We start from the raw sequence: 54,980 nt of genomic DNA, 5'->3' as shown, positions 1-54,980 counted from the left end.
AGGGCGAGGCGTTCTTCGTCTACCCCGCGCGCCGCTTCGGCAATGTGCTGATGGCGCCGCAGCCCGGCCGCGCTTGGGAGCAGAACCTGGAGAAGCTGCACAATGAAGTGAGCATGCCACCGTCGCATGAATACATCGCGTTCTATCTGTGGCTGCAGAAGGACTTCCAGGCCAACGCCGTCATGCACATCGGCACCCACGGCACGCAGGAGTGGTTGACCGGCAAAGAGGCCGGCCTGTCCGAAAGCGATCCGACCGAAGCGCTGATCGGCGCCATGCCCAACATCTATCCCTACGTGATGGACGACGTGGGCGAGGGCCTGCAAGCCAAGCGGCGCGGCATGGCGACCATCATCGACCACATGACGCCACCGTTCGATACGGCCGGCCTGAATCCGGACCTGCGCGAGCTGCTCGCGCTGCTGAACGACTACCGCGTGGCCGAGCAAAAAAGTCCGCTGCTGGCCAGCACCCACCTGGTGGCGCTGAACCGCCTGGCCGCCAAAAGCGGCGTGTTGAAGGACATGAAGAAGACGGCGCTGAAATCGGAAGCCGACATGGAAGCGCTGGAAGAGTATCTGGACGATACCGGCAACAAGCTGACGCCGTTCGGCCTGCACACCTTCGGCGTGGCGCCGAACGCGGAGCAGCGCAACGCCACGGCGCGCGCCGTGGTCAGTCTCGATAGCGTTTCCACGCCTGATCAGAAGACGGCGCGCATCGCGCAGCTGGAAGCGGACATCAAGCAAAGCGCGCAGCTGGAGCTGGACCGCCTGATGCAGGCGCTGTCCGGACGCTACATCCCGAGCGGCGCCAGCGCGGACCTGGTGCGCAATCCGAACGCGCTGCCGACCGGCCGTAACTTCTTCGGCCTCGATCCGTCGCGCATTCCGAGCAAGACGACGTATGAAGCAGGCGCGAAACTGGCGCAGCAACTGGCGGACGATTACCGCAAGCGCCACGGCGCCTATCCGCAAAAGCTCAGCATGAACCTGTGGGGCGTGGAGACGTCGCGGCATGAAGGCGTTATGGAAGCGCAGGCGATGGCGCTGATGGGCGTGCGTCCGACCTGGGATGAACGCGGCCGCGTGACCGGCGTGGAAGCGCTGAGCCGCAAGCAGCTTGGCCGTCCGCGCGTGGACGTGACGCTGGTGTCCTCCGGCCTGTTCCGCGACCTGTTCCCCAATCTGCTGGTGCTGATGGACCAGGCGGCGCAGCTGGCGCAGAAGCAGGACGACGAAGGCGGCAACGTGATGGCTGCCAACAGCCGCAAGACCGCCGCCGCGCTGAGTGCACGTGGCATCGCGCCGGAAGAGGCGCAGCGCATGGCGTCGGTGCGCATCTTCGGCGTGCCGAGCGGCGCGTATGGCACGCAGATCGAAAAGCTGATCCCGCTCACCAACGCCTGGAAGAACGAGAAGGAAGTGGCGGATGTCTTCATCAACCGCATGAGCCATCCGTTCGGCGCCGGCTACTGGGGCGACGACAAGGCCAATCCCGAGCAGCGTCGCGCGCTGTTCAAGGCGGCGCTGTCGGGCAGCCAGATCGCGCTGCACAGCCGTTCCAGCAACCTGTTCGCCACGCTGGACAACGATGACTTCTTCCAATACCTGGGCGGCACGGCGATGGCCATCCGCAGCGTGGACGGCAAGACGCCGGAAGTGATGGTCAGCGATCTGGCCAACCCGCGCCGCGCCACGCACAAGACGCTGGAGCAGTACATGGGCCAGGAGATGCAGGCGCGCTACCTGAATCCGCGCTGGGCGGACGGCATGCTGAAGGAGGGCTATTCCGGTGCGCGCTACATCAGCCGCGTGGTGGATTACCTGTGGGCGTGGCAGGTCACGGTGCCGGAGGTGGTGGACGACGGCAAGTGGCAGCGCATGTACGACACTTACGTAGAAGACCGCCACGGCCTGAAGGTGCGCGAGCGCTTCGCTATTGCGGGCAACCTGCGCGCGTTCCAGGCCGTGACCGACCGCATGCTGAGCGCCATCGAACGCGGTTACTGGAAGCCGAGCGAGGCGGTGCGCAGCAAGCTGGCACAGATGAACGCGCAGGCCATCAAGGATGCCGGCGTGTCGTGCAGCGCCGATTCGTGCAGCAAGGCGACTTTGAAAGAGGCGCCGCAGTTCAATGCGGACTTCGTGCCGAATGTCGGCTCCAATGCGGCCGTGGTGCGCGGCGCGGCTACCGCAGCGCGTGCCGGCGGTGCTGCGCCGTCGCCACAGGCGGCGATGCAGAACGCAGCCGCCGAGCTACAGGCGCTGCAAGCAAAGGCGGAGGCGCAGCCTGCGCACGCTGCCGCCGCCGCACCGCCTTCGCCAAAGCAGTCGCCCAAGCCGGCGGCCAAACCCGAAGGCGCCGACAAGGTCAGCGGCTTCGAAATGCAAACACTCAGCAATCTGACGCCGGTGCAGAAGACCGTCGGCTCGCTGGCCCTGCTGGCGCTGGCCGCTGCGCTGGTCGGTGTCGGCTACGTCGGTCGTCGCAACAAACTCCGTAAATTGAAGGGCTTTATATGATCGGCAAATCCATCGTTGCACTGGCTGCTGTCCTGCCGCTGGCAGGCCATGCTGAAACCGTGGAAAGCGTAGAGAAGGTGGAAGTGCGCGGTCACTACGACAACGGCGTCGGCACCTCCGGCGCCGCCAGCCAGGGCGCGGTAACGGCGGACTTGATCGCCAATCGCCCGGCGCTGCGTCCCGGCGAGTTGCTGGAGTTCGTGCCCGGCGTGATCGTGACGCAGCACAGTGGCGACGGCAAGGCCAATCAATACTTCCTGCGCGGTTTCAACCTCGATCACGGCACCGATTTCGCCACCTTTGTCGACGGCATGCCGGTCAATATGCGCACCCACGCGCACGGCCAAGGCTACACGGACCTGAACTTCCTGATCCCGGAGCTGGTGGACCGCATCAATTACAAGAAAGGCCCGTACTATGCCGACGAAGGCGACTTCGCCTCCGCCGGCGCGGCGCGCATGACGCTGGCGAACAAGCTGGCCGACACCACCGCCAGCGTCACGCTGGGCGAGAACCGCTACTACCGCTCCGTGCTCACCGGCTCCACGCCGCTGGGCGCCGGCAACCTGGTGTACGGCGCGGAGCTGGGCCACAACGACGGACCGTGGGTGGTGCCGGAAGCCTTCCATAAAAGCCTGGGTGTGCTGCGTTATGCGCAAGGCGCCAGCGACGACCAGTTCAGCCTGACCGGCATGTTCTACAAGGGCGCGTGGCGCGCCAGCAGCCAGATCCCGCTGCGTGCGGTGCAGGCCGGCGAGCTCGATCCCTTTGGCACCATCGATGCGAGCGATGCGGGACGGACTTCGCGTTACAGCCTGTCCGCCGCCATGCGCAAGCGCAGCAGCGATACGCTGTTGCAGGCCAACGCCTACCTGGTGCAATCGAGTTTGACGCTGTTTAACGACTTCACCTACTTCCTCGACGATCCCGTCAACGGCGATCAATCGCGCCAGACCGAGAAGCGCCGCATGGGCGGCTTCGATGTGGGACAGACGTGGTTCAGCCATTGGGGCGGGCTGGATGTCAGCAACAAGGTTGGTGTGCAGGGCCGCTATGACTATCTGTCTCCGCTGTCGCTGACCGCCACGCGCAACCAGCAGCCGCTGCGCACCATCTCGGAATCGACGGTGAAGGAGGGCAGTCTCGCTGCATATCTGGAGAACACGGTGCAGTGGCAGGAATGGCTGCGCACCATCACGGGCCTGCGCTACGACCGCTATCGCTTCGACGTGAGTAGCAATATCGCCGAGAACTCGGGCAAGGTCAGTGCCGGCACCACCTCGCCGAAACTCTCGGTGGTGCTGGGGCCTTGGGCCAAGACCGAATTCTTCGTCAACTACGGCGAAGGCTTCCACAGCAACGACGCGCGCGGCACCACCGTGCACCTGACGCCGAAAGAGCTGGAACCCATCGATCCGGTGACGCCGCTGGTGAAGACGCGCGGCGCGGAGATTGGTGCGCGCACCGAGTTCCTGCCAGGTTTGCAAAGTTCGCTGGCGGTGTGGAAGCTGCGCTCGCAGTCCGAGCTGGTGTTCTCCGGTGACGCCGGCGACACCTCGGCCAGCCGTGGCAGCTACCGTTCGGGCATCGAGTGGAATAACCACTACATCGCCAATTCGTGGCTGCTGTTCGATCTGGACCTGGCGTATTCGCGCGGTCACTACACCGAGCATGACGAGGCGGGCGATTACATTCCGGGGGCGATCGGCAAGGTGGCGTCGTTCGGCGCGACGGTGATGGATCTCGGCCCGTGGTCGGGGGCGTTCCAGATGCGTTTCTTCGGTCCGCGTCCGCTGATCGAGGATAACAGCGTGCGTTCGGCCAGCACGGCGATTGCGTATGCGCGCGTGGGCTACAAATTCAATCGCCGCTGGTCGATGCAGCTGGATGCGTTCAACCTGTTCGACCGCAAGGTCAGCGACATCGACTACTACTACGCCTCGCGCCTGCCGGGCGAGCCGGCGGAAGGCGTGGACGACATCCACTACCATCCGGCGGAGCGCCGCAGTTTCCGTGTGACGGTGAAGGCGGTGTTCTAACGGACGAACATCCAGACGGTCAGCACGGCGCCGACCGTCACCACGAAACCGCGCATGATCTTCTCGGGCAGGCGGTGCACCAGCCAGCCGCCGCACAAGCCGCCGGCGATACCGCCTGCGCACAGCGCCAGCGCGGCGGGCCAGCTGATTAGGTCTGAGGTGGCGAAGATCAGGGTGGCGGCGGCGTTCATGGCCATCGCCAGCACGTTCTTGGTGGCGGTGGCGATGCGCACCTGTTGGCCGGCGATGGTCAGCGCGGCCAGCATCAGGAAGCCGATGCCGCCGCCGAAGTAGCCGCCGTAGATGGCGATGCAGGTTTGCGCCAGCACCAGCACCCAAGTCGGCATGCTGCTGGCCGTGTGCAGCGGCTTGCGGCGGAAGCTGCCCCACGCGAACACGCTGGTGGCGAACAGCACCAGCCATGGCACCAGTTTTTCGAAGAACGATGCGGGCGTGTGCAGCAGGAGCAGCGCGCCGGCGATGCCGCCCGCGAGGCTGACGAGGAACAGGTTGCGGAAGCTGAGCGCGCCGACATCGCCGGCCAGATTGCGGCCGGCGTAGGCGGTGGTGGTCTGGCTGGGGAACATGGCGATGGTGGAGGTCATGTTGGCGGCCAGTGGATTGAGGCCGGCCAGCAGCAGGGCGGGGAAGGTGATGAACGAGCCGCCTCCGGCCAGCGCGTTCTGGACGCCGGCAAACAGGCCGGCTGCGGCGATCATCAGGACGGTGTGCGGTTCAAGGGACATGAGGTATGGTGCGACGTGAGGGCGAGCCTGATGCTACCATGCCCACATGACGACGACCTATCAACTCCTTTACTGGCCCGGCCTGCAAGGCCGTGGTGAATTCGTCCGGCTGGCGCTGGAGGAAGCCGGCGTGCCGTATGAAGATCTGGCCAAACAGAAAAGCGGCATGCCGAAAATCGAGGCCAGCCTGGATGGCGGCGAGGTTGACCATCCATCGTTTGCACCGCCGGTGCTGCGGGCGGGTGATTTGCTGATCGGGCAAACGGCCAATATCCTGATGTACCTCGGCGCGAAGCACGGTCTGGCGCCGCGTGCGGAAGCCGGGCGCTTGTGGGCCAACCAGCTGCAACTGACCATCGCCGATATCGTCAACGAAGCGCATGACACGCACCATCCGATTTCCACCAACAAGTACTACGAAGACCAAAAAAAGGAAGCCAAGGCGCGCTCCAGGGATTTTCGCGAGCACCGCATTCCGAAGTTCCTCGATTATTTTGAAGGCGTCGTGCAGCGCAATCCAGGGCGTGGCGGCTATGCGGTGGGTTCGCGGTTGACGTATGTGGACCTGTCTTTGTTCCAGCTGATAGAAGGGCTGCGCTACGCCTTCCCTAAGACGATGGCGCGGCTGGAGCCTGCCTATCCCGGCCTGATCGCCCTGCGCAACAAAGTGGCCGCCCGCCCCAACATCGCCGCCTACCTCAACTCCAAACGCCGCATTCCCTTCAACGAAACCGGCATCTTCCGCCGCTATCCAGAGCTGGATAAATAATCACGCCGCTTTGAAGAGGAAATCGACTTTGATTTCCTTGTAGGGAAAGCTGATGTGGCCTCCCTCCTTGCGGTCGACCAAGCCAGCAACCAGCAGTGCTTCAACGTCGTTGTAAACGGTATTGAAATCAATACCGAGCAGGCTGGCCAGGTCCTTTACTTTCAATGGGCCTGTTCTGCAAAGATGCTTCAGAATCTCCCAGCGCTCCGCATTCATCACTTGCCACAACAATTCCGGCGTAGTGAATGTGAAGACAGCGGACTGCGCAGGCAATCCCGATTCGAGCGTTCTGATCGTATCCTCAAAAGCTTCTTCGATTGAGCGAATTTCAAATCTGATGGTTTTCATTGTTCCACCTCGCGATATCTGTCCGAAAATCATCAAGCAGCTGGCGCAGTGAGCTGAAGTGATATGGACTTTGTGTCTCGCCATAATGGCGATGGTCCCCTTTTCTTGCCTCGTTGTCATAGCGTAGTACGCAGCTGCTGTTCACAACATACGCCAGCCGATATTTGTACCTGTGAGTGGAGCCAATAACAGCTTGTGGCAGCTCCCAGACTACGGTTTCGGTAAAGACATTCGGCGCGTGCTCCATACGCTTATGAATGAGGGATTTCGCCTTTTGGTTTTTCATATTGGCGCTGCAGCTCGGTGTTGTCAATTGAGCTCAACACTAGAGCGGCAGCGGCAAGGCTGATTGAATCTCGATCAAGTCTGCTGGAATTAGCCAGGCGTTTGTGACGTCAGCCGTGGCTCAGGCTGCGGTCGTGACCGGGTAGCCGGCGTCGGCGATGGCAGATTGCAGTGGCGCCAGCGGCGTAGCGCTGTCGATTTTGACGGACTTGGTGGCCAGGTCGACTTCTACTTTGGCTGCCGCGTCCACCGCTTGCACCGCCTTGGTCACCGCACCGACACAGTGGCCGCAGCTCATGTTTTCTACTTGAAGCTGATACATTCCGCACTCCTAAAACAGTTTCGATGCCTGCACTGTATTCCTTCCTACTATGGGAAGGTCAAATCTTTTCGCCGGCAGCGGCGACCGAAGGGGGGATTCTTTGTCGCCATATTCTTGAATATGTGCCAGTAGAGTCTGGTATCGTGACCGCGTGCCATGGTGACTTCGCCATCTCCACTAAACCTAATTTGCAGAGTTTCCGATGTCTTATCAATTGCTGTACGTCGCCTTACCGAATCTCGTATTGGGAATGGGGCTGGGTGTCGCGGGCGGATTGCTAGGCATCGGTGGTGGTCTGATCGCAATTCCCATTCTTGCCCACTTCTACGGGATGGATCAGCAGCTTGCGCAGGGAACGGCTTTGGTGATGATTGCGCCAAACGTTCTGATCGGGTTTATCCGATATCGCCAGAAGAACAATATCGAATTGAGGTCGATCGCGCCCATGGCCCTGGCGTCAATACTGGCAACTTACGTCGCCGCGAAATGTGCCACCGGTCTGAACGCGCGCCATCTTCAAATTGGCTTCGCATTGTTTCTGCTTGTCTTGGCGCTGTATTTTGGCTGGAGCCTTAAACGCGCATCCCCTCAGGTGGATGCATCTGCCGGCCTTGGCCAAAGCAAGGTCGCGTCAGATAGAGTCATGCCGCTGATCGGGATTGCCAGTGGCATCATGTCTGGACTGTTCACGGTAGGCGGTGGCCTGGTCGTTGTGCCTGCGCTGGTCACGATGTACCGCATGAGCCAAACGCGCGCACAAGGGATCGCTCTTGCATTGGTTGTTCCCGGAGCGCTAGTTGCCCTGTTCACCTATGCTGGCGCCGGCCATGTGGACTGGAATACCGGCATACCGCTCGCGCTTGGCGGTATTGTCAGCGTTTCCTGGGGCGTGACTCTCGCACATCAGTTTGCCCCGACTAAGCTGCGGCTTATTTTTTGCTCGGTGCTGGTTGCAACCTCGCTGGCTATGCTGTTCTAATGGTTGAAATCAATCTTCAGGCGGATCATCCAGCCGTGCCAGGTCCAGGCTGACCAGCGCCCAGATGCCGCCCGCGTAGTCGGGCTCTTGGGCGAGGTTTTCCACTTCCGATGCTTTCAGTTCGAAGGCCTTGCCTTGTTCGATCAGTTGGCCCAGGTGGCCGTAGATGGCCTTGGTGGCGTTGCTCATGGCGCGGTCCACCGTCTCGCCGGTGGTGACGCAGCCGGGGATGTCCGGTACCGTGACGCCGTATTTCTTGGCGCCTGCCGTCTTCTGGATCAGGATAGGGATGTCCATGATGTCTTACCTCAGCGATAGCGCGAAAGACGGGCAAAATCAATGACTTGGGTGTTTAGTGTTATACAGGTCGCTGCTGGTTTCAAGCACTATTTTGATGGATTTCAAGCTGGTTTGCCTCATTCATAACAGGTGTTGCCGCCTGAAATGACCTGCACGGGCGCCACGCTCTATGACGGTATGTAGCCAGCGAGCGCGGCTTGGCGCCAATGACGTTGTTGCCACAGTCCGACAGCAACAAAAAAACAGCCCCGCCGGCATTGCTGCGGGCGGGGCTGAGAACGGTATAAACGGTTTAGCTGATTGCTGTGCTCTTTACAGCACTTCGCTGGCGTGGTCGGCCAGGCGCGAGCGTTCGCCGCGCGCCAGGGTGACGTGGCCGCTGTGCGACCAGCCCTTGAAGCGGTCCACCACATAGGTCAGGCCGCTCGAACCTTCGGTCAGGTACGGCGTGTCGATCTGAGCGATGTTGCCCAGGCAGATGATCTTGGTGCCAGGACCGGCGCGCGTGACCAAGGTCTTGACCTGCTTCGGCGTCAAGTTCTGCGCTTCGTCGATGATCAGGAACTTGTTGACGAAGGTACGGCCGCGCATGAAGTTGAGCGACTTGATCTTGATGCGCGAACGGATCAGATCCTGCGTGGCCGCGCGGCCCCACTCGCCGCCATCCGAATCGGACTTGTTGAGCACTTCGAGGTTGTCGTCGAATGCGCCCATCCATGGCGACATCTTCTCTTCCTCGGTGCCCGGCAGGAAACCGATGTCTTCACCGACCGGCACCGTCACGCGGGTGACGATGATTTCGTTGTAGAGCTTGGTTTCCAGCACTTGCGCCAGACCGGCCGCCAGGGCCAGCAGGGTTTTACCGGTGCCGGCCTGGCCGAGCAGGGTGACGAAGTCGCATTCCGGATTCATCAACAGGTTCAAGGCGAAGTTCTGCTCGCGGTTGCGGGCGGTGACACCCCACACATTGTTCTTGTTGTGGCTGAAGTCGCGCAGGGTTTGCAGCACGGCGGTCTTGCCGTTGATCTGCTTGACCTGGCCGTAGAACGGCGCTTCGCCATTCTTCGGCTCCAGGAACACGAACTGGTTCACCAGCATAGACGGCACGAACGGGCCGGTGACGCGGTAGAACGTCGCGCTCTGGCCGTTTTTATTTTCCTGCCACGATTCCAGGTCCTTGCCGTGCTTGTTCCAGAAATCGTCCGGCAGCTGGAGGATGCCCGAGTACAGCAGGTCGGTATCTTCCATCACGTGGTCGTTGAAGTAGTCCTCGGCCGGCAGGCCCAGCGCGCGCGCCTTGATGCGCATGTTGATGTCTTTCGACACCAGCACGATGGCGCGGCCTTCCTGCTCCGATTCCAGCGAACGCACCACCGACAGGATCTGGTTGTCGGCCTTGCCCGAAGGCAGGCCCACCGGCAGCTCGGCCGTCTGCAAACGCGTCTGGAAGTACAGGCGGCCCTTGGCGTCCTTGTTGCCCAGCTTGGACAGCGGGATGCCGTTCTCGATGGCGTCGTCGTCGGTGTTGGAGACCAGGGCATCCAAGGTGCGCGAGACCTGGCGGGCGTTGCGCGCCACCTCGGTCATGCCCTTCTTGTGGTTGTCCAGTTCTTCCAGCGTCATCATCGGCAGGTAGACGTCATGCTCTTCGAAACGGAACAGCGACGATGGATCGTGCATCAGCACGTTGGTGTCGAGCACGAACATCTTGGTGGTGCCGGTGCGGTCGGCCTGGCGGCTGGTGGACGACTTGATCGCCACCTCGTTGGCCTTGTGCTTGGCCGGATGCGGCGCCTCGGCCGTGATCGGCGTGACCTTGTTGCGCGGCGAGGACTTGCCTTTGGCCTCGACCGTTTCGGCGGCGGCTTTCAGGACCGCCGGGGCAGCCTTGAGTACGGCCGCGACGGCCTTGGATTTGCCGGTGGCTTGAACCGGCGCTGCAGGTGCTACGGCTGCTACAGGCGTCTTGGCGACGGCCGGTTTTTTTGCTGTCGGTACTGCTTTAACGGTTGCCGCCTTCTTCGGCGCAGGTGCAGGCTCGGGCGCGATATCGGCGACCGCCGCGAGGGCGGTGGCCGGACGTGGACCGGTGGCCTTGGGATAATCTTTTGCCAGCAGTATAGTCGCTGGCTTACTAGGTAATTTTGGCAGTGGCATCAGGATCTCAATCGAAAGATATCTGGAGGAATCCGCCCATAGGGAAACGCCCCGATGGGGTGGATGCTGGGTAAAAGGGAATATAAGACTGCCGACGGGCGCTCGTCATGCCCGGTGAAAGTACCGCGTGGTGGCCGGGTGGCCACCATGTAGGGTGGGAGGAGTAACAGTGATGACTCAAAATGTAAGAATACGCTGGGTTCTGCTACGGTTGAGCAACCTGGACGCTGCAACGCGCATTCCGAAAACTAAGCCTGACGCGCTACAAATTCCAGCACTTCATCGACGTGACCCGCTACCTTCACGCCTCTCCATTCTTTCACTAATTGACCATCAGCGTCAATCACAAACGTACTGCGCTCAACGCCGCGTACAGTCTTACCGTACATTTGCTTCATCTTCATGACATTGAACTGCTGGCAGACCGCCTCGTCCGGGTCGGAAATCAGCTCGAACGGCAGGCCCAGCTTGGTCTTGAAGCCTTCGTGCGAGCGCAGCGAGTCGCGGCTGATGCCGTAGACTTCGGCGCCGGCGGCGGCAAACTTGTCATGCAGGTCGCGGAAGGCGATGTTTTCAGTGGTGCAGCCTGGGGTGTTGTCCTTGGGGTAGAAGAACAGCACGGTGTAACGCGCCGGGCGGCCGGACAGCTGGAAGGTCTGGCCGCTGGTCATCGGCGCGGAAAAATCGGTTACTACGTCAGCCACAGGCGTCTCCTGGAGGGTTTAACTGGCTCGGGCGGGGCCTTGTACGATCAACCGGCCCGAACGTCCCGGCAGCTCGCCCCAGGTGATGGGGCAAACCGGCAAAGGCAGGTGTTGAAGCTTTTGATGGTAGTCGGCCATGGACGCCAGTTGGTATCCCTGTGCTTGCCATCCTGCCAATAACTGCTCGAATATGGGGGCAAGTTTCTGCCCTTCAAGTTCTGCATGCAAAGTATAAACGTGGTCGCGCGTGGCGCCAGCCGTCAACTGCAGCAAAAAGGCGGCTATATTACCAGTTGTGATGGTCAAACCGTTAATTTCGCAGCCCAATAATTCGTCCAGCGTGGGCAGGGTGGTGGGCATCTGGATGTGCGACAGCAGCTTGCCGCCGTCGGACAGGCGGTGCGGGCCGTCGGCCGGATCGGCCAGCGTGCCGTCTTCCTTGAGCACGCAGCGGCCGTCCGAGGCGTAGGCGTAGCCGGCGCTGTCGTGCTCGGCGAAGGCGCCGTTGTTCATCTGCCAGCCGGCCGCGCCGTGGGTGCGCGGCGCCACGCCGAACACCTGGGTAAAGCGGGCGGCGGCCTTGCGCATCATGGCGGTCGCCCAGGCGGCGTCGCGCTTGGCGACGTTGTCCTGCCACAGCACGTGGTCCCAGGTGTGGATGCCGCATTCGAAGCCGGCGTCCTGCACCGCGCGCATTTCGGCGGCGCACTCGCGGCCGATGTCCGGGCCGGGCAGCAGCACGCCGTACATCAGCGTTTTCAGGCCGTAGTGTTCCACCACCGAGGTGCGCGATACCTTGCTGAAGAAGCCCGGACGCAGCGCGCGGCGCAGCGCCCAGCCGGTGTGGTCCTTCCCGAGCGAGAACAGGAAGGTGGCGCCGGCCTGGTGCGCCTTGAGCATGCGCACCAGATTGGGAACGCCTTCGCGGGTGCCGCGCCAGGTGTCGACGTCGATCTTCAGCACCATCAATGGTTTGTCCGTCACGGCTTAGTCCATCAGGGCTTGGGCGGCGGCGACCTGGCCACGGTAGGCGTCGAAGATTTTCTTCAGCGCGTCGGCCATGGTGGTGGACGGTTTCCAGTCCAGCTCTTCGCAGGTGTTGGTGATTTTCGGCACGCGGTTCTGCACGTCCTGATAGCCGGCGCCGTAGTAGGCGCCGGCGGTAGTGTCGACGATCTTGACCTGGGCCGCGCCGGCCGCGTATTCAGGATAGTCGTGCGCCAGTTCCAGCATCATGCCGGCCAGTTCGCGGATCGAATAATTGTTGACCGGGTTGCCGATGTTGTAGATCTTGCCGCTGGCCGCGCCGTCCTTGTTGGCGATGATCTTCATCAGCGCATCGATACCGTCGTCGATGTCGGTGAAGGCGCGCTTCTGCGAGCCGCCGTCCACCAGCGAGATGTTCTCGCCGCGCACGATGTGGCCGAAGAACTGCGTCACCACGCGCGAGGAACCTTCCTTCGGCGTGTGGATCGAATCGAGGCCGGCGCCGATCCAGTTGAACGGACGGAACAGCGTGAAGTTCAAGCCTTCCATGCCGTAGCCCCAGATCACGCGGTCCATCAGCTGCTTGGCGTTCGAATAAATCCAGCGCGGCTTGTTGATCGGGCCGCAGATCAGCTCCGAATTCTCCGGATCAAATTCCTCGTCATGGCACATGCCATACACTTCCGAAGTCGATGGGAACACCAGATGCTTGCCGTACTTGGCGGCCGAACGCACGATCGGCAGGTTGGCTTCGAAGTCCAGCTCGAACACGCGCAGCGGCGCGGTTACATAGGTGGATGGCGTCGCGATGGCGACCAGCGGCAGAATCACGTCGCACTTCTTGACGTGGTACTCCACCCATTCCTTGTTGATGGTGATGTCGCCTTCGAAGAAGTGCATGCGCGGGTGGGCGAGCAGGTCCGGGATGCGGTCGGTGCTCATGTCCATGCCGTACACGTGCCAGTCGGTGGTCTCCAGGATGCGCTTCGACAGGTGGTGGCCGATGAAGCCATTGACGCCAAGGATGAGGACTTTTTTCATTGTGTGTTTTCCGGTGATGTTAATGCGGCCGCAGCCAGGCGGGCTTGCAACTGTGCTGCGGTGATGGCGTGGCCGTCAGCCGTCAGCGATAAAATCGTCAGCATGCGGCCGTCGCCGCAGACGCCGAAAATGCCGTCGTCCACCACGGCCAAGCCGGGCGGCAGGCCGATGCCGACCAGGTTGGCCGCCAGGCGCGCGCGCTCGATCACGTAGCGCACGCCGCCGATATCGGTAAAGGCGCCCGGATAGGGCGGGGCCACCGCGCGGTGCAGATTGTAGACCTGCTGCGCCGGCTGGCTCCAGTCGACGCGGCCGTCTTCGGGCTTGCGGCCGCCGAAGTAGCCGCCCTGGCGCAGGTCGTTGTGCAGGCGCGGCGCCGTGCCGTCCAGCAGCGACGGCAGTACGCGCCACAGCGCCTGCTCGGCCGCCACCTGCACCTTGCCGAACACCTCGTGCGCGGTGTCGTCCGGCAGGATCGGCACTTCCATCTGCGTCACGATGGCGCCGGCGTCGGGCTTGACGGTCATCTCGTGCAGCGAGGCGCCGGTGACGGTGGCGCCGTGCAGCACCGCCCAGTTGACCGGCGCGCGGCCGCGGAATTCCGGCAGCAGCGAGCCGTGCATATTGTAGGCCGGCGCCACCGCCAGCAGCTCGGCCGGCAGCATGTGGCGGTAGTAGAAGCTGAACATCAGGTCCGGCTTTGCGGCCTGCACCTGCGCCAGCAGTTCCGGCGATCTGGCGTCGGCCGGCGTCAGGTAGGGAATGCCTTCGGCCTGGCACAGCGAGATCACCGATTCGAACCAGATGTTCTCGCCGGCGCTGTCTTCATGCGTGACCACCAGCGCGACGTCGACGCCGCCGGCCAGCAGGACCTTGAGGCAGCGCACGCCAACGTTGTGATAGGCGAACACCACCGCGCGCGGGCGCGCGTCCAGTGCGTTGTTGTGATCATTCATGCGGACGGCCCACCGTGCGTTTTTCCACCATGGCAGGCAGCTCGTCGGCTGCGTCAGGTTGGTGTTGCTGCAAAATCGTTTGCACCACGTAGCGCGGGCGGGCGCGCACCTGCTGGAAAATGCGGCCGACGTACTCGCCCAGCAGGCCGATGCCGAACAGGATGACGCCCATGAAGAAGAAGGAAATCGCAAACAGCGTGAACACGCCTTCCGCTTCGGCGCCGAGGAACAGGCGGCGTCCCAGCAGCGTCAGCACCAGAACGGCCGACACCAGCGACATCAGCATGCCCAGCATGGAATAGAACTGCAACGGCACCAGCGAGAAGCCGGTGACCAGGTCGAAGTTCAGGCGGATCAGGCTGTACAGCGAATACTTCGATTCGCCGGCCGCGCGTTCTTCATGCTCGACCACGATCTCGGTCGGGTTGCGGGCGAAGCGGTAGGCCAGCGCCGGCACGAAGGTGTTGACCTCGGCGCACTGGTTCATCAGGTCCACCACGTTGCGGCCGTAGGCGCGCAGCATATTGCCCTGGTCGGTGATCTTGATGTTGGTGATGCGTTCGCGCAGCCGATTCATGGCCTTGGAGGCGTAGGTGCGCCAGGCGCTGTCCTGGCGCTTGCGGCGGATCGAGCCGACGTAGTCGTAGCCTTCGCGCATCCTGGCCACCAGCTTGCCGATTTCTTCCGGCGGGTTTTGCAGGTCGGCGTCGAGTGTGATCATGATGTCGCCGCGCGACGCTTCAAAGCCGGCCAGGATCGCCATGTGCTGGCCATAGTTGCCGTTGAAAAGCACCACGCGCGTGACGTCGGGACGGGCGCGGAACTGTTCGGCCAGGATCGACACCGAGTTGTCGCGGCTGCCGTCGTTGACGAACACGATCTCGTATGAGGCACCGAGCTGGTCGAGCGCCGGATACAGGCGCGCGAACAGCGCGGCCAGGCCGGCCTGCTCGTTGTAGATCGGGATCACCACCGAGATTTCCGGCGCCGCGCCGGTGGCCGGCAGGTTCAGCATCGCGCTCATTTGATCAGGATCGCTTTCACGGCGGCCACCGCGCGCTCGACGTCGGCGAAGGTCATGGCGTAGAACATCGGCAGGGTGACGGTCAGGCGGCCGACTTTTTCGGCCACCGGGAACATGCCCTCCTTGAAGCCGCGCTCGCGGTACATGGTGAACAGATGGATCGGCGCGTAGTGGTAGCCGGTGCCGATGTTGAAGCGCTCCTGCATGGCGCGCATGAAATCGGCGCGGGTGCCGGGACCATGGTCGGGCAGGACGATCTGGAACAGGTGGTAGTTGCTGCTGTCGAAGGCCTGCAGCGGCAGCTGGGCGCCGGACTGCGCTTCGAAGTCGGGACCGAAGGCCTCGTAGTAGCGGCGTGCCAGCGCGCGGCGGTGCGCGGTGATGTTGTCGATGTTGGCGAACTGGCCCAGGCCGATGGCGGCCATGATGTCGCTCATATTGTATTTGCCGCCCAGGACGTCGACGTCGATGCCGTCCACGCCGCTGCGGGTCACGCCCTGCAGGCGGTACTTTTCGGCCAGCTTGGCTTCTTCCTGGTTGTTCAGCACCAGCGCGCCGCCTTCGCCGGTGGTGATGTTCTTGTTGGCCTGGAAGCTGAACGAGACGAAGTCGCCGAAGGCGCCGATGCGCCGGCCCTTCCATTCCGAGCCGAAGGCTTGGGCCGCATCTTCCACCACGCGCAGATTGTGCTTGTCGGCGATGGCGTACAGGCGGTCCATGTCGAGCGGCAGGCCGGACAGGTAGACCGGGATGATGGCGCGGGTGCGCGGCGTGATGGCCGCTTCCAGCTTGTCCAGGTCGAGGTTGCGGGTCAGCGGATCGATGTCGGCAAACACCGGCGTGGCGCCGACTTCGATGATGACGTTGGCGGTGGCCACCCACGACACCGGCGTGGTGATGACTTCATCGCCGGGACCGATGCCGGCGATGCGCAGCGCGATCTCCATGGTGCAGGTGCCGGAATTGAAGGTGCGCACCGGACGGCCGCCGAAATATTCCGACATCTGCGCCTCGAAGGCCGCCACCTTGGGGCCGCTGGTGATCCAGCCCGAGCGCAGCACCTCGCCGACGGCGGCGATCGTGGCTTCATCGATGGAAGGCTTGGAGAAAGGCAGGAAGGGCAGGTCGGACGACATGGATGAGTACTCGCTAGTGTTTTTTATAGGATATGTCAGGTCGCAATTCTAAAGCGTTCGTCAGGTACGCGCCAGCCATGCGACGCCGACCAGGATGACGAAGATGGCCAGCAGGCGTTGCATCGACAGCGCTTCGCCGAACAGGTACCAGGCGCCGAAGGCGGTGACGACGTAGCCCAGCGACAACATGGGATAGGCGATCGACACATCGACCCGCGACAGCGCGATGATCCACAGCACCACCGACAGCACATAGCAGGCCAGCCCGCCAATAATGGGCAGCTGCGTGCCGACGCGCCAGGCGACGCTGAACAGATTGTTCAAGGTCAGGTGGATTTCACCGACGTTGCGGGCGCCGGCCTTGAGCAGCAATTGCGCCACCGCGTTGAGCAGCACGCCGGTGACGATGAAGAGAAAAGTGGCTAGATTCATGGTTTGGTCTGGTTCATTGCAGATTTGTTCATTACAGATTGGTAATGACGATGCGGCGCGGGTCTTGCGACAGCACGTGCACCGACAGGCCGCGGGCTTTGAGTACTTCGTAGGTCTGGTCGCCGACGATGGCCACCGCCTTGGTCTGCTGCGCCGTCAGATAGGCCCATTGCTCGACGAAGCCCTGGAACGGCAGCGACTTCTCCGGTTCCTGGCGCAGGCCGAAGGTGAATTCGTCCCAGTATTCGACCAGGGTGACTTCGCGGTTCAGGTAGTAGGTCATCGATTGCTCGTACGTGAAGACCGAATAGATGCGCGTGTCGGGTTTAAGGTGGGGCAAGATCTTTTGCACCACCGTCTTGCCGGAACGCATATCGCCGTAGGGCTCGAAACCGGCCAGGATGATTTGCACCGCGAGGAAGCCGGCCACCGCCAGCGACAGCACGCTGAGGTCGCGGCGCAGGTAGCGCGCATGCAGGATGGCCAGCGCGCCGCCGGCCGCGGCCACGATGGCGGCCGTCAGCACCCACGGCTGGAACGCTTCCAGCAGCGCCCGTTCTTCGGGATGGCTGACCGCCGTCTCGATCATGTGCGGCAGCGCGGCCATGCCGGCCACGCCCACCAGGATCAGCACGCCGGCGGCCAGCATGCGTTGCATGCGCGAAGCGTTTTCCAGGTGCACGGCGATCAGGATCGCCAGCGCCGGGAACACCGGCACAATATAGCCGGGCAGCTTGGAGCTGGAGACGCTGAAGAACAAGGTGATGAATACGGCCCAGGTCAGCAGCAGCAGGCGGGGCTGGAACACGCCCGGCGCGCGGCGCGCCCCGCGCCACAGCGCCTGCGGCAACACGCCCAGCCACGGCAGCACGCCGGGCGCCAGCAGCACCAGGAAGTAGTACCAGGCGCCTTCGCGGTGGTGGGTCTTGAGGACGAAGCGTTCCCAGTGTTCGTGGATAAAGAAGAAGTAGGGCTGCTCCGGGTTTTTCAGCGCCACCAGCACGAACCACGGCGCGGCGATGGCGAACAGCAGCAGCAGTCCTTTGCCCAGGTGCAGGCGCTGCCAGATGCCGAGGTCGCGCGCCAGCAGGCTGTACAACACCAGCACCGCGCCCGGCAGCACCACGCCGATCAGGCCCTTGGCCAGCACCGCCAGCGCCATGCCGGCCCAGCACAGCAGCATCCAGTTGCGCCGTGCGCTCGCGCTGGCGTCGTCGCGCTGGGCGATCAGCAGCGCGCCCAGCGCCATGGTTATCATGCCCGACAGGCCCATGTCGAGCGAATTGACCTGGCCCGAGGCCACCCAGAACAGGCTGGAACCGAGCACCAGCGCGGCGTAAAAGCCGGCGCGCGCGCCGAACACGCGGTGCGCGGCATAGCCGGTGAACAGCACGCCGCCCAGGCCGCACAGGCCGGTCCACAGGCGCGCCTGCCATTCGCCCAGGCCGAAGGCGCCGAAGGACAGGGCGTTCATCCAGGTTTGCAGCGGCGGTTTTTCGAAGTATTTGATGCCGTTCAGGCGGGTGGTGATCCAGTCGCCGCTGATCCACATCTCGCGCGCCATTTCGGCGTAGCGGCCTTCATCGGGCGGCACCAGGCTGCGCAGGTCCAGCACGTACAGCCAGACCAAGGCGAACAGCGCCCCCAGCGACCACAGGAATCGCTTCGAATTGTACAAATCGTTCATCAGGCGCTTTTTTGGGCTTTTATTGTGCTTCGCTGGCGTCGATCACCAGGGCCAGGGTGACCTTGCGGCCTTCTCCCATCAGGATGTTGTAAGTGCGGCAGGCGGCCTGGCTGTCCATGCATTCGACGCCGATGCGGCGCATCGTCAGCGCGGCGGTCAGGCGTGGGTGGATGAAGCGCTGGCGCGCGCCGGTGCCGAGGATGACCACGTCCGGGTCGTCCTGGCCGATCAGCGCGAAATGCTCTGCGGTAATAGATTCAAAGGTCGGCGCATTCCATGCGCGCGGCGGCGATTCGGGCAGCACGATCAGGCTGTAGTTGTAGCGCTCGGCGTTGATTTCGACGCCGGTTTCATCGTAGCCGGTGACGGTCTGGTATTTTTGGGTATCGCTTTGGTGGAGCTTCATAGTTGAAATCGCGGATTTTAGACAGCATTAGAAGCATCATTGTAGCGTTTTAAGGATGAAAGGTTGATTAAATCAGGGCCTTTCGGCAGAATGGTTCTTTTCGCATTGCAGCACGGGCCGGCGCCGGCGGTTTTGGCAGGTCAGGGAAGTTTGCCTTACATAAACAGGATTTTATTTTGCGACCGATTCAAAAATCGAACAAACTGGCGGAAGTCTGCTACGAGATCCGCGGCCCGGTACCTGAAAAAGCCCGGCAAATGGAGGAAGAAGGCCACAAGATCACCAAGCTCAACATCGGTAATCTGGCCGTCTTCGGCTTCGATCCGCCGGACGAGATCGTCCATGATATGAAGGTCAACCTGTCCAATGCGGCCGGCTATACCGATTCCAAGGGCATGTTCGCGCCGCGCAAGGCGGTGATGCATTACACCCAGGGCAAGAATATCCGTGGCGTGACCATCGACGATATCTACCTCGGCAACGGCGCGTCCGAGCTGATCGTGATGTCGATGAACGCGCTGCTCAACAACGGCGACGAGGTGCTGGTGCCGGCGCCCGACTATCCGCTGTGGACCGCCGCCGTGTCGCTGTCGGGCGGCAAGCCGGTGCACTACATCTGCGACGAGCAGCAGGAGTGGTTCCCGGACATCGAGGACATGCGCCGCAAGATCACGCCGAACACGCGCGCGATCGTGGTCATCAATCCTAACAATCCGACCGGCGCGCTGTATCCGGTCGAGCTGCTGCTGCAGATCATCGAACTGGCGCGCGAGCATGACCTGATCATCTACGCCGATGAAATCTACGACAAGGTGCTGTACGACGAGGCCCAGCACGTGTCGATCGCCTCGCTGGCGGACGACCTGCTGTTCGTGACCTTCAACGGCCTGTCGAAAAATTACCGCGCCTGCGGCTACCGTTCCGGCTGGATGGTGGTCTCGGGCGAGAAATCGCACGCCAAAGACTACATCGAGGGCCTCAACATGCTGGCCTCGATGCGCTTGTGCGCCAACGCACCGGGGCAGTTTGCGATCCAGACCGCGCTCGGCGGCTACCAGTCCATCGACGACCTGGTGGGCCCGGGCGGGCGCCTGTTGAAGCAACGCGATCTGGCTTACAAGTTGTTGACCGAGATACCGGGCGTCACTTGCGTCAAGCCGAAAGCGGCGCTGTACATGTTCCCGCGCCTCGATCCGAAGATCTATCCGATCGCGGACGACCAGCAGTTCGCCTACGAGCTGCTGGCCGAAACCAAAGTGCTGATCGTCCAGGGCAGCGGCTTCAACTGGATTGCGCCGGATCACTTCCGCGTCGTGTTCCTGCCGAACTCGGACGATATGGTGGACGCTTTCGGCCGCATGGCCAAATTCATGGAAAGCTACCGCAAGCGCCACGGCGCCAGCTTCTAAGTCAGATCTCTGGAAATAAATATGAAACCAATCAAAGTAGGCCTGTTAGGCGTCGGCAATGTCGGCGGTGGAACGTTCGATGTACTGGAACGCAACCAGGAAGAAATCCGCCGCCGTGCCGGTCGCGGCATCGAAGTGGTGGCCGTCTCGGCGCGCAACCTGGAGCGCGCGCAGCAGCGCACCGGCGGCAAGGTCAAGGTGGTGGCCAGCCCGTTCGACATCGTCAACGATCCTGAAATCGACATCGTCGTCGAGCTGATCGGCGGCTACGAGCAGGCGCGCGAGCTGGTGTTGCAAGCCATCGCCAACGGCAAGCACGTGGTCACCGCCAACAAGGCGCTGCTGGCCGTGCACGGCAATGAAATCTTCGCGGCGGCGCACGCCAAGGGCGTGATGGTGGCGTTCGAAGCGGCGGTGGCCGGCGGCATCCCGATCATCAAGGCGCTGCGCGAAGGCCTGACCGCCAACCGCATCGAGTGGCTGGCCGGCATCATCAACGGCACCACCAACTTCATCCTGTCCGAGATGCGTGACAAGGGCCTGGACTTCGGCACCGTGCTGAAACAGGCGCAGGAACTGGGCTACGCGGAAGCCGACCCGACCTTCGACATCGAAGGCGTGGACGCGGCGCACAAGGCCACCATCATGTCGGCCATCGCCTTCGGCATTCCGGTGCAGTTCGACAAGGCGCACGTGGAAGGCATTTCCAAGCTGAACGCGGTGGACATCAAGTACGCCGAGCAGCTGGGCTACCGCATCAAGCTGCTGGGCATCGCCAAGCGCGCCACGGTCAACGGCAAGGAAGGCGTGGAGCTGCGCGTGCACCCGACCCTGATCCCGTCCAAGCGCCTGATCGCCAATGTGGAAGGGGCGATGAACGCGGTGCTGGTGCAGGGCGACGCCGTCGGCGCCACGCTGTACTACGGCAAGGGCGCCGGCTCGGAGCCGACCGCCTCGGCCGTGATCGCCGACCTGGTCGACATCACGCGCCTGGCCACGGCCGATCCGGGCCACCGCGTGCCGCACCTGGCGTTCCAGCCCAACGCGATGAGCAACATCGAGATTCTGCCGATGTCGGAAATCACCACCAGCTACTACCTGCGCATGAACGTCAGCGACCAGCCGGGCGTGCTGGCCGATCTGACGCGCATCCTGGCCGACGCCGGCATTTCGATCGACGCCATGCTGCAGAAGGAGCCGGCCGAAGGCGAGACCCGCACCGACATCATCTTCCTGACGCACCAGACGCAGGAGAAGAACGTCACCGCCGCCATCGCCAAGATGGAAGGCCTGTCGACGGTGTGCGGCAGCGTCACCAAGATCCGTCTGGAAAACCTGAGCTAGACGAAAAAAAGCCGGGCTGTGTCTACGCACACGGCCCGGTTGAAAAGAGATACGGGCAGCACTCCAATGTGCCCGGTACTGCGGTACTAGCTTGCTACGGTACTGCTTACTTCGTTGCGACGGTCAGTTCGCTCTTCACTTCCTTCACACCCGGCACAGCCGATGCCACCTGGATCGCCTTGGTGCCGACTTCGGTGCTGGCGACCGCGCCGCTCAGCGTCACGACGCCGTCAGCAGTGGTCACGCCGATTTGTTTCTGATCGGCCAGCGATGCCTTGATCTTGCTGGTGATCGCCTCGTCATTGGTCGCGGTGCCGGTTTTGGCTGCGCCGGCCAGTGCGCCTTCCTGCTGTGCGTAAGCGCCGGTTGCGGCGGCGGCGGTCAGGGCGGTGGCTACCATCAGGCGGGCGATCAGTTTCGTGGTCATCATGATTTGCTTCCTTTATCGAGTTTGAGGATAAAACGTCAGTGACGTTGTCCTATCCTTTGCAAGCCCTGTGCCAGCTATGAATTTCCTTTTAAATCAATGACTTACTAAATATTTTCTAATGGGAAACCATAGAATTTGTCGGGGAATGGCGACAACCACCTGCCTCCCCAGGCCAAGTCATTGATTTTTAAGGGGATCTTCCTGTCGCTCGATGGCGACATCGCCCCGGAACAAGCTGGCGTCCAGCTCGTGCTTTTGCAGCAGGCGATAGAATTCCGTACGGTTGCGTTCGGCCAGGCGGGCGGCGTCGGCCACGTTGCCATCCGTGAGTTTCAGTAGCTGTACCAAGTAATTGCGCTCGAAACGCTGGCGCGCCTCGGTGTAGCTGAGCACCTCCAGCGAGGGCACGCGCAGCGCCCGTTGTACCAGCGACAAGGGCACCAGCGGCGCCGTCGCCAGCGCGCAGACGTGCTCGATGACGTTGTACAACTGGCGCACATTGCCGGGCCAGGCCGAGGTGGTCAGCGCCTCCAGCGCATCGGGCGCGAAGCCGCGCACAGTCTTGCCGTACTTGGCCGCCAGCGCGTGCAGGAACTGGGTGGCCATGGGCGCGATGTCCTCGCGCCGCTGCGCCAGCGGCGGCAGGGTCAGCGTGATGACGTTCAGGCGGTAATACAAATCCTCGCGGAACTGGCCTTCCAGCATGGCGGCATCGAGGTCGCGGTGGGTGGCCGACAGGACGCGCACGTCCACCGGCCGCGCCACGTCCGAGCCGAGTTGGCGCACCACGCGCTCCTGCAGCACGCGCAGCAGTTTGACCTGCAGCAGCAGCGGCATGTCGCCGATCTCGTCGAGGAACAGGGTGCCGCCGTCGGCCGCCTGCAGCAGGCCTTCGCGCGCGGCCACCGCGCCGGTGTAGGCGCCCTTGACGTGGCCGAACAGTTCCGACTCCAGCAGCGCTTCCGGAATCGCGCCGCAGTTGACGGCGATGAAGGGCGCCTCGGCGCGGCGGCTGGCGCGGTGGATGGCCTGCGCCAGCAATTCCTTGCCGGTGCCGCTTTCGCCGCGGATCAGGATGCTGGCGTCGGAGGCCGCCACCAGGCGCGCTTCGGCCAGCAGCTCGTCCATGCACTGGCTGCGGCTGATGATGGCGGAGCGCCAGTCCTGGTCGCCTTCGTCGGCGCGCGCGGCCGGCGCGGCCAGACTCAGGGCCTGAGCGATGCGTTCCAGCAGGGCCTTGGCCTCGAACGGCTTGGTCAGGTAGGCGTAGGCGCCCAGCGTGGTGGCTTCCACCGCGTCCGGGATGGTGCCGTGCGCGGTCAGCAGGATCACCGGCAGCGCCGGGTAGCTGCGGCGGATTTCCTGGAACAGCCACATGCCGTCGCGCTCGGGCAGGCGGATGTCGCTGATCACCAGACGTGGCAGCTCCATCGACAGCCGCGTGAGCGCGGCCTCGGCGCTGCCGACGGCGGTGACGCGGTAGCCGTTGGCGGTCAGCCGCATGGACAGCAGGCGCAGCAGGTCGTCATCATCGTCCACCAGCAGCAGGTGGGCGCCCTGGCCTTGTGGCGTGGTTGGCGTGCTCATTTGTTCACCTGTGGTCCGGACGCCGGGCGGACCGGCAGGGTGCGCTCGATGGCTTTCAGGCCTTCGAGCATCTCGTTCAGTTGTTCGATGCGGCGCTGGCTGTCCTTCTGTTGCACGGCCAGGCGGTCGGCGTGGTCGTACAGGCGGCGCATTTCCGCGCACTGGCTCGACAGCAGCTGCGCGAGCGGCCGGAACGGCGCGGCCTCGACCTCGGCCGAGGTGCCGACGCTGTCGAGCAGGGCTTGCGCGCGCGCCAGGTCGCCGCCGCCGCGCGTGAGCATCAGCGCCATGCCCATCTGCAGCGCCACGCGCGGGCTGCGCTGCTGCAGGCCGAGGCCGCTGAGTTCCTTGAGCAGCTCGCCCTGGCTCATGCGCCGCAGCGCCTGGTGATAGCCGAGCAGGGGGCCGACTTCGTCGGGCGGCGGCGGTGGCGGCGCCTGCACCTCCACCACGGGCGGCGGCGGTGGCGCCGGCGCCGTCGCCGGCCCGTCCGGGATCGGCGAGTTCAGGGTGCAGGCGGCCAGCGACAGGCAGACCAGCAGGAGGGAGGCGAGCTTAGTGTTCATAAGGCAGTTCGATGTGGAAATGGGCGCCGCGTTCGGTGGACAGTAGTTTGAGAACGCCGCCATGGGCGGCCACGTATTCCTGCACGATGGACAGGCCGATGCCGCTGCCGCGCCGCGCGCCGGCGGGCTGGCGCCGGCCTTGGTAGAACGGTTCGAAGATGTGGCCGGCGTCGTCCGGCGCCACGCCGGGGCCCTGGTCGACGCAGTCGAGCAGCAGCTTGTCGTTGCGTTCTCCCAGGCGGAAGCTGACCAGGCCGCCCGGTGGGCTGAAGCGCACGGCGTTCGACAGCAGGTTGCCGACCGCCGTCGCCAGCTTGTCGGCGTCGGCGGCGATGGGGCGGGCCTTGCCTTCGCACACCACGGTCAGGCGCGCGGCCTGCCATTGCAGGCGCTGGCCGTCGATGCATTGCGCCAGCAGGGCCGCCATGTCGACCGGCTGGCGGTGCAGGTGCTGGGCGTCGAAGGTGGCGGCGTTGTAGCGCAGCAGCGCTTCGATCTGCGACTGCAGCGCCACGGTGTTCTGGTTGAGGATGCCGGCGATTTCGCGCTGGTCGGGCGAGAGCGCGCCGGCCACGCCGTCCTCCAGCAGGGCCACGCCTTCGCGCAGGGCCGCCAGCGGCGTCTTCAGTTCGTGCGAGATGTGGCGCAGGAAGCGCGCCTTGTCGGCCTCCAGATCGGCCAGGCGTTGGCGCAGCCAGTTCAGTTGCTGGCCCACGCGCTGCAGGTCGCTGGGACCGCGCACCGCGATGACCTGGTCGTAGCGGCTTTCGCCCAGGGTGTCGATGGCTTGCTCGATCTGCGCCAGCGGCCGCGACAGCCACAGGCCGAAGCCGGAGGCCAGCGCGGCGGCCAGCAGGATGGAGGCGATCACCTGCGCCTTGAGCACGGCGCGCCGTTGGTCGAGCTCGGCGAGCAGGACGCTGTTGCGGCGTTCCACTTCCTGCTTGACCTCGTCGGCCAGCTGGTCGTTGACGTCGGGCAGCGGCGCCAGCACGCGTTCCAGCGCCTGCTGGCGGGCGCCGCGCGTGGCGAGCGGGCGCGGCGGCGTTTGCAGGATGTCCCAGGCCTGTTCGCCGGACTGGCGCCAGCGCGCGAACAGCGCGTCCTGGGTGTGCGGCAAGGCGGCGGCCATGGCGTCGAGCGCCAGCTGGGCGTCGCGCCAGGCGTCGGCGTAGCGCAGGCGGAAGGCCGGGTCGTTGAGCACCAGGTACTGGCGTGCGCTGCGCGTCATGGCGACGCTGCGTTCGGCCAGTTGCTGGGTATTTTCGGTCAGCGCCAGCGCGTGGCGTCCGCTGTCGCGACTGTGGGCGGCCAGGCGGTCCAGGGTCCACAGGGCATGCAGCGAGGCGGCGCTCAACAGCAAGGCGATCAGCAAAAAGACGCCCAACAGCAGCTGGCGAAACGAGAGTTTCGAGAGCATCGTAGTAGGAGAAGTGGCTATATTGACTGAATAATATGGCCAAACAGCCGCAGTCGCCTGTTCGATTGGCGCGAATTAGTTGCATTTTGCTACGTGGTTCGATTACGCTGGATTGATCCGCCTGTCATTCAACCAGAGGAATCCATGCCGAATTTTTTGCGTAGCCTGTCCATCCGCAACAAACTGATGCTGAGCATGGCGTTCTGCCTGCTGCTGTTCCTGGCCATTTCCGCCACCTTGAGCGTGGTGATGACCGGCAATACCATCCGCGAGCGCGTCATCACGCAGGAGTTGCCGGCCGAGGTGGGCGAGATCCGCAACGACATCCAGCGCCAGATCAGCGTGCCGCTGGCCACCGCGCGCGCCATCGCCGCCAACACCTTCCTGCTGAAGTGGGAACGGGACGGCCTGCCGGACGAGGGCGTGGAGGCGTGGAAAGCCTTCGGCAACAATATGCGCAAGATGACCGGCGCGGCCACGGTGTCGTGGGTGTCGGCCAGCACCGGCAAGTATTACGACCACAACGGCTACCGCCGCACGCTGGACCAGGGCGCGGCCGGCGACCAGTGGTTCTACGGCTTCCTGGCGTCCGGCAAGCCATATACGCTGAACCTGGACAAGGAAAAGGGTTACGAGACCTACAGCGTGTTCGTCAACGTCCGCTTCGACGCCGGCGACGGCAAGACCGGCACCAGCAGTCTGGGCTTGGCGGTCGACAAGCTGGCCGAGACCATCCGCAGCTACAAGGTCGGCAAGTCCGGCTTCGTCTACCTGGTGCGGCCGAACGGCGTGCTGATCATCCACCGCGACACCGCGCTGGCCGACGGCAAGCACAATATGAAGGATCTGCCGGGCTTCAACGCCGAGTTGACGGGCAAGCTGCTGGGCGGCGAGCGCTACGCCAGCGACAGCTATTCGGCGCCGGACGGCAAGCGCCTGGTGGCGGCCTCGTTCGTGCCGGAACTGAATATGTATGTGATCGCGGAAGTGCCGGAAGCCGAGGTGCTGGGCGATGTGACGCGTTCGTTGACCATCTCGGCCCTGGTGGGGGGGCTGGTGGGCGGCGGCATCGGTATGTTCGTGGTGTTCCTGGTGAGCGCCGCGATTGCCGCGCCGGTGGCGCGCGCGGCGCAGATGCTGGGCGAGATCGCCGACGGCAACGGCGACCTGAGCCGCCGCATGACGGTCGAGAGCAAGGACGAGGTGGGCGCGCTGGCCGATGGCTTCAACCGCTTTGTCGCCTCGCTCAACGGCACCATCCGCCAGGTGCGCGACAGCACCGAGACCATCGCCACGGCGTCGAGCGAGATCGCCAGCGGCAACCTGGACTTGTCGGCGCGCACCGAGGCGCAGGCCTCCAGCCTTGAGGAGACGGCCTCGGCCATGGAGCAGCTGACCGCCACCGTCACCCAGAACGCCGAGAACGCGCAGCACGCCAACCAGCTGGTGCAGTCGGCGGCCGGCATCGCGTCGGAGGGCGGCGCCGTGGTCGGGCGCGTGGTGCAGACCATGGAGTCGATCAAGGACAGCTCGCGCAAGATTTCCGACATCATCGGCGTGATCGACGGCATTGCGTTCCAGACCAATATCCTGGCCTTGAATGCGGCGGTGGAGGCGGCGCGGGCCGGCGAGCAGGGGCGCGGTTTCGCGGTGGTGGCGTCGGAAGTGCGCACGCTGGCGCATCGCTCGGCGGCGGCGGCCAAGGAGATCAAGGAGTTGATCAGCGATTCGGTGCAGAAGGTGGATGCCGGCAGCGTGCTGGTGGACGAGGCCGGCGCGACCATGAGCCGGGTGGTGCAGTCGGTGCAGCAGGTGACCAGCATCATGGGCGAGATCGTCGAAGCCAGCCGCGAGCAGAGCGCCGGCATCGCCCAGGTCAACCTGGCGGTGACCGATATCGACAGCACCACGCAGCAGAACGCGGCCCTAGTGGAGCAGGCGGCTGCGGCGGCGGGCTCCTTGCAGGAACAGGCGGCCAACCTGCAGCAGGTGGTCAGCGTGTTCAAGCTGGACGAGTCCGGCCAGCGCCGCCGGCTGACCTAGCTAAATTGGCCTGGCTTAGGTGGCCGGGCCGACGTCCATGCCGTCGTAGGATTCGAGCTGGTGCTCGTCGGCGAACTTGTAGAACTCCTGGTTGCGCGCGTGCAGCGTATCGACGGTGTGCTTCTCGACCTTTTCGATATGCAGCCACCACAACGCGCCCACGCCGGCTTCCGGCTTGGAGTCGTAGATGCCGACGATCTGGTAGCCCTGGGCTTTCAGCGGCACTTGGGCGGCTTCCAGCTTGGCCTTGTCGGCATCGGCAAAAAAGTAACCCCACAGCAGCGGCTTGCTGAGATCCCACGGGGCGTTGGCTTTCATGTCATCGAACAGCGTGACCATTTCTTCTTTGCTAATCATGTTTCATTCCTTGGAGCGGCGGTAGAAGCTGGCGCCCAATCGCTCGATCTGGGCCAGCAGTTCGGGGGTGTCGATCTGGTCACGTATTGCCAGATCGATCTTATAAGGTAGCAGCAGGTTGTCCAGCGCATGCTCTATTTTAAACAATAGTGACAAGGTCAGGCCGTTTCCGTCCAGGCACAGGTCAATATCGGAGCCGGGCCGGAAGTCGCCGCGTGCGCGTGAGCCGTGCAAAATGGCTTGCTCGACCTGCGGGAAACTTGCCAGCACAGTGGCAATGGCGGCTACCATGTGAGCCGGCAAACCGTGTGATGAGGCTATGGAGTCAGCGCGCATGGGACAGTGCCACCATCCGTTGCTCGAAATCGCAGAACAACGGGAAATAACTGACTGGGATGAGGGCGGCAATTTTATCGGCCGTGTGCTTGTTGTACGTGTGGGCAGACTGATTGCGGCTTTGAATCATGCCCATCCACACCTCGCCATCGCCGATCAGGCCAAGTTGAAATGCCTCGCGTGTGACATCGCGCGAGCCGTGGATGTTGTAGTTGCCCTGATAGTGAAAATAATCTTTCATGACATTCCAGGCCAACTCATGGGTGAACTCAAATGCCTTGATCATGCCTTGTTGCTCAAGCTCGTTCAGTTCCGCCTTGTCGACGAACTTCCTCAGTTGAGCCAGTGCCCGCTGATAGTTCGACAGTCGTTGCAGCCTGCGGGTGTGTTGCTCGCTCATGATGAGCACCTGGGAGGAGGCGAAATAGGTTTATTTTACCGCGTTGAAGGCGATGCGCACGTTCAGGCCGCGGCCTTCGGCGGCGTCGGCCAGGGTGATGGCGGCGCCGTGCAGGGTGGCGATGTCGTGCACGATGGCCAGGCCCAGGCCGTGGCCGCCCGGATTGCCTTCCAGCGTGGCGGCGGCGCGGTAGAACGGCGCGAATACCCGCTCGCGCTCGGCGGCGGCGATGCCGGGGCCGTTGTCTTCCACTTCCAGCGTGACGACATCGGTGCTTTCGCCCACGCGCAGGATTACGGCGCCGCCCTGCGGTGTGTAGCGCAGCGCGTTGTCCACCAGGTTTGCCAGCATTTCATGCAGCAGCAACTCCTGGCCGTGCACCAGGCATTCCTGTTCCGCTTCCAGCGACAGGTCGATGTTTTTCGCCACCGCCGCGATGGCCAGCTCCAGCCCGACCTTGCGCGCGATATCGCGCAGCGAGACCGCTGTGTTGGCGTCTTCCGCGCGGTGCTCGATGCGCGCCAAGGTCAGCAAACGGTTGGCCAGGTTGACGGTGGAGTCGGTGGTGGCCGCCATGCTGTGGACGATCTCGCGCAGCGCGGCCTTGCTCAATTCGGGATCGGCGCCCGGCCGGTCGCATTCGCGCAGCGCCAGTTCGGCCTGGGTCTTGAGCACCGTCAGCGGCGTGCGCAGCTGGTGCGAGGCATCGGCGATGAAACGCCGCTGGCTGTTGATCAGCACATGCATGCGCGAGCGCGAGCTGTTGAGCGCCGCCACCAGCGGCCGTACTTCCTTGTGGACCAGCGTGGCGTCGACATCGGAGGCGTCGTTCAGGCCGCGCGTCTCCACCGCGCTCTTTAAACTCATCAGCGGCCGCAGCACCAGCCGCACCGCGAACCACACCAGCAAGGCCACCGCCGCCAGCAGCAAGGCTTGCCACACCAGCGTATCGAACAGGATCTGGTTGGATAGCACGCGCCGCGCCTCCAGCGTTTCGCCCACCTGGATCAGGGCGATGCCGCGCATCGAGTCGTCGTAGACCGGCTGCAGCAGCGCGGCGATGCGCACCGGCTGGCCGTTGTAGTTGGCGTGGTAGAAGCGCACCAGCGCAGGGTAGGCCTGCGAGCGCGGCACGTTGGCCGGCACCGCTGGCAGGTCGCCGTAGCCGGACACCGTCTCGCCGGCGATGCCGGTCACCTTGTAGTAGATGCGGCCCAGCGTGTCGGTTTCAAAGCTGTCCAGCGCCACGTAGGGCACGTCGGCCACCACCTTGCCGTCCACCACCGAGACCCGCTCGGCCAGCGCGCGGGTGGAGGCCAGCAGCGAGCGGTCGTAGGCCGTGTCGGCCGCATCAAGCGCATTGTGGTACACCGACAGGGTGTTGAGCGCCACCAGCACCAGCAAGGGCCCCAGCAGCCAGCGCAGCAGCTGGCCGCGCAGGCTGCCCGGCATGTCGCCGGAACGCAGCCGGCGCGCAACGGCGCTGAAGACCGTCATGCCGTTAGGCCGGCGTGCCCGGCGCGCCGACGGCGGCGCGTGGCTGCAGCAGGTAGCCGATGCCGCGCAGGGTGGTGATGACGGCGGCATCCGGGCCGGGGATGTCGAGCTTCTTGCGCACCCGGTGGATGTACAGGTCGATGGCGTCGAGGTTGGCGTCGTCGCCCAGCGAGAACACCTCGTCGAACAGCTTTTCCTTGGAGACGGCGCGGCCGCTGCGGCTGATCAGCGTTTCCAGCACCGCGTGTTCGCGCGGCGTCAACGCCAGCGGATTGCCGGCGTAGGCGAACATGCGGGTGACGGTGTCGAAGGTGAGCGCGCCGCAACTGTGCACTAGCGTCTCGTTGCCGACGCTGCGCCGCAGCAGCGCCTTGACGCGCGCTTCCAGTTCCGCCAGTTCGAACGGCTTGGCCAGGTAGTCGTCGGCGCCCAGGTTCAAGCCCTGCACGCGGTCTTCCAGTCCGCCGCGCGCGGTGAGGATCAGCACCGGCGTCTTGGCGCGCGCGCCGCCGCGTGCGCGCAGGCGCTTGAGCACATCGAGCCCGTCCATGCGCGGCAAGGTCAGGTCGAGGATCACCAGCGCGTAATCCTGTGTGTGCAGCAGGGCGTCGGCGTCGGCGCCGTTGTCGGCGCATTCGACGGCCAGGTTGGCCTCGCGCAGGGCGCGGGCCAGCCAGTGCTGCAATTCGGTGTGGTCTTCAACTAACAGTATGCGCATGGTGCTTGCCAGTTCGCTCAAATAAGTGCAGGGTAAGGCCAGCATCATGGGCCGACGGCGGGCAAAAAGGAAGCCCTCAAGGTAAATGTGGCGATCAGGAGACATTGAAAGGCAATTGAAAGATTGACGCTCCTATAGTGAAGACCTGATTGCAAAAATCAGGCACACAAAAACTATATTTGGAGATATTCATGAAGAAATCCCCCCTGGCCATCGCGGCCATGGCGCTGTTTGCGGCCGCCGGTAGCGTTCAAGCCCAATCCAATGTGCAGGTCTACGGCCTGCTGGACGTCGGCATGGAAAACGCCAACAACCAGACTCCGACCGGCGGCAGCATGACCCGCGTGATTTCCGGCGGCATGAACACGTCGCGCTGGGGCCTGCGCGGCAGCGAAGACCTGGGCGGCGGCCTGAAAGCGGTGTTCAACCTCGAAGGCGGCATCCTGATGGACACCGGCGCCCAGGACGGCGCCCTGTTCAAGCGCCAGGCCAACGTCGGCCTGGAAGGCGCCTTCGGCCGCGTGGTGGTGGGCCGCTCCTTCACCAGCACCTACGACACCGTGATCGCCTTCGACCCGATGGGCTTCGCGCCGTTCTACTCGTGGGCCACCTCCGGCCCGGCCACCGGCCCAAGCAAATACGGTTTCACCACTCAGTACGACAACATCATCAAATACTCGGGCACCTTCGGCGACTGGAAGGTCGGCGCCAACTACGCCGCCGGCGAGCAGACCACCGGTGCGCAGGACAGCGCCAAGACCGGCTTTACCAGCGTCTACAAGCTGGGTGAAGTCAACCTGATGGCAACCTGGGAGCGCAACAACGGCAACACCGTGGTCGCCACCGGCAACCGTGACAAGAACACCGTGTGGCACATCGGCGCCAACTACGAAACCGGTCCAATCAAGGTGTGGGCCGTGCTGCGCGACTACAAGTTGGTGGCCGGCAAGGCGCTCACCGCCGATGTCGACGCCACCACCACCTGGGCCGGCCTCGCCTACAAGACCGGCGCCACCACGCTGACCGGCGCCGTCTACCACGTCAACGTCAAGAACGTCGCCGCCGGCAAGGACGCCGACCCGACCATGTACGTGGCGCGCTACCGTTACGCGCTGTCCAAGCGCACCGACCTGCACGTGACGGCCGCCTATGCGAAAGCGAAGAACGGCCAGCTCACCGGCCTGTCGCGCGACGACGCCGGCTTCGGCAACAGTCAGCGCGGCCTGACCATCGGCATGCAGCACCGCTACTGATGAAAACCCTGCTGGCACTCATCGGCGCATTGTGTTTCTGCGCGGTGGCCCAGGCGGCAGGCCTGGAGTGCATCGTGCCGTCCAAGCCGGGCGGCGCCATGGACCTGACCTGCAAGCTGGCGCAGAAAGGCCTGGCCGGCCTGCGCGAGACGCCCAACCCGCCGCCGTCGGATATGCACATCAGCTATCTGCCGGGCGGGATCGGCGCGGTGGCGTGGCACTCGCTGGTGTCGCGCCGCCGCACCGAGCCGAATACGCTGGTGGCGTTTTCCGGCGGCTCGCTGCTCAACCTCGCGCAGGGCAAGTTCGGCAAGGTGAAATCGTCGGACGTGCGCTGGGTGGCGGCATTGGGTGCGGACTACGGCATGATCGCCGTGCGTGCGGACTCCCCGTACAAGACGCTGCGCGACCTGGTGGCGGCATTGAAGGCGAATCCGGACAAGGTGCTGATCGGCGTCTCCGGCACCATCGGCAGCCAGGACTGGCTGAAGATGGCGCTGGTGTCGAAGAGCGCCGGCCTCGATCCCAAGGTGCTGCGCTTCGTGGCGCTGGAGGGCGGCGGCGAAGCCTTCACCGCCATGCACGCCAACTTCGTGCACGTGGTGTCCGGCGACGCCAGCGAAGCGACGCTGTACGCCGCTAGCGGCAACACGCGCGTGCTGGCGGTGCTGTCCGAACAGCGCCTGCCGGGTGTGCTGGCCAATGTGCCGACGGCGCGCGAGCAAGGCGTCGATGTAGTGTGGCCGATTATCCGCGGCGTGTGGATGGGGCCTAACGTGCCGGAAGCCGACTACCAGCGGTGGGTGGCCACGTTCGACCGCGTGCTGGCCAGCCCGCAGTTCGCGCAGATGCGTGCCAGTTCTGGTTTATATCCCTTCGGGCTGACCGGCGATGCGCTGGCGGCCTATGTCAAGAAAGCCGTGGACGACTACGGCAAACGCGCCGCCGAACTGGGTTTGGTGCGTTAAAAAACTTTGGAGATTACGATGATGTTGAAAACAACTTTGGCCGCCGCATGCGCGCTGTTCGCCGGTTCCGCACTGGCGCAGGTTCCAACCGGCTATCCGGCCGACTACCAGAAAATCATCGACGGCGCCAAGAAAGAGGGCAAGCTGGTGATCTACGGCGCCACCGACAGCAAGGCCACGCAGCCGCTGATCAAGGACTTCAGCGCCATGTATCCCGGCATCACGGTGGAATACAACGACATGAACTCCACCGAGGTGTACAACCGCTTCATCTCCGAAGTGGCGGCCGGCGGCAACACCGCCGACGCCATGTGGTCCTCGGCCATGGACCTGCAAATGCGCCTGGCCTCGGATGGCTACGCGCTGCAGTACAAATCGGTGGAAGCGTCGAAGATCCCCGGCTGGGCGGTGTGGGACGACAAGGCGTACGGCACCACCTTCGAGCCGGCCGCCATCGTCTACAACAAGCGCATGGTGGACGCCAAGGAAGTGCCGCAAACGCACGCCGACTTCGCCAAGCTGATACAGCTGCCGAAGTTCAAGGACAAGGTCACCACCTACGACATCGAAAAATCCGGCGTCGGCTTCATGTTCATGACGCAGGATGCACGCGAAAATCCTCATTTCATTGACCTGGAAAACGCCTTCGGCGTGGCCAAGGTGCGCGTGCAGTCGTCCACCGGCACCATGATGGAGCGCATCTCGTCCGGCGAGAATCTGATCGGCTACAACGTGCTCGGTTCCTACGCGCTGGTGCGCGCCAAGACCGATCCATCGATCGGCGTGGTGCTGCCGAAGGATTACACGCTGGTGATGTCGCGCGTGTTCTTCATCAACAAGGCCGCCAAGAACGTCAACGCCGCCAAGCTGTGGCTGGACTACATGCTGTCGCATCGCGGCCAGACCATCATCGCCAACGACTCCAAGCTGTTCGCGATCCGCGCCGACGTCACCGGCGAAACCACTTCGGCGGACCTGATCAAGCAGATCGGCAGCGACAAGATCAAGCCGGTGCCGGTCCATCCTATCCTGCTGCAGTTCCTGGGACCGGCCAAGCGCATGGCTTTCCTCAAGCAGTGGAAAGAAACCGCAGGCAAGAAGTAAGGATTAAACATCATGCAAACACTCGCTCACTCCGGCCGGCCAGGTATCAATTGGCCGCGCGGCGTGGTCGTGACGCTGGCTGCCGGCGTCATCTTCCTGCCGCTGTTCCTGATTTTCTATCAAAGCTTTTTGAACGCGCCGTTCTTCATGCCGGTCAAGGAGCTGGGCCTTGATGCTTACCGCTTCATCTTCGAAGATCCCGATTTCTCGATCGCCTTCAAGAACGCCTTCTACCTGGCCACCGGCCTGGCGCTGATCGCCGTGCCGCTGGGCGGCATGCTGGCCTTCCTGATGATCCGCACCGACCTGCCGGGCAAGGGCTTCATCGCGCCGCTGCTGCTGGTGCCGATTTTCGTCTCGCCGATGGTGATGGGCTTCGGCTACGTGGTGTCGATGGGACCGGTGGGCTTCTACTCGCTGTGGGCCAAGGACATCCTCGGCTTCATCCCATGGAATATCTACTCCTTCACCAGCATCGTCGTCATCGCCGGCCTGACGCACGTGCCGCACGTCTACCTGTACGCCTCGTCCGCGCTGAAAAGCCTGGGCTCGGACGTGGAGGAGGCGGCGCGCGTCTCGGGCGCCTCGCCGCTGCAGGTGATGTTCAACGTCTCGCTGCCGATGATCACCCCGGCGCTGGCCTACGCCGGCGTGCTGGTGTTCTTCCTCGGCTTCGAAGTCTTCGGCCTGGTGCTGGTGCTGGGCGACCCGGAAGGCCACATGGTGCTGGCCACCTATCTGTACAAGCTGACGAATAAACTGGGCACGCCGTCCTACCACCTGATGGCCGCCGTCGCCGTCTGCCTGGTGATGGTGACCATGCCGCTGGTGATGGTGCAGCGCTGGCTACTCAAATCGTCCAACAAATTCGTGTCGATCAAGGGCAAGGGCGCGCGTTCCAAGGCCATGCCGCTGGGCCGCTGGAAGTGGCTGGCGTTTGTCCTGATCTTCGGCTGGCTGATGTTCACCATCATCATGCCGATGTCGGGCATCGTGCTGCGCTCCTTCGTGCAGTACTGGGGCGAGGGCGTGAACCTGGCCGACGTGCTGACCTTGCAGCACTTCCGTGAAATCATCGAGCAGCCGGCGCTGATGCGCGGCATCCTGAACACGGTGCTGATCGGCGTGATCGGCGGCGCCTGCGCGGTGATCTGCTACTGTGCGATCGCGCTGGCCATGCACCGCAAGCCGGACATGATCACCCGCTTCCTCGACTACAGCGTGCTGGTGCCACGCGCCGTGCCCGGCCTGCTGGCCGGCCTGTCCTTCCTGTGGGTGTTCCTGTTCGTTCCGAGCTGGCTCGATGGCGCCCTGAAGGGCATGGACAACGGCGCCGCGCTGTGGCTGAGCGAGCATGCGATACCGGTGCTGCGTTCTCTGCGTTCGACCATCTTCGCGCTGTGGCTTGCGTATTCGGTGGTGTGGCTGGCTTACGGCATGCGCTTGATCTCGACCGCGCTGCTGCAGGTGGGACCGGAACTGGAAGAGGCGGCGCGCGCCGTCGGCGCCACCCGTGGCCGCGTCACGCGCGACGTCACCGTCCCGTTGATCAAATACGGCCTGCTGGGCGCGTGGCTGATGGTGTTCCTGATCTTCGAACGCGAATATTCGACCGGCGTGTACCTGCTGTCGCCGGGCACCGAGGTGATAGGCGCGCTGCTGGTATCGCTGTGGGCGACCGGTTCCACCGATCTGGTGGCGGCGCTATCGTTCATCAACATCTCGCTGGTGGCGATCGGCCTTGGCGTCGCGCTGCGCTTCGGCGTGAAGCTGCACAATTGAGAGAATTATTATGAAACGAGACATCATGACCAACGAACTGACCGTCAACGAGCTGCACCTGGATTACGGCACCGGCGCCAGCGCCAATCCGATTCTCAAGGGCGTATCGATGCACTTGCAGAAGGGCGAAGTGGTCGCGCTGCTGGGGCCTTCGGGCAGCGGCAAGACCACGCTGCTGCGCGCCGTGGCCGGGCTGGAAAGCCCGAAGGCCGGCACCATCAACATCGGCGAGCGCAATGTGTTCGACGGTGCGCGCGGCTTCGAGATGCCGGCCGAGCAGCGCAACCTCGGGCTGGTGTTCCAGTCCTACGCGTTGTGGCCGCACAAGACGGTGTTTGACAACGTCGCCTATGGCCTCAAGCTGCGCAAGCTGGGCGCCAGCGAGATCAAGGACAAGGTCAACGACGTGCTGAAGAACCTGGGCCTGGGCCATCTGGGCGAGCGGTATCCGCATCAGCTGTCCGGCGGCCAGCAGCAGCGTGTGGCGATTGCACGCGCGCTGGTGTACAACCCGCCGGTGATTTTGCTGGACGAGCCGCTGTCCAACCTGGACGCCAAGCTGCGCGAAGAAGCGCGCGCCTTCCTGCGCGAGCTGATTGTGCGACTCGGCCTGTCGGCGCTGATGGTGACGCACGACCAGGCCGAGGCGATGGCGATCTCGGACCGCATCCTGCTGCTCAACAACGGCAAGATCGAGCAGCAAGGCACGCCGCAAAGCATGTATGAAACGCCCGATACGCTGTTCACTGCGGAGTTCATGGGCAGTAACAACCGCCTGCCGGCGCGTGTGGTGCAGCGCGACGGCGCGCAGGTGCAGGTCGAAGTCAACGGCGTGCGCCTGCAGGCCAGTGCGCGCGGCGCGGCCAGCGGCGAGGCCACCATCATCCGGGTGGAGGAGGTGAAGGTCAGCGCCGCGCAGGTCGACAACGCGATCGAGCTGCCGCTGTTGACCTGCATGTATCTGGGCGACCGCTTCGAGTGCCTGTTCAAGAGCGCCGACGGCGAAATCAACCTGCGCGCCTATTCGCGCCACCGCCTGGAGCCGGGCCGCTACTGGCTGCAACTGCCGGCCGATAAGCTATGGGTGTTCTAGTCTTAATTTTTTGACAGCATTGCCCGGACGGCGCCGCAATCATGCGGCGCCGTTTTTTTTGTGCTTAGTCAAAACACATTAACTTTTGGCGAGAATTCGCCAGGATTTGTGCACAAGATTAGAGCAATATCAATAAAATAGTTGCCCGGCGTCTATTTTTTTGAGTGCGGCACAGATCGCTCGTTTATAATTTGAAAAGTACGCCGGCTGCATTTTGCGGCATGTGAGCGCGAGTTCGTCCCTTTTTTCACTCTGCTCTGGATATTTTTTCAACATGCGCACTCATGGCGTTCGTTTTTCCATCGCCCGGCATGCCCAATGGGCGCCCGGCCTGACCACTCCCGAGGCATGGGCCGCGTGGGCGCAGGTGCCTTATCCGATCGTCGCCGGCGAGGAGCCGGGCGTGAAGGCGATGCCGCCGATGCTGCGCCGGCGTGCCGGTTTCCTCGGCAAGATGGCGTTGGAAGTGGCTTACGCCTGCCTCGATGGCCGCAGCGATATCCCCACCGTGTTTTGTTCGCGCCATGGCGACGTGGCGCGCGCGGTGGAGTTGCTGACCGACCTGGCCAACGGCGAGCCGCTGTCGCCGACCGCTTTCGGCATGGCGGTGCACAACGCGATACCGGGCCTGTTCACCATCGCGCGCGGCGACCGCGCCAACCACATCGCGCTGGCCTCCGGCGCGGCGACCATCGAACACGCGGTGATCGAAGCCTGCGGCCTGCTGACCGACGGCGCGCCGGCGGTGCTGCTGGTGGCCTGCGACTGTCCGTTGCCGGAACTGTTTGAACCGTTCCAGGAGTGCGAGGAACAGCCGTATGCGTGGGCGTGGCTGATGACGGCCGCCGACGCTGATGTTGATCTGGTCGCGTTGGATTGGAGCGCCTGCGAGGATGCGCCGGCCGGCGGCATGCCGGGTGGCCTGCAGGTGGCGGCCTTCCTGCAGGGCGGTGCGCGCAGCCTGGAACGGTGCGACGGCCGCTTGCGCTGGCGCTGGAGCCGCGATGCTTGAAGCGCTGGGGATGCGCGCGTCGCTGTACTGGCGGGTGTTCGCCACCGGCCTCAGTTTTGTGGTGTTCGGCGTCGGCGGCCTGCTGCTGCGGGTGGCCGTGTTCCCGGCGCTGAACCTGATGGTGCGGCAGCCGGAGCGTCGAGTGGTGGCGGCGCGCATGGTGATCCGCCGCGCTTTCCGCGCCTACGTGGACCTGATGCGCGCGCTCGGCGTGCTGCGCTACGAAATCAGCGGGCTGGAAAAGCTGGAGCGGGGCGGTTTGCTGATACTGGCGAACCATCCGACACTGATCGACACCGTGTTCCTGATGGCGTTTGTGCGGAACGCAGATTGCATCGTCAAGGGCGCGCTGTGGAACAATCCGTTCACGCGCGGTCCGGTGCGTGCGGCCGGCTATATCAACAACGAGGGTGGTGCGCAGTTGGTGGACGATTGCATCGCTTCCCTGAGGCGCGGCAATAACCTGATCGTGTTCCCGGAGGGGACGCGTACGCCGGCCAATGGCGTCATCAGCATGAAGCGCGGCGCCGCCAATATCGCGGTGCGCGGCGTGCGCGATATGACGCCGGTGCTGATCCGCTGCGAGCCGCTCACGCTGGGCAAGGGCGAGAAGTGGTGGCGCGTGCCGCCGCGCCGGGTGTTGATACGGATCGACGTCCAGGACGACCTGGCGATACAGGGCTTCACCGGCGACGCCAGCGAAGTGATGGCGGCGCGCAGGTTGACCGAGTTTTTACAAAATTATTTTACGGGGAAGTGTCAAAGCCATGCTTGAACAGGAAGTGAAGGAATTGATCATCGATGTGCTCCAACTGGAGGACATCACGCCCGCCGATATCGATAGCGCGGCGCCGTTGTTTGTCGACGGCCTGGGCCTCGATTCGATCGATGCGCTGGAATTGGGCGTCGCGTTGCAGAAGAAGTACGGTATCTCGCTGTCTGCGGACTCGGAAGATACCCGCCGCCATTTCGCCTCGGTGCAGGCGCTGGCGGCGATGATTGAAAGCCATAGAAAAAAGTAAGGGGAAGTACATGATTGACTTGAATGAAATGAACAAGCAGCAGTTGCAGGCCTGGGTGGTCGACCTGCTGGCCGAGATGTTTGAACTCGACAAGGCCACGCTGACGGCCGAATCGAATCTGTACAGCGATCTCGATATCGACAGCATCGACGCGGTCGACCTGGCGGTGAAGCTCAAGCAACTGACCGGCAAGCGTCTGGCGCCGGAAGTGTTCAAGACCATCCGCACCATCGGCGACGTCGTTGAGGCGCTGGCCGGCATGACGGAGCAGGCAGCATAAGCACGATGCCGATGACTGTTCTGACGGCGGCCATTACGCTGCTGTATCCATTGGCGATCTGGTTCGGGCACGGCCAGGTGGAGCCGCGCTGGCTGGCCGGCCTGCTGTTGCTGGCGGCCGCCACGCGCCTGCCTGCGTTGAAGCTGAGCGGCGTTGCGCGCTGGTCGGTGGCCGGTGCGCTGGTGCTGGTGGCGTGCGCCATCTGGAGCAATATGCTGCTGCCGTTGAAGTTGTACCCGGTGCTGGTGAATATCGCGCTGCTGGCTGGTTTCGGCTATAGCCTGACCACGCCGGTGTCGGCGGTCGAGCGCATGGCGCGTTTGCGCGGCGGCGACTTCCCGCCGGTGGCGCAGGCGTATATGCGCAAGGTGACGCAGGTGTGGTGCGGCTTTTTCGTGATGAACGGCGCGATCGCGCTGGGCACGGCGATCTGGGCGTCGGAGGCGGTGTGGTCGCTGTATACCGGCGTGGTGTCGTATGGGCTGATGGCGTTGCTGTTCGGCGTCGAGTATCTGGTGCGCTTGCGTTTCAAGCGTTTGCATCATGTCTGATCGTATCGAGGATTTGTATGGCGCCATGGCGGCGCGGCCGGCCGATGGTCTGGTCGGCTGGTGTACCGGCGTGGCGGTCGATAATGCTGAATTCCTGGCGCGGGTGCGCGGCTGGCACGCATTGCTGTCAGTGCAGGAGGGGCGCAACTTTGCGCTGTACCTGGACGACAGCATCGAGTTCGGCGCGGCCTTGCTGGGCGCCTGGCATGCAGGGAAAACCATCTGGTTGAGCGCCGACACGCTGGAGGCTACCTGTGCTTCGTTGCGCGACGTCGTGGACGGTTTCCTCGGCCAGTTCCCGGCGTCGCTGTCGCCGCTGACGCGGTCGGCGGCTCCGGCGCAAGGGCAGGGCGCGCTGCTGGCTGGCGCGCTGGCGGGCGACTTGCCGGCGCTGGTGGTGTTCACCTCCGGCAGCACCGGCGCGGCGCAGGCCATCCCTAAAAAACTGTCGCAGGTGGCAAGCGAGGTGGCGACGCTGGAGCGGCTGTTCGGCCGCGCCGCCGGCGAAGCGGCCGTGCTGGCGACTGTCTCGCACCAGCACATTTACGGCCTGCTGTTCAAGGTGCTGTGGCCCCTGAGCAGCGCGCGCCCCATTCACGCGCTGAGCATCGCCTTCCCTGAAGAACTGGCGCCCGCCATGGCCGCCGGCCCGTGCCTGCTGATCGCCAGCCCGGCGCACCTGAAGCGCCTGCCGGACCAGTTGGACTGGAGTGGCGCAGCGCGCATGCTGCGCGGCGTGTTTTCGTCCGGCGGGCCGCTAGCGGTGGAAACCGCGATCGCCGTTGGCGGCCTGCTGGGCGAAGTGCCGGTGGAGGTCTACGGCAGCTCTGAAACCGGCGGCATCGCCTGGCGCCAGCGCAGCCGCTGCGGTGACGATTCCTGGCTACCTTTCCCCACGGTCGATTGGCGCATCGGCGCGGAGGACGGCACGCTGGAGGTCCATTCGCCGCACCTGCCGGACGACGACTGGCTGGCGCTGGCCGACCGCGCGGCGCGCGTGGAACACGGCGGTGTGCAGCGCTTCCTGCTGCTGGGCCGCGCCGACCGTATCGTCAAGATTGAAGAGAAACGCATCTCGCTGAGCGCCATGGAAGTGGCGCTGATGGCGTCTGAGCTGGTGGCCGAAGCGCGCGTGGTGCTGTGCGAGCCGGTGGCCGGTGAACGTCAGCGCCTGGCGGTGCTGGCCGTGCCGTCGGCATCCGGCCGCGCGCTGCTGGATGGGGAGGGCAAGAACGCCCTCAACGCCAAACTGCGCGCGGTGCTGGCGACCACGGTGGAAGCGGTCGCGCTGCCGCGCCGCTGGCGCTACATCGAGCAGATGCCCGTCAACGCGCAGGGCAAGGTCACGCTCGCCGCGCTACAGGCCTTGCTGGAAGGCGGCGAAGGCAGCAGCGCCGGCGCTGTCGCTGGCGACGGCGACGGCAATGGCGGCAGCGGTATTGGTGTCGGCAGCGGAGAGGCGAGCGGCCATCGCCCGCGTCTGCCGCGCGTGCGCGAGCTGGAATGCGATGCGCAGCGCGTGCTGCTGGAAATCGTGGCGCCTGCCAGCCTGCTGTACTTCGACGGACACTTCGACGCCGCGCCCATCCTGCCCGGCGTGGTGCAGATCGACTGGGCGATGCACTACGGCCGCCAGTACTTCACGCTGCCGGCCCGCTTCAAGGGCATCAACGCGCTCAAGTTCCAGCAGGTGATCCAGCCGGAGACACCGGTGCAACTGGAACTGGTACATGACGCGGCCAAGGGCGGCCTGAATTTCCGCTATATGTCCGACGCCGGCCAGCACGCCAGCGGCCGCGTGCAATTGGAGGACGGCCATGTTTAAGCCCTGCATCGTAGTCCCTGTCTACAACCACGAACACGCCATTGGCGCCGTGGTGGAGGGCCTGCTGCGCCACAGCGTGCCGGTCATCCTGGTGGACGACGGCAGCAGCGCGTCCTGCGCCACCGTGCTGGACACGCTGGCAACCACGCATGACGGCAAGGTCACGCTGGTGCGCCTGCCGCACAACCAGGGCAAGGGCGCCGCCGTGCTGGCCGGCTTCCGCCGCGCGCAGGAACTTGGCTATAGCCATGTGCTGCAAATCGACGCCGACGGCCAGCACCAGACCGCCGACGTGCCAGCCTTCCTGGCGCTGGCGGACGCGCATCCGCAAGCCATCATCTGCGGCCACCCGATCTACGACGAATCGGTGCCGAAGGCGCGCCTCTACGGCCGCTACGCCACCCATATCTGGGTATGGATCAATACCCTGTCGTTCGACATCAAGGATTCGATGTGCGGCTTCCGCGTCTACCCGGTGGCGCCGGTCGCCGCGCTGGCGGCCCGCCGCAGTATCGGGCGGCGGATGAACTTCGACACCGACATCATGGTCCGCCTGTTCTGGGACGGCGCGCAGGTGATCAATCTCGGCACGCGCGTGTCCTACCCGGCGGACGGCGTCTCGCACTTCCGCGTCTGGCGCGACAACGTCATGATCACCTGGATGCACACCAAACTGTTCTTCGGCATGCTGCCGCGCATCCCGCAGCTGCTGGCGCGAAAGTGGCAGGCCCGATGAGCGCGCGCGGACTGCACTGGGCTTCGATCAACGAAATCAGCTTCGTGGCCGGCATGCGCCTGCTGTTCTGGATCGCCCGCGTGTGCGGCCGCTGGCCGTTCCGTGCGGTGCTGTATCCGGTGCTGTGCTGGTACGTGATGACCAAGCCGCTGCCGCGCCGCGCCTCGCAGGACTACCTGGCCCGCGTGGCCGCGCACACCGGCCGCAAGCTGCCCGGCGTGCTGCACCACTTCGCCGCCTTCGGCGAGAGCATCCTCGACAAGATGCTGCTGTGGGGCGGCCTGTATGACGTCGACAGCGTCGAACTCCACGGCGGAAAAATGATCACCGACGCCGTGGCGGCGGGCAAGGGCGGGCTGCTGATCTGCGCCCACCTCGGCAACCTGGAACTGTGCCGCGTGCTGTCGCGCCAGCGGCATGACATCAAGCTGACGGTGCTGGTGCACACGCGCCACGCGCAAGCCTTCAACGACATGCTGGGCAAGCTCAATCCGGCCAGCCAGTTGAACCTGATGCAGGTGACCGAGATGTCGCCCGCCACCGCCATGCTGCTGTCGGAGCGCGTGGCGCGCGGCGAGTTCGTCGTCATCGCCGGCGACCGCGTGCCGGTGTCGCACAATCCGCGCACCGCGCTGGCGGACTTCATGGGCGCACCGGCCGCCTTCCCGGTCGGGCCGTATGTGCTGGCCAGCGTGCTGCAATGCCCTGTCTACCTGCTGTTCTCGATCCGTGAAGGACGGCGCGCGGCGGTGTACTTCGAACGCTTCCGCGAGTCGGTGCGGATTCCGCGCGTCGGCCGCGAGGAAGCCTTCAGCACGCTCGCCGCCGATTACGCGCAGCGGCTGGAGCACTACTGCCTGCGCGCGCCGCTGCAATGGTTTAACTATTACGATTTTTGGCACTCACCCCAATTGGAACGCCCAGATGCATCTCGCTGACATTGCCCAACTTGACCAGCCGTCACGCACGGTGCGCTTCGACCGCAACCGCCTGACCATCGAAGACATCGTCGACATCGCGCACGGCCGCGCCAGCGCCGCACTGTCGGATGATCCTGAATTCCGCGCCGCCATCGCGCGCGGCGCCGACTTCCTCGAACGCCTGTTGCGCGAGGACGGCACCATCTACGGCGTCACCACCGGCTATGGCGATTCCTGCACCGTGACCGTGCCGCCGGAACTGGTGGCCGAGCTGCCGCACCATTTGTACACCTATCACGGCGTCGGCCTGGGCGAATACTTCACGCCGGCGCAGACGCGCGCCATTCTGGCTTCGCGCCTGGCGTCGCTGAGCAAGGGCTACTCCGGCGTCAGCGTCGAACTGCTGCTGCAGATCACCCGCCTGCTGGACGCCGGCCTGCTGCCGTTGATCCCGTCCGAAGGCTCGGTCGGCGCCAGCGGCGACCTGACGCCGCTGTCCTACCTGGCGGCGGTGCTGTGCGGCGAGCGCGAAGTCTGGCGCGACGGCATCCACGTGCCGGCCGCGCAGGCCTTGCAGGAAGCCGACATCACGCCGCTGCGCCTGCGGCCGAAGGAAGGCCTGGCCATCATGAACGGCACCGCCGTGATGACGGCGCTGGCCTGCCTGGCCTACGACCGCGCCGACTATCTGGTTCGCCTGAGCACCCGCATCACCGCCATGGCTTCCTACGCGATGGACGGCAATGCCCACCACTTCGACGAAGTGCTGTTCGCGGCCAAGCCGCACGGCGGCATGCAGCAGGTGGCGGCGTGGCTGCGCAGCGACCTGCCGACCGATACCTGGGAACGCAACGGCAAGCGCCTGCAGGACCGCTACTCGATCCGCTGCGCGCCGCACGTGATTGGCGTGCTGGCCGACGCCATGCCGTTCTTCCGCAGCGGCATCGAGAATGAACTCAATAGCGCCAACGACAACCCGCTGATCGACGCCGACAACGAGCGCGTGCTGCACGGCGGCCATTTCTACGGCGGCCATATCGCCTTCGCCATGGACGGCATGAAGAACGCCGTCGCCAACCTGGCCGATCTGCTGGACCGCCAGATGGCGCTGCTGGTCGATAGCCGCTACAACCACGGTCTGCCGGCCAACCTGTCCGGCGCCACCGGCGCGCGCGCGCCGATCAACCACGGTTTGAAGGCGCTGCAGATCAGTGCTTCGGCGTGGACGGCGGAAGCGCTCAAGCTGACCATGCCGGCCTCGGTGTTCTCGCGTTCGACCGAATGCCACAACCAGGACAAGGTCAGCATGGGCACCATCGCCGCGCGCGACTGCCTGCGCGTGCTGGAGTTGACCGAACAGGTGGTCGCGGCGCTGCTGATCACCGTGCGCCAGGGCGTCTGGCTGCGCGGCCGGGTCAGCCCGGAACTGCAGCCGCAGGCCGCGCTGGCCGTCATGCAGGAGGCGCTGGCCGTCGACATCGCGCCCGTGGAGGAAGACCGCCGGCTGGAACCGGACCTGCGCCTGCTGCTGCAGCGCATCCGCAACAAGGCATGGGATCTGTATGCGTAAGCCGAAAGAAAGTCGCTGGTTCGCGGAAGTCGAGATGCAGGTGCAGTTCTTCGACCTGGACCCGATGGAGATCGTCTGGCATGGGCGCTACGTCAAATACCTGGAAGTAGTACGCTGCGCCTTGCTCGACAAGATAGGCTACAACTACCCGCAAATGAAGGCGTCGGGCTACGCCTGGCCGGTGATCGACATGCAGCTGCGTTACGTCGGCTCGGCCACCTTCGGCCAGAAGCTCAAGCTGCGCGCCGACATCGTCGAGTGGGAAAACCGTTTGAAGATCGATTATCTGATTACCGACGCCGACACCGGCAAGCGCCTGAACCGCGCCACCACCACCATGGTCGCCGTCGACATGGCGACCAAGGAGATGTGCTACGTGTCGCCACCCGTGCTGTTTGAAAAACTGGGAATCGAACATGAACAAGATTAAGTACATGCTGGCTGCGTTATCAGCGGCTATCGGCCTGCAGGCGCAAGCCGCCGTGCCGGCCGCGAAGATCCAGGCCATGCTGGCCAAGCCGCCCATCATGTGCGGCCGCTTCGACCAGACCAAGAACCTGGCCGGCATGAAGAAGCCACTGGCGTCCGAAGGCCGCTTCTGCGTGGTGGCGGGCAAGGGCGTGCTGTGGCGCACCCTCAAGCCTTTCCCCAGCACGCTGCGCCTGACGCGCGACGAAATCGTCAACTACCAGGGCGACCGCGTGGCGATGCGCCTGGACGCCAAGACCGAACCGACGGTCCGCGTCATCAACAACGTGCTGTTCTCGCTGCTGGCCGGTGACCTGGGCCAGCTGGACACGCTGTTCGACGGCGAAGGCAGCGTTGATGCCAATAGCTGGAATGTGTCGCTCAAGCCGCGCCAGGCGGCGCTGGAAAAAGCCATCGGCACCATCAAGCTGGAAGGCGGCAGCTACGTCAAATCCATCGTGATGAACGAGGCCGGCGGCGACCGCACCACCATCGTGTTCTCGGCCATCCAGACCGGTGAAGGCGCGATGAGCAAGGAAGAGGCGGCGCTGTTTTGACCCGTACCCGCCAACTCGCGCTGCTTTGGCTGCTGGCTGTTTGCCTGCTGCTGGGGCATAACGTCTACCTGTGGGCGGTCCAGCGCATCGCGCCGGACACCGACATCATGGCTCTGCTGCCGGTGCAGGAGCGCGACCCGGTGCTGCAGGCGTCGTTCAGCCACATGGTCGATGCGGCGCAACAGCGGCTGATCGTGCTGGTGGGCGCGGACGATTGGCAGGACGCCACCCGCGCCGCCGACGCCTACAGCGCCGTGCTGGCCGCGCGCAAGGATATCTTCGCCTCGACGCCGATCGGCGAGCAGACGCAGAGCGACTGGCTGGCGCTGTTCCAGCAGCACCGCTTGACGTTGTTGACGGCGCAGCAGGAAGCGCAGCTGCGCGAACAACCATCGCAATTCTGGCTGGACGCCGCGCTGGCCAAGCTGTATGCGCCGTTCGGCGGTCCCAAACTCGGCGCATGGCAGGACGATCCATTCGGCCTGTTCGCCGGCTGGGTGCAGGAGCGTGCGCAGGAAACGCCGGTGCGTCCGCGCGACGGCCATCTGTTCGTGGCCGACGGCGCGCGCCAGTACGTGCTGCTTCCGCTAACGCTAAAAGTGCCCGCACTGTCGATGACGGCGCAGGACACCGTGCTGCCGCTGCTGCGCCAGGCCGGCGATGCCGCGCGCAAGGCCACGCCGAAAGTGGAACTGATCGAGGCCGGCGTGATCCTGCACGCGGCCAGTGCCAGCGGCAAGGCCAGCGCCGAGGCGTCCACCATCGGCATCGGCTCGCTGCTCGGCATCATTGTGCTGATGTGGTTCGTATTCCATTCCTTTAAACCGATTTCGCTGATCCTGCTGTCGATCGGTATCGGCTTCCTGGGCGCGCTGTCGGTGTGCTGGATGCTGTTCGGGCATGTCCATCTCATGACGCTGGTGTTCGGCGCAAGCCTGATCGGCGTGGCGCAGGACTACGGCATCTACTTCCTTTGCAACCGCCTCTCCGCCGATGAAAAGACCGACTCGCCGGCGCTGCTGAAACGCCTGCTGCCGGGCCTGAGCCTGACGCTGCTGGCGGCGGTGATCGGCTACATGGGCCTGGGCCTGACGCCGTTCCCCGGCCTGCGCCAGATGGCGGTGTTCTCGGCGCTGGGATTGGTGTTCGCGTGGCTGACGGTGGTGTTCTGGTTCCCGCTGCTGATCGGCGGCCGGACCTTGAAAAGCGGTGGCCTGGTGCGCGCGTATGGCGCGGCCCTGCAGCGCTGGCCGCTGCTGCGCTTCAACCGCGCCACGCTGGTGGCCGCCGTGGTGTTCGTGCTGGCCGCCGGTTACGGCATCAGCCGCCTGGGCGCCAACGACGATATCCGCCTGCTGCAAAATCCGCCCAAGCACCTGATCGACGACCAGATCAAATTGAGCCGGCTGCTGGACGCGCCGACGCCGGTGCAGTACTTCCTGGTGCGCGGCGATTCGGCCGAGATGGTGCTGCAGCGCGAGGAGCAGATCAAGGCGCGGCTCGACTCGCTGATCGCGGCCAAGCGCTTGTCCGGCTATCAGGCCGTGTCCAACTGGGTGCCGTCGGCGCGCACGCAGGCCGCGCGCCGCGCGCTGGTCGAGCAAAAGCTGCTGGCCAGCGACGGCCCGTTGCAAGGCGTGGCCGCGCAGGCGGGCGAGGATGCGCAATGGATCGCGGCCACCCGCGAGGGCTTGCTGGCCGCCGCTGCACCACTGACGCTGGATGCTTTCCTGGCCTCGCCGGCCAGCGAGCCGTGGCGCCACCTGTGGCTGGGCGAAAGCCAGGACGCCGGCGGCCGCGTGTACGCCAGCATCGTCGCGCTGCGCGGCTTGAGCGGCGCTGCGGCGCCGCAGGTGCTGATGGCGGCCGAAGGCTTGGATGGCGTGCAGTGGGTCGACAAGGTGGCCGAGATTTCCTCGGTGCTGGGCCGCTACCGCGCGTATATGAGCTGGGTGGTGGCGGGCGCCTATCTGGTGGTGTTCGCGCTGCTGTTCCGCCGCTATCGCAGCCGTACCTGGCGCGTGCTGGCGCCGACCGCGCTGGCCAGCCTGGCGACGCTGGCGCTGCTGGGCTACAGCGGTCAGCACCTGCAGCTGTTTCATGTGCTGGCGTTGATGCTGTTGCTGGGCGTCGGCGTCGACTACGGCATCTTCATGCAGGAGCACCCGGACCGGCGCGACCATACGCCGTGGCTGGCGGTCGGCATGTCGGCGGCCAATACGATTCTTTCCTTCGGCCTGCTCGGCCTGAGCTCCACGCCGGCGTTGCAGGCATTCGGCCTGACGATGCTGCTGGGGACCGCGCTGGTCTGGCTGATCGTTCCATGCTTCGGCTCACATCCACCAGAAAGAAACCATGACTGACGCATCGCCTATCGAAACAGCTGAAATCCTGATTGTCGGCGCCGGGCCGGCGGGCGCGGTGGCTGCGGCCCTACTGCGCCAGCAGGGCCGGCAGGTGCTGGTGATCGAGCGTGAGCAGTTCCCGCGCTTTTCCATCGGCGAGAGCCTGCTGCCGCAAAGTATGGCCTACCTGGAGCAGGCGGGCATGCTGCGAGCGGTGGTGGAAGCGGGTTTCCAGTTCAAGAACGGCGCCGCATTCATGCGTGACGGTTGCTACACCGATTTCGATTTCCGCGACAAGCACTCGGAAGGCTGGGGCACCACCTACCAGGTGCAGCGCGCCGACTTCGATCACATTCTGGCGAAGGAGGCCGAGCGCTTCGGCGCGGAGGTGCGCTATCGCCACGAGGTGCTGAACATCGAGCTGGGACAGGGCGCCAACGGCGGCGCGCGCGTCACCGTGCGCCACGCAGACGGCCATGATTACGCCGTCGATGCAGGCTTCATCCTCGACGCCAGCGGCTTTGGCCGCATCTTGCCACGCTTACTGAAGCTGGAGACGCCGTCCAACTTTCCGGTGCGCGGCGCCATCTTCACGCACGTCGAAGACGGCATCCGCGACACGGGATTCGACCGCAACAAGATCCGCGTGACCGTGCATCCCAAGCATTGCGACGTCTGGTTCTGGACCATTCCGTTCGCCGGCGGCCGCTGCTCGCAGGGCGTGGTGGCGGAGACCAGCTTCCTCGACCGCTACCAGGGCACGCCGACCGAGCGCCTGCAGGCCATCGTGGCGGAAGAGCCGTCGCTGCACGCCTTGCTGGGCAACGCCAAGTGGGACACGCCGGCGCGCCAGATCACCGGCTATTCGGCCAACGTGGAAAAACTGTGGGGCCAGGGTTACGCGCTGCTGGGCAACGCCGGCGAATTCCTCGATCCGGTGTTCTCATCGGGCGTGACCATCGCCTTCAAATCGGCCAGCCTGGCGGCGGCCGCGCTGCAACGCCAGTTCGCCGGCGAGACGGTGGACTGGCAGGCCGATTACGGCGCACCGCTGCGCAAGGGCGTGGACACCTTCCGCGCCTTCGTCGAGTCGTGGTACGCGGGTGGCTTTCAGAAAATCCTGTTCCATGAGCAGAAGCAGCCGGAGGTCAAGCGCATGATCGCGTCCATCCTGGCCGGCTATGCCTGGGACTTGAGCAATCCGCTGGTGAAGGAAACGTCGCGCCGGCTGGCGGCGCTGGAGGCCTTATGTTCGCCGGCCTGATGACACACCGCTTGCGCGCGCCAGCGGTGATAGCGGCATTGGCGGCGACGCTGCTGCTGGGCGCCTGCGCCAGCACCGCGCCACCGCCGCAGGCGCGGCTCGGCCTCAAGCTGGCGCCTGCGACGCTGGGCGCATCCATCAGCGTGCAGCAGCACCTGAAGGTGGAGCGCAACGGCCGCACCGATGATCTGGACGTGGCCCTGCAGGTGGAGCCGGACGCCATCGATGTCGTCGGCCTGGCCTTCGGCCAGCGCGTGCTGACGCTGCGCTACGACGGCAAGGAGTTGACCTCGTGGCGGCATGTGATGCTGCCGTCGCAGGTGCGCGCCGAGGACGTGCTGGAGGACATGCAGCTGACGCTATGGCCGGCCGAGGCCATCGCCGCCGCGCTGCCGGCCGGCTGGCGGGTGGCGGAGCAGGGCAGCAAGCGAACCCTGTACCTGGCCGATGAGCCTATCATGGAGATAGCCTACAGCGGCACGCCGCGCTGGAGCGGCACGGTGGTGTTGGAAAACCTGCGATATCACTATAAGCTCACGATACAGTTTGCACCCGAGACCTGAATGTTGAATATCTACCTGAACGATTGCGGCATCATCTGCGCATTGGGCGACAGCCACGCGCAGGTCAAGGCACGCCTGTACGCCGGCGAACCCGGCGTGGCGGCGACCAGCCGCTGGTCGTCCGGACGCGCGCTGCCGCTGGGCGCCGTGCAGCCGGAATTGCCTTCGGTGGCGCACCTGCCGCCTCATCAGCGCAGCCGCAACAACGCGTTGGTGCTGGCCGCGCTGGCGCAGATCCGTCCTGCGGTGCAGGCGGCGATTGTGCGCTACGGCGCGGAGCGCGTCGGCGTGGTGCTCGGCACCAGCACCTCCGGCATCGGCGAGACCGAGCTGGCGGTGGGCCGGCATGCGGCGGTTGGCGCGCTGCCGGCGGACTTCCATTATGCGATGCAGGAGATGGGATCGCCGGCCGAGATGCTGGCCCGGGAGTTGGGCCTGCGCGGCCCGGCCTATGTGCATTCGAGCGCCTGTTCGTCCAGCGCCAAGGCCATGGCCAGCGCCGCGCGCCTGATCCGCATGGGCTTGTGCGACGCGGTGATCACCGGCGGCGCCGATTCCTTGTGCAGTTTTACGGTGGCCGGATTCGCGGCGCTGGAATCGGTCAGCCCGGAGCAGTGCAATCCAATGAGCGCCAACCGGCGCGGCATCAATATCGGCGAGGGCGCGGCGTTGTTCCTGATGACTGCCGATGCAGGGGCGGGAGCGGCGCCGGTGGCGCTGTTGGGCTGGGGCGAATCGTCCGACGGCCATCACATGTCGGCGCCCGATCCGGCCGGCGAAGGCGCGCGGCTGGCTATGACGCAGGCTTTGCAGCGCGCCGGCTTGCAGCCGTCGCAGATCGACTACATCAATATGCACGGCACGGCCACGCCGCAGAACGATGCGATGGAGTCGAAGGTGATCGAGGGCCTGTTCGGCTGCGAGGTGCCGGTCAGCTCGACCAAGCCGTTCACCGGCCACACGCTGGGCGCGGCCGCCGCGATCGAGGCGGCGCTGTGCTGGCTGGCGATGCAGGACGATAATCCGCAAGGCCGACTACCACCGCACCTGTGGGACGGCGCCGCCGACGGCGCGCTGCCGGCCCTGAATCTGGCGCCGGTCGGCGCCACGCTGGGCCGGCCGCTGCGCCATGTGCTGAGCAGCTCCTTCGCCTTCGGCGGATCGAACGCGGTGCTGGTGCTGGGGAGATCGGTATGAACATGCCAGAGATCCAAACACTGGTGCCGCACTCCGGCCAGATGGTGATGCTCGACCGTGCGCTGAGCGCGGACACCGACAACCTGCGCGCCGAAGTGCGCATCCACGCCGGCAGCATGCTGGCGGATGAAACCGGCGTTGGCGCCTGGGTCGGCATCGAATACATGGCGCAGGCCATCGCCGCGCATGCGGGCTGGCTGGCGTTGCAGCGCGGAGGGGAGGTCAAGGTCGGCTTCCTGCTAGGATCGCGCAAGTACGAGGCCAAGGTATCGCAGTTCGCGTTGGGCGAGGTGCTGCACGTGCATGTGCACCGCGTGCTGCAGGCCGAGAACGGCCTGGGCGCGTTCGAGTGCCGCATCGATATCGCCGGCGGCATGGCCGCTGCGGCGACGGCCACGGTGACGGTGTTCCAGCCGGCTAATGTCAATCAATTTCTCAAAGATGGAAATGTAGGATGAATCAGAATAAATCCATGAGCGTTCTGGTAACGGGATCGTCGCGCGGCATCGGCAAGGCGATCGCGCTGCGCCTGGCGCGCGACGGCTACGACGTGGTGCTGCATTGCCGCAGCCAGCGCGCCGAAGCCGATGCGGTGGCGCAGGAGATCGAGGCCATGGGCCGCGCCGCGCGCGTGCTGCAGTTCGACATCAGCGACCGCGCGGCCACCGCCGCCGCGCTGGAGGCGGACATCGGGCAGCACGGCTGCTACTACGGCGTGGTGTGCAACGCCGGCGTGGCGCGCGACAATGCCTTCCCCGCCATGTCCGGCGAGGATTGGGACATCGTGCTGCAAACGAACCTGGATGGTTTCTACAACGTGCTCAATCCGCTGGTCATGCCCATGGTCCAGCGCCGCAAGCCGGGACGCATCGTCACGCTGGCATCGGTGTCGGGCCTGATCGGCAATCGCGGGCAGGTCAACTACAGCGCGGCCAAGGCCGGCATCATCGGCGCCACCAAGGCGCTGGCGCTGGAGCTGGCCAAACGCGCCATCACCGTCAACTGCGTGGCGCCGGGGCTGATCGAAACCGATATGATCGAGGATGTGCCGATGGACGAAGTGCTGAAGATGATTCCGGCGCGGCGCGTCGGCAAGCCGGACGAGGTGGCGGCCGCCGTCAGTTTCCTGGTCGGCGAAGAGGCGGGCTACATCACGCGCCAGGTCATCTCCGTCAATGGCGGTCTGGCATGAGCCGCCGCGTCGCCGTCACCGGCATGGCCGGCATTAGCCCGATCGGCAACGACTGGGCTGCGATCCGCGAGCGCCTCGGCGAGTACCGCAACGCCGTGGTGCGCATGGCCGATTGGGAAGACTACGAGGGCCTGAACACGCGTCTGGGTGCACCCGCAGCACCGTTCGAACTGAATGAAAAATACAACCGCAAGGCGATCCGCAGCATGGGCCGCGTGGCGTTGATGGCGACCCGCGCCACCGAGCTGGCCTTGGCCGATGCGGGACTGCTGGAGCATCCGCTGCTCAAGAACGGCGGCATGGGCGTGTCCTTCGGTTCCTCGGCCGGCACGCCGAGCGCCATCGGCGACTTCGGCCGCATGATGGAGGAGCGCACCACCAAGGGCATCAACGCCACCACCTACATCAAGATGATGGCGCACACGGCGCCGGTCAACATCGGTGTGTTCTTCGGGATTACCGGGCGTGTGATCACCACCTCCAGCGCCTGCACCTCGGGCAGCCAGGGCATCGGCTATGCGTACGAGGCGATCAAGGGTGGCAAGCAGGTGGCCATGGTGGCCGGCGGCGCCGAGGAACTGTGCGCCACCGAGGCGGCGGTGTTCGATACGCTGTTCGCCACCAGCACCCGCAACGACGCCGGCAGCACCACGCCGCGTCCCTTCGACGGCGGGCGTGACGGCCTGGTGATCGGCGAGGGTGCGGGCTGTCTGATCCTGGAAGACCTGGAGCACGCGCAGGCGCGCGGCGCCGTCATTCACGCGGAGCTGGTGGGCTTCGGCACCAACAGCGACGGCTGCCACGTCACGCAGCCGAATGCGGCCACCATGCAGATCGCGATGCAGCTGGCCTTGCAGGACGCCGGGCTGCAGCCGTCGGACATCGGCTATGTCAACGCGCACGGCACCGGCACGCAGCAGGGCGACATCGCCGAATCGCAGGCGACGCTGGCGGTGTTCGGCGGCGCCACGCCTATCAGTTCTTTGAAGAGTTATATGGGCCACACGCTGGGCGCGTGCGGTGCGCTGGAAGCCTGGATCAGCATCGAGATGATGCGCGAGGGCTGGTTCGCGCCGACCATCAACCTGGACGCGGTCGATGCGGAGTGCGCGGCGCTGGACTACATCGCCGGCGAAGGCCGTGCGCTGCAATGCGAGTACGTCATGTCGAATAACTTCGCCTTCGGCGGCATCAACACGTCGCTGATTTTCAAACGTTACGCCAACTAAGGAAATCCTATGAAAAAAACGTTCTTTGCCGTTGCGCTGCTGGCCGCTTCGTTCTCCGCCGGCGCCGCCGACACCATGCTCAAGTTCCCGATCGCCGGCGCCATGGCCGCCAACAATGCGCAGTCGCGTCTGGGCGATTCGGTCAAGTTCTACTTCGCTGGCCAGCCTACGCCGCCGGTGGCATCGACGATCATCACCGACAAAACCAGCCAGCGCACCAACAGCTTCGGCAAGCCGGCCGAGACGGCGTGCAACTGGGTGTTCCTGTCCGCCATGCTGGCGCTGCAGAAACGCGCGCAGGATGTGGGCGCCAACGCGGTCGTGAATATCGTCAGTAATTTCAACAACGTTGAAATGGCCAGCGCCACCGAGTTCGAATGCGCGGAAGGCGCCATCATGGCCGGCGTTGCGCTGAAGGGCGATTTCGTCAAGATCGCGCCGTAATATGAACGCAGTCGTCTCGTTGTGGATGGTCGACGCGGACGCGGTGACGGACGCCGATCTGCAGCGCTATCGCGGCTGGCTGGGCGCCAGCGAGATGGCGCGCCATCAGCGTTTTGTGCGCGCACAGCGGCAGCGCCAGTTCATCGTCGGCCGCGTGCTGCTGCGCGTGGCGTTGGCGCGCGTGCTGGGTGTGGCGCCGCAGGATGTGCAGCTGGAGGAGCAGGTGGGCAAGGCGCCGCGCCTGTCGGCGCCGGTGCTGAAGGGCGCGGCGCCGGGCTTCAGCATTGCGCACAGCGGCCGCTGGGTGGCGTGCGCGGTCAGCGCGCACACCGCGCTGGGGCTGGACATCGAACTGCGCGACGGTACGCGCGATCTGGCTGCGCTAGCGGCGCAGGCTTTCGACGCCAGCGAGGTGGCGCAGTGGACGCGCCTCCAGGGGCTGCCGGACGAGCAGCGGGTCGATGGTTTTTATCGCTTGTGGAGCGAGAAGGAAGCGCGCTTCAAGCTGGGCGCGGCCGATGGGCATTGCGTCGCCGTGCCGCATGAGGAGTTGTCGGTGGTGGTGTGCAGCGCGCTGCCGCTGGTGCGCGCGCCGAAGATCGAGATGGCTGCGCTGCCGTAAGTTTATTGCCAGAGCCAGTTCCACAGGCCGGGC

At 64.6% G+C, this 54,980-nt stretch carries 57 protein-coding genes (2 of these 57 only partly in view); 32 read left to right on the top strand and 25 right to left on the bottom strand.

What is annotated here, in order from left to right:
* Both ACXZ1M_RS05395 and ACXZ1M_RS05390 read left to right on the top strand, forming a co-directional pair.
* A protein-coding gene (locus tag ACXZ1M_RS05395; RefSeq protein WP_459052165.1) for a cobaltochelatase subunit CobN crosses the window boundary here: on the top strand, positions 1-2,525 show its 3' portion. It extends 1,501 nt beyond the left edge of the window; 2,525 of the gene's 4,026 nt are visible here — the last part of the coding sequence; its start codon lies beyond the left edge, outside the window; the stop codon is at positions 2,523-2,525.
* Positions 2,522-4,564 (top strand): TonB-dependent receptor, encoded by a 2,043-nt coding sequence (locus tag ACXZ1M_RS05390; protein WP_459052164.1) that lies wholly within the window; start codon positions 2,522-2,524, stop codon positions 4,562-4,564. The genes ACXZ1M_RS05395 and ACXZ1M_RS05390 overlap by 4 nt, the downstream gene beginning before the upstream one ends.
* On the opposite strand, the gene ACXZ1M_RS05385 is transcribed toward ACXZ1M_RS05390, so the two are convergent.
* Positions 4,561-5,310, bottom strand: a complete 750-nt coding sequence (locus tag ACXZ1M_RS05385; protein WP_459052163.1) for a sulfite exporter TauE/SafE family protein — start codon at positions 5,308-5,310, stop codon at positions 4,561-4,563. The genes ACXZ1M_RS05390 and ACXZ1M_RS05385 overlap by 4 nt on opposite strands.
* Positions 5,311-5,356: 46 nt before the next feature.
* Here ACXZ1M_RS05385 and ACXZ1M_RS05380 point away from each other — a divergent pair, with 46 nt between their 5' ends.
* Positions 5,357-6,079, top strand: a complete 723-nt coding sequence (locus ACXZ1M_RS05380; RefSeq protein WP_459052162.1) for a glutathione S-transferase — start codon at positions 5,357-5,359, stop codon at positions 6,077-6,079.
* Here the strand turns inward: ACXZ1M_RS05380 and ACXZ1M_RS05375 are convergent, their stop codons facing one another.
* The 3 genes from ACXZ1M_RS05375 to ACXZ1M_RS05365 all read right to left on the bottom strand — a co-directional run bounded on the left by ACXZ1M_RS05375 (position 6,080) and on the right by ACXZ1M_RS05365 (position 7,034).
* Entirely contained in the window at positions 6,080-6,427 is a 348-nt protein-coding gene (locus tag ACXZ1M_RS05375; RefSeq protein ID WP_459052161.1) for an HVO_A0114 family putative DNA-binding protein, read from the bottom strand.
* Complete coding sequence (locus tag ACXZ1M_RS05370; protein ID WP_459052160.1) at positions 6,408-6,713, bottom strand: toxin-antitoxin system TumE family protein; 306 nt, start codon at positions 6,711-6,713, stop codon at positions 6,408-6,410. The genes ACXZ1M_RS05375 and ACXZ1M_RS05370 overlap by 20 nt, the downstream gene beginning before the upstream one ends.
* Before the next feature lie 120 nt (positions 6,714-6,833).
* On the bottom strand, positions 6,834-7,034 hold the full coding sequence (locus ACXZ1M_RS05365; RefSeq protein ID WP_459052159.1) for a heavy-metal-associated domain-containing protein: 201 nt from the start codon (positions 7,032-7,034) through the stop codon (positions 6,834-6,836).
* Positions 7,035-7,236: 202 nt separating this feature from the next.
* Between ACXZ1M_RS05365 and ACXZ1M_RS05360 the strand changes: the two genes are divergently transcribed.
* Positions 7,237-8,013, top strand: a complete 777-nt coding sequence (locus tag ACXZ1M_RS05360; RefSeq protein WP_459052158.1) for a sulfite exporter TauE/SafE family protein — start codon at positions 7,237-7,239, stop codon at positions 8,011-8,013.
* 9 nt (positions 8,014-8,022) lie between these two features.
* On the opposite strand, the gene ACXZ1M_RS05355 is transcribed toward ACXZ1M_RS05360, so the two are convergent.
* The 11 genes from ACXZ1M_RS05355 to ACXZ1M_RS05305 all read right to left on the bottom strand — a co-directional run bounded on the left by ACXZ1M_RS05355 (position 8,023) and on the right by ACXZ1M_RS05305 (position 18,843).
* Positions 8,023-8,310 carry a type II toxin-antitoxin system HicB family antitoxin gene (locus tag ACXZ1M_RS05355; protein WP_373988288.1) on the bottom strand — a complete coding sequence of 96 codons (288 nt, stop codon included), beginning with the start codon at positions 8,308-8,310 and terminating at the stop codon, positions 8,023-8,025.
* 315 nt (positions 8,311-8,625) lie between these two features.
* Entirely contained in the window at positions 8,626-10,470 is a 1,845-nt protein-coding gene (locus tag ACXZ1M_RS05350; RefSeq protein ID WP_459052157.1) for a PhoH family protein, read from the bottom strand.
* A 248-nt stretch (positions 10,471-10,718) separates the two neighbouring features.
* The gene (locus tag ACXZ1M_RS05345) at positions 10,719-11,174 is read right to left on the bottom strand and encodes a peroxiredoxin (RefSeq protein WP_459052156.1); all 456 of its coding nucleotides are present in this window, start codon (positions 11,172-11,174) and stop codon (positions 10,719-10,721) included.
* An 18-nt stretch (positions 11,175-11,192) separates the two neighbouring features.
* A complete protein-coding gene (locus ACXZ1M_RS05340) occupies positions 11,193-12,140 on the bottom strand; it encodes a polysaccharide deacetylase family protein (RefSeq protein ID WP_459053977.1) in 948 nt (315 codons plus the stop codon).
* Positions 12,141-12,161: 21 nt separating this feature from the next.
* Positions 12,162-13,202 carry a bifunctional UDP-4-keto-pentose/UDP-xylose synthase gene (locus ACXZ1M_RS05335; RefSeq protein ID WP_459052155.1) on the bottom strand — a complete coding sequence of 347 codons (1,041 nt, stop codon included), beginning with the start codon at positions 13,200-13,202 and terminating at the stop codon, positions 12,162-12,164.
* Entirely contained in the window at positions 13,199-14,158 is a 960-nt protein-coding gene (locus ACXZ1M_RS05330) for a formyltransferase (RefSeq protein WP_459052154.1), read from the bottom strand. The genes ACXZ1M_RS05335 and ACXZ1M_RS05330 overlap by 4 nt, the downstream gene beginning before the upstream one ends.
* Positions 14,151-15,173 (bottom strand): glycosyltransferase, encoded by a 1,023-nt coding sequence (locus tag ACXZ1M_RS05325; protein ID WP_459053976.1) that lies wholly within the window; start codon positions 15,171-15,173, stop codon positions 14,151-14,153. Before ACXZ1M_RS05325 ends, ACXZ1M_RS05330 begins: the two co-directional genes overlap by 8 nt.
* A 5-nt stretch (positions 15,174-15,178) precedes the next feature.
* The gene (locus ACXZ1M_RS05320; protein WP_459052153.1) at positions 15,179-16,318 is read right to left on the bottom strand and encodes a DegT/DnrJ/EryC1/StrS family aminotransferase; all 1,140 of its coding nucleotides are present in this window, start codon (positions 16,316-16,318) and stop codon (positions 15,179-15,181) included.
* Between the two features lie 60 nt (positions 16,319-16,378).
* Positions 16,379-16,750: an SMR family transporter gene (locus ACXZ1M_RS05315; RefSeq protein WP_459052152.1), complete on the bottom strand. Its 372-nt coding sequence runs from the start codon at positions 16,748-16,750 to the stop codon at positions 16,379-16,381.
* Between the two features lie 31 nt (positions 16,751-16,781).
* Positions 16,782-18,437, bottom strand: a complete 1,656-nt coding sequence (locus ACXZ1M_RS05310; protein WP_459052151.1) for a glycosyltransferase family 39 protein — start codon at positions 18,435-18,437, stop codon at positions 16,782-16,784.
* 19 nt (positions 18,438-18,456) lie between these two features.
* Complete coding sequence (locus ACXZ1M_RS05305) at positions 18,457-18,843, bottom strand: Mth938-like domain-containing protein (protein WP_459052150.1); 387 nt, start codon at positions 18,841-18,843, stop codon at positions 18,457-18,459.
* 176 nt (positions 18,844-19,019) lie between these two features.
* On the opposite strand from ACXZ1M_RS05305, the gene ACXZ1M_RS05300 reads away from it, so the two are divergent.
* Together ACXZ1M_RS05300 and ACXZ1M_RS05295 are read left to right on the top strand one after the other, a co-directional pair.
* Positions 19,020-20,252 carry a pyridoxal phosphate-dependent aminotransferase gene (locus ACXZ1M_RS05300; protein ID WP_459052149.1) on the top strand — a complete coding sequence of 411 codons (1,233 nt, stop codon included), beginning with the start codon at positions 19,020-19,022 and terminating at the stop codon, positions 20,250-20,252.
* 21 nt (positions 20,253-20,273) lie between these two features.
* On the top strand, positions 20,274-21,596 hold the full coding sequence (locus ACXZ1M_RS05295; RefSeq protein ID WP_459052148.1) for a homoserine dehydrogenase: 1,323 nt from the start codon (positions 20,274-20,276) through the stop codon (positions 21,594-21,596).
* A gap of 106 nt (positions 21,597-21,702) precedes the next feature.
* Here the strand turns inward: ACXZ1M_RS05295 and ACXZ1M_RS05290 are convergent, their stop codons facing one another.
* From ACXZ1M_RS05290 to ACXZ1M_RS05275, 4 genes are all read right to left on the bottom strand, one after another.
* Positions 21,703-22,026, bottom strand: coding sequence for a BON domain-containing protein (locus tag ACXZ1M_RS05290; RefSeq protein WP_459052147.1), 324 nt, complete (start codon positions 22,024-22,026; stop codon positions 21,703-21,705).
* Positions 22,027-22,203: 177 nt separating this feature from the next.
* Positions 22,204-23,613: a sigma 54-interacting transcriptional regulator gene (locus tag ACXZ1M_RS05285; protein ID WP_459052146.1), complete on the bottom strand. Its 1,410-nt coding sequence runs from the start codon at positions 23,611-23,613 to the stop codon at positions 22,204-22,206.
* A complete protein-coding gene (locus ACXZ1M_RS05280) occupies positions 23,610-24,179 on the bottom strand; it encodes a hypothetical protein (protein ID WP_459052145.1) in 570 nt (189 codons plus the stop codon). Before ACXZ1M_RS05280 ends, ACXZ1M_RS05285 begins: the two co-directional genes overlap by 4 nt.
* Positions 24,169-25,599, bottom strand: coding sequence for a sensor histidine kinase (locus ACXZ1M_RS05275; RefSeq protein ID WP_459052144.1), 1,431 nt, complete (start codon positions 25,597-25,599; stop codon positions 24,169-24,171). Before ACXZ1M_RS05275 ends, ACXZ1M_RS05280 begins: the two co-directional genes overlap by 11 nt.
* 144 nt (positions 25,600-25,743) lie before the next feature.
* Here ACXZ1M_RS05275 and ACXZ1M_RS05270 point away from each other — a divergent pair, with 144 nt between their 5' ends.
* On the top strand, positions 25,744-27,642 hold the full coding sequence (locus ACXZ1M_RS05270; RefSeq protein WP_459052143.1) for a methyl-accepting chemotaxis protein: 1,899 nt from the start codon (positions 25,744-25,746) through the stop codon (positions 27,640-27,642).
* Between the two features lie 15 nt (positions 27,643-27,657).
* On the opposite strand, the gene ACXZ1M_RS05265 is transcribed toward ACXZ1M_RS05270, so the two are convergent.
* The 5 genes from ACXZ1M_RS05265 to ACXZ1M_RS05245 are packed head-to-tail and all read right to left on the bottom strand — an operon-like array spanning position 27,658 to position 30,950.
* Positions 27,658-27,999, bottom strand: coding sequence for a ribonuclease E inhibitor RraB (locus tag ACXZ1M_RS05265; protein ID WP_459052142.1), 342 nt, complete (start codon positions 27,997-27,999; stop codon positions 27,658-27,660).
* A gap of 3 nt (positions 28,000-28,002) precedes the next feature.
* Positions 28,003-28,290, bottom strand: coding sequence for a nucleotidyltransferase family protein (locus ACXZ1M_RS05260; RefSeq protein WP_459052141.1), 288 nt, complete (start codon positions 28,288-28,290; stop codon positions 28,003-28,005).
* 34 nt (positions 28,291-28,324) lie between these two features.
* Positions 28,325-28,735: a nucleotidyltransferase substrate binding protein gene (locus tag ACXZ1M_RS05255; RefSeq protein ID WP_459052140.1), complete on the bottom strand. Its 411-nt coding sequence runs from the start codon at positions 28,733-28,735 to the stop codon at positions 28,325-28,327.
* 30 nt (positions 28,736-28,765) lie between these two features.
* Positions 28,766-30,232 carry a sensor histidine kinase gene (locus tag ACXZ1M_RS05250; protein ID WP_459052139.1) on the bottom strand — a complete coding sequence of 489 codons (1,467 nt, stop codon included), beginning with the start codon at positions 30,230-30,232 and terminating at the stop codon, positions 28,766-28,768.
* 4 nt (positions 30,233-30,236) lie between these two features.
* Positions 30,237-30,950 (bottom strand): response regulator, encoded by a 714-nt coding sequence (locus tag ACXZ1M_RS05245; protein ID WP_459052138.1) that lies wholly within the window; start codon positions 30,948-30,950, stop codon positions 30,237-30,239.
* A gap of 191 nt (positions 30,951-31,141) precedes the next feature.
* On the opposite strand from ACXZ1M_RS05245, the gene ACXZ1M_RS05240 reads away from it, so the two are divergent.
* The 25 genes from ACXZ1M_RS05240 (at position 31,142) to ACXZ1M_RS05120 (ending at position 54,947) form a co-directional block, all read left to right on the top strand.
* Entirely contained in the window at positions 31,142-32,203 is a 1,062-nt protein-coding gene (locus tag ACXZ1M_RS05240; RefSeq protein WP_459052137.1) for a porin, read from the top strand.
* Entirely contained in the window at positions 32,203-33,171 is a 969-nt protein-coding gene (locus ACXZ1M_RS05235) for a Bug family tripartite tricarboxylate transporter substrate binding protein (protein ID WP_459052136.1), read from the top strand. The genes ACXZ1M_RS05240 and ACXZ1M_RS05235 overlap by 1 nt, the downstream gene beginning before the upstream one ends.
* An 18-nt stretch (positions 33,172-33,189) precedes the next feature.
* Positions 33,190-34,275 carry an ABC transporter substrate-binding protein gene (locus ACXZ1M_RS05230; RefSeq protein ID WP_459052135.1) on the top strand — a complete coding sequence of 362 codons (1,086 nt, stop codon included), beginning with the start codon at positions 33,190-33,192 and terminating at the stop codon, positions 34,273-34,275.
* A 12-nt stretch (positions 34,276-34,287) separates the two neighbouring features.
* A complete protein-coding gene (locus tag ACXZ1M_RS05225; protein WP_459052134.1) occupies positions 34,288-36,057 on the top strand; it encodes an ABC transporter permease in 1,770 nt (589 codons plus the stop codon).
* 25 nt (positions 36,058-36,082) lie between these two features.
* The gene (locus ACXZ1M_RS05220; protein ID WP_459052133.1) at positions 36,083-37,150 is read left to right on the top strand and encodes an ABC transporter ATP-binding protein; all 1,068 of its coding nucleotides are present in this window, start codon (positions 36,083-36,085) and stop codon (positions 37,148-37,150) included.
* A 274-nt stretch (positions 37,151-37,424) separates the two neighbouring features.
* Positions 37,425-38,162, top strand: coding sequence for a beta-ketoacyl synthase chain length factor (locus ACXZ1M_RS05215; protein ID WP_459052132.1), 738 nt, complete (start codon positions 37,425-37,427; stop codon positions 38,160-38,162).
* Positions 38,155-38,937, top strand: a complete 783-nt coding sequence (locus ACXZ1M_RS05210) for a lysophospholipid acyltransferase family protein (protein ID WP_459052131.1) — start codon at positions 38,155-38,157, stop codon at positions 38,935-38,937. The genes ACXZ1M_RS05215 and ACXZ1M_RS05210 overlap by 8 nt, the downstream gene beginning before the upstream one ends.
* Positions 38,930-39,184: a phosphopantetheine-binding protein gene (locus tag ACXZ1M_RS05205; protein ID WP_459052130.1), complete on the top strand. Its 255-nt coding sequence runs from the start codon at positions 38,930-38,932 to the stop codon at positions 39,182-39,184. The genes ACXZ1M_RS05210 and ACXZ1M_RS05205 overlap by 8 nt, the downstream gene beginning before the upstream one ends.
* A 10-nt stretch (positions 39,185-39,194) precedes the next feature.
* A complete protein-coding gene (locus ACXZ1M_RS05200; RefSeq protein WP_459052129.1) occupies positions 39,195-39,464 on the top strand; it encodes an acyl carrier protein in 270 nt (89 codons plus the stop codon).
* A gap of 5 nt (positions 39,465-39,469) precedes the next feature.
* Entirely contained in the window at positions 39,470-40,015 is a 546-nt protein-coding gene (locus ACXZ1M_RS05195; protein WP_459052128.1) for a COG4648 family protein, read from the top strand.
* The gene (locus tag ACXZ1M_RS05190) at positions 40,008-41,840 is read left to right on the top strand and encodes an AMP-binding protein (RefSeq protein WP_459052127.1); all 1,833 of its coding nucleotides are present in this window, start codon (positions 40,008-40,010) and stop codon (positions 41,838-41,840) included. The genes ACXZ1M_RS05195 and ACXZ1M_RS05190 overlap by 8 nt, the downstream gene beginning before the upstream one ends.
* Positions 41,833-42,576 carry a glycosyltransferase family 2 protein gene (locus ACXZ1M_RS05185; RefSeq protein WP_459052126.1) on the top strand — a complete coding sequence of 248 codons (744 nt, stop codon included), beginning with the start codon at positions 41,833-41,835 and terminating at the stop codon, positions 42,574-42,576. Before ACXZ1M_RS05190 ends, ACXZ1M_RS05185 begins: the two co-directional genes overlap by 8 nt.
* Positions 42,573-43,514, top strand: coding sequence for an LpxL/LpxP family acyltransferase (locus ACXZ1M_RS05180; RefSeq protein WP_459052125.1), 942 nt, complete (start codon positions 42,573-42,575; stop codon positions 43,512-43,514). Before ACXZ1M_RS05185 ends, ACXZ1M_RS05180 begins: the two co-directional genes overlap by 4 nt.
* Positions 43,501-45,066: an HAL/PAL/TAL family ammonia-lyase gene (locus ACXZ1M_RS05175; protein ID WP_459052124.1), complete on the top strand. Its 1,566-nt coding sequence runs from the start codon at positions 43,501-43,503 to the stop codon at positions 45,064-45,066. The genes ACXZ1M_RS05180 and ACXZ1M_RS05175 overlap by 14 nt, the downstream gene beginning before the upstream one ends.
* Positions 45,059-45,496, top strand: a complete 438-nt coding sequence (locus ACXZ1M_RS05170) for an acyl-CoA thioesterase (RefSeq protein WP_373988257.1) — start codon at positions 45,059-45,061, stop codon at positions 45,494-45,496. The genes ACXZ1M_RS05175 and ACXZ1M_RS05170 overlap by 8 nt, the downstream gene beginning before the upstream one ends.
* Positions 45,483-46,091 (top strand): outer membrane lipoprotein carrier protein LolA, encoded by a 609-nt coding sequence (locus tag ACXZ1M_RS05165; RefSeq protein ID WP_459052123.1) that lies wholly within the window; start codon positions 45,483-45,485, stop codon positions 46,089-46,091. The genes ACXZ1M_RS05170 and ACXZ1M_RS05165 overlap by 14 nt, the downstream gene beginning before the upstream one ends.
* A complete protein-coding gene (locus ACXZ1M_RS05160) occupies positions 46,088-48,454 on the top strand; it encodes an MMPL family transporter (RefSeq protein WP_459052122.1) in 2,367 nt (788 codons plus the stop codon). Before ACXZ1M_RS05165 ends, ACXZ1M_RS05160 begins: the two co-directional genes overlap by 4 nt.
* A complete protein-coding gene (locus tag ACXZ1M_RS05155) occupies positions 48,447-49,700 on the top strand; it encodes an NAD(P)/FAD-dependent oxidoreductase (RefSeq protein ID WP_459052121.1) in 1,254 nt (417 codons plus the stop codon). The genes ACXZ1M_RS05160 and ACXZ1M_RS05155 overlap by 8 nt, the downstream gene beginning before the upstream one ends.
* On the top strand, positions 49,685-50,263 hold the full coding sequence (locus ACXZ1M_RS05150) for a DUF3261 domain-containing protein (protein ID WP_459052120.1): 579 nt from the start codon (positions 49,685-49,687) through the stop codon (positions 50,261-50,263). The genes ACXZ1M_RS05155 and ACXZ1M_RS05150 overlap by 16 nt, the downstream gene beginning before the upstream one ends.
* Positions 50,264-51,460: a beta-ketoacyl-ACP synthase gene (locus ACXZ1M_RS05145; protein WP_459052119.1), complete on the top strand. Its 1,197-nt coding sequence runs from the start codon at positions 50,264-50,266 to the stop codon at positions 51,458-51,460.
* On the top strand, positions 51,457-51,918 hold the full coding sequence (locus ACXZ1M_RS05140) for an ApeP family dehydratase (RefSeq protein WP_459052118.1): 462 nt from the start codon (positions 51,457-51,459) through the stop codon (positions 51,916-51,918). Before ACXZ1M_RS05145 ends, ACXZ1M_RS05140 begins: the two co-directional genes overlap by 4 nt.
* Positions 51,915-52,652: a 3-oxoacyl-ACP reductase FabG gene (fabG, locus tag ACXZ1M_RS05135; RefSeq protein WP_459052117.1), complete on the top strand. Its 738-nt coding sequence runs from the start codon at positions 51,915-51,917 to the stop codon at positions 52,650-52,652. The genes ACXZ1M_RS05140 and fabG overlap by 4 nt, the downstream gene beginning before the upstream one ends.
* Positions 52,649-53,881: a beta-ketoacyl-ACP synthase gene (locus ACXZ1M_RS05130; RefSeq protein ID WP_459052116.1), complete on the top strand. Its 1,233-nt coding sequence runs from the start codon at positions 52,649-52,651 to the stop codon at positions 53,879-53,881. Before fabG ends, ACXZ1M_RS05130 begins: the two co-directional genes overlap by 4 nt.
* 9 nt (positions 53,882-53,890) lie before the next feature.
* Positions 53,891-54,325 (top strand): excinuclease ATPase subunit, encoded by a 435-nt coding sequence (locus tag ACXZ1M_RS05125; RefSeq protein WP_459052115.1) that lies wholly within the window; start codon positions 53,891-53,893, stop codon positions 54,323-54,325.
* Position 54,326: 1 nt separating this feature from the next.
* The gene (locus tag ACXZ1M_RS05120) at positions 54,327-54,947 is read left to right on the top strand and encodes a 4'-phosphopantetheinyl transferase family protein (protein WP_459052114.1); all 621 of its coding nucleotides are present in this window, start codon (positions 54,327-54,329) and stop codon (positions 54,945-54,947) included.
* Between the two features lie 2 nt (positions 54,948-54,949).
* Here ACXZ1M_RS05120 and ACXZ1M_RS05115 read toward each other — a convergent pair whose 3' ends face one another.
* Positions 54,950-54,980, bottom strand: partial view of a polysaccharide deacetylase family protein gene (locus ACXZ1M_RS05115; RefSeq protein ID WP_459052113.1) — the end only. The gene runs 818 nt beyond the window's last position; 31 of the gene's 849 nt are visible here — the last part of the coding sequence; the start codon falls outside the window, past its right edge; the stop codon is at positions 54,950-54,952.

The sequence above is a fragment of the Duganella paludis genome, from assembly GCF_054461335.1.
This window is presented reverse-complemented; position numbering and strand designations above follow the sequence as displayed.

Bases quoted from the DNA above. Each gene is read 5' to 3' on its own strand.
- ACXZ1M_RS05390 (WP_459052164.1), top strand. From the start codon at position 2,522: ATGATCGGCAAATCCATCGTTGCACTGGCTGCTGTCCTGCCGCTGGCA.
- ACXZ1M_RS05385 (WP_459052163.1), bottom strand. From the start codon at position 5,310: ATGTCCCTTGAACCGCACACCGTCCTGATGATCGCCGCAGCCGGCCTG.
- ACXZ1M_RS05380 (WP_459052162.1), top strand. From the start codon at position 5,357: ATGACGACGACCTATCAACTCCTTTACTGGCCCGGCCTGCAAGGCCGT.
- ACXZ1M_RS05375 (WP_459052161.1), bottom strand. From the start codon at position 6,427: ATGAAAACCATCAGATTTGAAATTCGCTCAATCGAAGAAGCTTTTGAG.
- ACXZ1M_RS05370 (WP_459052160.1), bottom strand. From the start codon at position 6,713: ATGAAAAACCAAAAGGCGAAATCCCTCATTCATAAGCGTATGGAGCAC.
- ACXZ1M_RS05365 (WP_459052159.1), bottom strand. From the start codon at position 7,034: ATGTATCAGCTTCAAGTAGAAAACATGAGCTGCGGCCACTGTGTCGGT.
- ACXZ1M_RS05360 (WP_459052158.1), top strand. From the start codon at position 7,237: ATGTCTTATCAATTGCTGTACGTCGCCTTACCGAATCTCGTATTGGGA.
- ACXZ1M_RS05355 (WP_373988288.1), bottom strand. From the start codon at position 8,310: ATGGACATCCCTATCCTGATCCAGAAGACGGCAGGCGCCAAGAAATAC.
- ACXZ1M_RS05350 (WP_459052157.1), bottom strand. From the start codon at position 10,470: ATGCCACTGCCAAAATTACCTAGTAAGCCAGCGACTATACTGCTGGCA.
- ACXZ1M_RS05340 (WP_459053977.1), bottom strand. From the start codon at position 12,140: ATGGTGCTGAAGATCGACGTCGACACCTGGCGCGGCACCCGCGAAGGC.
- ACXZ1M_RS05335 (WP_459052155.1), bottom strand. From the start codon at position 13,202: ATGAAAAAAGTCCTCATCCTTGGCGTCAATGGCTTCATCGGCCACCAC.
- ACXZ1M_RS05330 (WP_459052154.1), bottom strand. From the start codon at position 14,158: ATGAATGATCACAACAACGCACTGGACGCGCGCCCGCGCGCGGTGGTG.
- ACXZ1M_RS05325 (WP_459053976.1), bottom strand. From the start codon at position 15,173: ATGCTGAACCTGCCGGCCACCGGCGCGGCGCCGGAAATCTCGGTGGTG.
- ACXZ1M_RS05320 (WP_459052153.1), bottom strand. From the start codon at position 16,318: ATGTCGTCCGACCTGCCCTTCCTGCCTTTCTCCAAGCCTTCCATCGAT.
- ACXZ1M_RS05315 (WP_459052152.1), bottom strand. From the start codon at position 16,750: ATGAATCTAGCCACTTTTCTCTTCATCGTCACCGGCGTGCTGCTCAAC.
- ACXZ1M_RS05310 (WP_459052151.1), bottom strand. From the start codon at position 18,437: ATGAACGATTTGTACAATTCGAAGCGATTCCTGTGGTCGCTGGGGGCG.
- ACXZ1M_RS05305 (WP_459052150.1), bottom strand. From the start codon at position 18,843: ATGAAGCTCCACCAAAGCGATACCCAAAAATACCAGACCGTCACCGGC.
- ACXZ1M_RS05295 (WP_459052148.1), top strand. From the start codon at position 20,274: ATGAAACCAATCAAAGTAGGCCTGTTAGGCGTCGGCAATGTCGGCGGT.
- ACXZ1M_RS05290 (WP_459052147.1), bottom strand. From the start codon at position 22,026: ATGATGACCACGAAACTGATCGCCCGCCTGATGGTAGCCACCGCCCTG.
- ACXZ1M_RS05285 (WP_459052146.1), bottom strand. From the start codon at position 23,613: ATGAGCACGCCAACCACGCCACAAGGCCAGGGCGCCCACCTGCTGCTG.
- ACXZ1M_RS05280 (WP_459052145.1), bottom strand. From the start codon at position 24,179: ATGAACACTAAGCTCGCCTCCCTCCTGCTGGTCTGCCTGTCGCTGGCC.
- ACXZ1M_RS05275 (WP_459052144.1), bottom strand. From the start codon at position 25,599: ATGCTCTCGAAACTCTCGTTTCGCCAGCTGCTGTTGGGCGTCTTTTTG.
- ACXZ1M_RS05270 (WP_459052143.1), top strand. From the start codon at position 25,744: ATGCCGAATTTTTTGCGTAGCCTGTCCATCCGCAACAAACTGATGCTG.
- ACXZ1M_RS05265 (WP_459052142.1), bottom strand. From the start codon at position 27,999: ATGATTAGCAAAGAAGAAATGGTCACGCTGTTCGATGACATGAAAGCC.
- ACXZ1M_RS05260 (WP_459052141.1), bottom strand. From the start codon at position 28,290: ATGGTAGCCGCCATTGCCACTGTGCTGGCAAGTTTCCCGCAGGTCGAG.
- ACXZ1M_RS05255 (WP_459052140.1), bottom strand. From the start codon at position 28,735: ATGAGCGAGCAACACACCCGCAGGCTGCAACGACTGTCGAACTATCAG.
- ACXZ1M_RS05250 (WP_459052139.1), bottom strand. From the start codon at position 30,232: ATGACGGTCTTCAGCGCCGTTGCGCGCCGGCTGCGTTCCGGCGACATG.
- ACXZ1M_RS05245 (WP_459052138.1), bottom strand. From the start codon at position 30,950: ATGCGCATACTGTTAGTTGAAGACCACACCGAATTGCAGCACTGGCTG.
- ACXZ1M_RS05240 (WP_459052137.1), top strand. From the start codon at position 31,142: ATGAAGAAATCCCCCCTGGCCATCGCGGCCATGGCGCTGTTTGCGGCC.
- ACXZ1M_RS05235 (WP_459052136.1), top strand. From the start codon at position 32,203: ATGAAAACCCTGCTGGCACTCATCGGCGCATTGTGTTTCTGCGCGGTG.
- ACXZ1M_RS05230 (WP_459052135.1), top strand. From the start codon at position 33,190: ATGATGTTGAAAACAACTTTGGCCGCCGCATGCGCGCTGTTCGCCGGT.
- ACXZ1M_RS05225 (WP_459052134.1), top strand. From the start codon at position 34,288: ATGCAAACACTCGCTCACTCCGGCCGGCCAGGTATCAATTGGCCGCGC.
- ACXZ1M_RS05220 (WP_459052133.1), top strand. From the start codon at position 36,083: ATGACCAACGAACTGACCGTCAACGAGCTGCACCTGGATTACGGCACC.
- ACXZ1M_RS05215 (WP_459052132.1), top strand. From the start codon at position 37,425: ATGCGCACTCATGGCGTTCGTTTTTCCATCGCCCGGCATGCCCAATGG.
- ACXZ1M_RS05210 (WP_459052131.1), top strand. From the start codon at position 38,155: ATGCTTGAAGCGCTGGGGATGCGCGCGTCGCTGTACTGGCGGGTGTTC.
- ACXZ1M_RS05205 (WP_459052130.1), top strand. From the start codon at position 38,930: ATGCTTGAACAGGAAGTGAAGGAATTGATCATCGATGTGCTCCAACTG.
- ACXZ1M_RS05200 (WP_459052129.1), top strand. From the start codon at position 39,195: ATGATTGACTTGAATGAAATGAACAAGCAGCAGTTGCAGGCCTGGGTG.
- ACXZ1M_RS05195 (WP_459052128.1), top strand. From the start codon at position 39,470: ATGCCGATGACTGTTCTGACGGCGGCCATTACGCTGCTGTATCCATTG.
- ACXZ1M_RS05190 (WP_459052127.1), top strand. From the start codon at position 40,008: ATGTCTGATCGTATCGAGGATTTGTATGGCGCCATGGCGGCGCGGCCG.
- ACXZ1M_RS05185 (WP_459052126.1), top strand. From the start codon at position 41,833: ATGTTTAAGCCCTGCATCGTAGTCCCTGTCTACAACCACGAACACGCC.
- ACXZ1M_RS05180 (WP_459052125.1), top strand. From the start codon at position 42,573: ATGAGCGCGCGCGGACTGCACTGGGCTTCGATCAACGAAATCAGCTTC.
- ACXZ1M_RS05175 (WP_459052124.1), top strand. From the start codon at position 43,501: ATGCATCTCGCTGACATTGCCCAACTTGACCAGCCGTCACGCACGGTG.
- ACXZ1M_RS05170 (WP_373988257.1), top strand. From the start codon at position 45,059: ATGCGTAAGCCGAAAGAAAGTCGCTGGTTCGCGGAAGTCGAGATGCAG.
- ACXZ1M_RS05165 (WP_459052123.1), top strand. From the start codon at position 45,483: ATGAACAAGATTAAGTACATGCTGGCTGCGTTATCAGCGGCTATCGGC.
- ACXZ1M_RS05155 (WP_459052121.1), top strand. From the start codon at position 48,447: ATGACTGACGCATCGCCTATCGAAACAGCTGAAATCCTGATTGTCGGC.
- ACXZ1M_RS05150 (WP_459052120.1), top strand. From the start codon at position 49,685: ATGTTCGCCGGCCTGATGACACACCGCTTGCGCGCGCCAGCGGTGATA.
- ACXZ1M_RS05145 (WP_459052119.1), top strand. From the start codon at position 50,264: ATGTTGAATATCTACCTGAACGATTGCGGCATCATCTGCGCATTGGGC.
- ACXZ1M_RS05140 (WP_459052118.1), top strand. From the start codon at position 51,457: ATGAACATGCCAGAGATCCAAACACTGGTGCCGCACTCCGGCCAGATG.
- fabG (WP_459052117.1), top strand. From the start codon at position 51,915: ATGAATCAGAATAAATCCATGAGCGTTCTGGTAACGGGATCGTCGCGC.
- ACXZ1M_RS05130 (WP_459052116.1), top strand. From the start codon at position 52,649: ATGAGCCGCCGCGTCGCCGTCACCGGCATGGCCGGCATTAGCCCGATC.
- ACXZ1M_RS05125 (WP_459052115.1), top strand. From the start codon at position 53,891: ATGAAAAAAACGTTCTTTGCCGTTGCGCTGCTGGCCGCTTCGTTCTCC.
- ACXZ1M_RS05120 (WP_459052114.1), top strand. From the start codon at position 54,327: ATGAACGCAGTCGTCTCGTTGTGGATGGTCGACGCGGACGCGGTGACG.